This is a genomic window from Rhizobium gallicum bv. gallicum R602sp, assembly GCF_000816845.1.
GTDB lineage: Bacteria > Pseudomonadota > Alphaproteobacteria > Rhizobiales > Rhizobiaceae > Rhizobium > Rhizobium gallicum.
In genome coordinates, this window is sequence record NZ_CP006877.1 from 1,196,248 (window position 1) to 1,253,323 (window position 57,076).

A 57,076-nucleotide genomic window follows, 5' to 3' on the forward strand; every position below is an offset into this window, starting at 1 on the left:
CGTGGAAGAGCCGCACCCAGGCGACGTCACGACCTTCAAGATCGAACGTCCGGGCGAGGAGGGCGCTGCCTCGACCACCAATGCGACGCCGCCGGCTGCAGCACCCGGCCAAGAGCCCAGTCAGCTGGTCATGGACATCCAGAAGGAGCTCATCCGCCGAGGCCTCTATAACGGCACGGCCGACGGTATCATCGGCCCGCGCACCAGCGCCGCGATCCTCTTCTTCGAGGAAACCGTCGACATGCCGCCGAGCGGCGATGCGACGCCGGATGTGCTTGCCGCCCTCAAGACCGATTCCATCGGCCCCTCGGCCGTTCCCGCCGAGAAGCCGCGCGAGGATGTGACCTCGAAAGCCTCGGCCGAGGATCCGGTCGCTGCCGCCATCCGCAGCGCCGAACGGCAGATCAAGACCGCGCCCGCCGGCCCGAAGCAGGTCCCATCATCCGAGCTCACCAATGTCGATCTGGTGCTGAAAATCCAGAAGGGCCTTTCCAACATGGCCTACGCCAATGTCGGCGTCGACGGTGTCGCCGGCGAACAAACCCGCACCGCCATCCGCCGCTTCCAAAAGCACTACAACCTGCCCGAAACCGGCGAGCCCAACGAGGCGGTACTGAAGAAGTTGAAGGAAATCGGTGCGATTTAAGGCTGGGTGAGCGCTGGCAAAAAAGCTCGTCCAATGTGCATCTTCACTGCGACGGCTCTGGTTCCTGGCGTCGTTTGAGGCGCTGTCAGCACGGCCACGACGTCGTTCTGCGTCCTGGCTCGACGAGCGATCCGGCGTTGTCACGCGCATGGCGCAAGACACTGACCGATCCCGGGCAATCGCGGCGCTCTGCCAGCAGCTCCCTTCGCTGGGAGAGCTTGAACGGCAAGGCTGAGCCGGGAGGAAAACTTGCGGCAAGTGATCGGCGCGGTGGGAGGCCACCTTGCTTCGTGCCAACTGCGAACATTTGCGCTATGCTCAGTCGATGGAACGCCGGCACGCCAAATGGATTGCAACGCTATCGTTGGCCGTGGCCGCAGCGAGCGTCGCTGCGGCCCACCCGGATTCGCGCTGTACATGCCGCAATCGGGATGGCACGAAGTACGAGCTTGGCCAGACTGCCTGCATCACGGTGGGCGGGGCGTCGTATCTCGCACGCTGCGAGATGGAGTTGAACGTCACGACATGGCGCAAATTGCGGGACGGTTGCCCGGAGGTCTGAACCGCAACTGCGGGCCGCTCTGCCAAGAAAACACCCAATCACCGAAGCCGGCCCAGCCGGGCCGGCCTCGTAAATCCGGGGACGGCTATCTGATCACCGGCTCGCCGTGATACCGGCGCTTTGACGGCTTCGATACGCCAAATCCGACTTCCATCATCAGGCGCGGCGTATGCTTGGCGAGCGTTCCCATATGGAAGCCGAAGGGATCTTCGACAAAGCCGGTGCCCGCCTTTCCTGTCAGCGTGACTGCGCTCTCCTTGCCGTAGAAGCCCAGCACATCCTCGGCCGAATGTCCGACAAGCAGCGTCAACTGGTGCTTCATCCGGCGGCGGTTGTGGCTGCCTTGAACATAGACATGCGGACCGGCATCCGCATCGACGTCGGACAGATAGAAGAAGAATTTCAGCATCCGCCAGTCGTCGAGATCGAAGTGGAACTTGAACGAGGCGCGACTCAGATCGGCTTCCGAGGCAGACTTCGTCGGGAAACTCCACCATGTCCGCGTGGTGATCAATTTCGCCTCGCCGCCGAGATAATGCCGCGCGATATTGAGGAGCAGCGGGTCTTGCTGCACCGCGACCGCTGCCTTGCATTGCAGAACCCGCTCGAAATGATGGCCGCTCAATATCGTGCGTTCGAAGCGGCGTTCGGCTTCGGCGTGCTCTCCGGCGAGAAACTCGACCTTGCGCTCGAAATTGCCGAAACACGGCGTCTCGCGTGCAAAACGGGCGATTTCCTCATGGATGGCTGGCGGCAAAGTGAGGCCGGTGAAGATGCCATTTCTTCGCAGTTCCGCAGCGGCTTTCTCCGCCTTGATCCCGCCAAACATTGACGGTGCTGTTGCCGAAGACGGAATAGGTCTGGCGGTGAGCCAATGGGCGCGACGGAAAGGCATCGTGCGCGCCAGCAGGAACATCGGCAGCCAAGCGGGATTTTCCTTGAGGTCGGTTAAATAGGTCGGTACGCGCGCTGCCATGCGGCGAAGGGGCCCGCCTGTGCGGGCAATGGCTTCGAGGTCTTTCGGCTTAGACTTTGGCGCATCAAGCATCTGATATCCTTATTCGAACATGGTTTCCCATGGCGTTTTCCCCTGGCGCCGGGCCTACGGTATGTGGTTTTGGATCATGATGCAATGCAACATGAGAATTGCAGCCTGCTATATGGTTAATAAGTCGTTGAATAAGTTAAAGATTTTGGAGACTAAGTCCCCGCGGGCAACGAAGCTACGCCCGTATATATGTGGCAACAAACGGGCGCACCGGTTCTAAAGCCGGAGGGTGGACCCCCTAGAAGAAATGGAAGTCGTCGGCGGCAAGCGATGTGCCGCGGCTCACGGCCGCAAACGCCACCGCGGCCGCATCGCCGCTCCCGTCGGAATCGAAGAGCAGGCGGCCGGAGCATGTGTCGTAGATGATGTGGTCGTCCTCATCCAGCGCGGCTGTGCCCTTCGCGAAGGCACCAGGGTCGAGCGCGCCCGCCACAACGCCGGCGAACACGGAGCTGTCCAGCCGGAAGACGTCGTCAGCGGAGCTGAAGTCGAGGATTTTGTCGCAATTGGCCCGGCCGGGCTCGGTGTCGAAGACGAAGATGTCGCCGCCCACTCCGCCGGAGAGTGTGTCGCGGCCGGTTCCGCCGTTGAGAGTGTCGTCGCCGCCGCCGCCGCGCAGGCGGTCCTTGCCAGCGCCGCCATCGACGGTATCGTCGAACCGGCTGCCGGTGATCCGGTCATTGCCGCCCATCGCGGCGACGAGAAGGGGGTGATCGTACGCCTCATAGCTGGCGACATCTTTCGCATCGGTGAGCGTGATCTCTTCGGCCGGCGGCACGATCATGATGGTGATCGTCGCAAGATTGCTGTTGCCCTGGCCGTCGGTGGCATAAACCGTGAAACTGTTGGTGCCGGTGAAGCCGGCCGCCGGAGAATAGTCGAAGAGGTTACCGTTCAGGTAGTCTTGGTGATAGTGCAGGCTTCCCGCATATTGGCCCTGATGAAACGGATAGTAGCCTGCGTCATATCGCGTCTCCTGCTGCAGCGTGCCGTGGTCCGGCCCGTCCACGATGACGAAGCTCAACAGGTCGAAATCGGCATCCGACGCGCTGAACTTGATGTCGTCGAGCGATTGACCCGGAGAAAGGGTGAAGCTCATGTCGGCGGCGGTTGGCGCATGGTTGACGAAGGTGTCGGGCTGCAGCGCGCCGCCTTCCAGGATGATCTGATGCGGGCCGTACTGGGTGTTTTCGCCACCGAAATATTCGTTGGCGCCCTGCCATGTCACCACCAGGTCGTCGGGGCTTTCGGCAGTGATGGAGATAATCTCAGTCGAAAGGTAGGCAGCCTGGTCGGTGAGCGTGCGGATATAGCGGCCTTCGTTGTCGAAGACGAAAGTTTCCACCGTCGTGAAGATCTCGGTCCTTCCGTCATTGGTGAAGGTGGTGACGGTAAAGAAGCCGTCGAACACGTCGACCGAGGCAAGATCGACCCAGCCGAACGGATAATCTGTATGCGCGGCCCCCGGTCCGAGGACGTCGCCGTCCGTTTCCGTTATGCTGAAAAGGATTGCATCAGGGCTCTCGTTGTTGATGTCTTCCCATACGCTAAGCTCACTGCCATTGCTCAAAGTGGGCATCGTATTTTCCTCCGTTGCAGAAAAACGGCACTGCAGACATCTTCACGGAGAGGCAAGATAGGCTGAGATGCGGGCCGATCAAGCTTGGCGATGGGATTGACGGTTCCTTCGGCATGCTCGCTCGAAATCTGGTAAACTTTCTTCCTCAAAAAGGAGTGGGCATGTCCACAAGTGACCGGCAAGCGCATTGGCAGACTGTCTACAAGACCAAGGCGGAGAGCGAGGTCAGTTGGCACGAGGATGCGCCGGAACTCTCGATGGTTCTGCTGCGTCAAGCCGGGCTGACGCCGGACATGTCGGTGATCGACATCGGCGGCGGGACATCGCGGCTGGTCGATGCTCTTGTGGCGTCCGGCCAGGCCCATATCAGCGTCCTCGATGTGTCTGCCGCAGCCATCGAGACGGCAAAGTCGCGGCTGACAGATGCGACGCGTGTGGAGTGGATCGTATCGGACATGACCGTCTGGTCGCCTGCTCGCCAGTATGATTTCTGGCACGATCGCGCCGCCTTTCACTTCCTGACGGAGGCGGCCGACCAAGAGGCCTATGTTCGGGTGCTGGGGCAGGCTCTCAAGAGCGGCGGCAAAGCCGTGATCGGTACCTTTGCGCCCGACGGACCGGAAAAATGCAGCGGCTTGCCGGTCGCCCGCTACGATGCGCAAAGCCTGCAGGATGTTCTCGGCAGCGGGTTCAAGCTTGCCGCAACGCGTCGACATGAGCACACAACGCCATCGGGATCGGTGCAGCAATTCCAGTTCAGCACGTTAGAGAAGGTCGCTGGCACGGAGTCGTTTGCTTGAAGATCCGAAACGCCCGGCACGCCAGCTCTCCATCGCCGCCCCATCGATCAGATTATTGATGCGCGCAAATTGCGGCGAGTTGTCGCGTCCCGTTCTCTCGTGCGTGTGAAGCCAACGTGACGGAGCCTCGAAACCTGAAGGAATCTGGGGCGATTTGCCGTGGCGGAGCGGCTTTTCGCACCGCAGAAAATTGCAAAGGCAATGTACCTGCTGGGCCTTGAAATTCGTTAGGGCAATATCGAAATGTAATTTTGTTTGTCCTCGGCCGCTGGTTGGCGAAGAGGTACGTTTTGAGACCGTGGTCAACTTCGCTTGAAAGATACCAGCCGTATGGTATCTTTTTCCTGTCTGATACTGTTGGCCGACGGCCCATGGCCGGCCAGCTCAAAGATTTTTGCCTGCCGGGATAGCCCGAATGTTGTTCGAAGATTCCGGCAGCGCTCTATCCGAAACACATATTTCTGATCGCGCCATGTATAAATCAATCGCCTCCCTGAGCAGCGTGGACAACCCGCGGCTTTACAAGGTTCTTTTCGACCATTTCTCGTCGCTCTATCCGGCAATAGCCAAATCGAGCGTGGCTGAATTTCACTTAGGGGGCGATCAGACTTTTCGGCTCCTTCGAGGGTCGAAGGACCTCACTTTCGAGATTGTCTACTCCGACATTTCCCGGTTCGCCTCTATCACCCGATCATTGAATTCACGAGCACGAAAATACATCACGGGCTTTGCTCTTCAGTGGAGCACTTCGCGCGTGGCACCTCCGCGCGGACTCCTGCAGCTTCCTCGTCCGCTGGATGAAACGCGGGTTCCTGAAGATGTGCTGATGGTGATCTTCCATCTTGATCAAGCCGATCCGGTCGAAGCCGAGCGTAAGATCATGGCATGCATCAGCGCGCTCTATCCCTCCGGTCCGACATTGCAGCGAGAGGCGCAGGACTATAACGGCCAAAGAGCAATAGCGCAGCTCGCTGACTGGCTGTCGTTCCAGGATGCAAAGCGCGTGCTTGACATCGAAGACCCGGACCACGCGGCGATGATGCTCATCTCGATGATGTTTGGAGGAATGGCATCCTGCATGACCGCAGGTGGCGGCTTGCCGGACAGATCGCGCCTTATTGGCTATCTCAAAGGGTGCATCCACCTCTTCGTGAGAGGTTGCCGCTGCAAAGAGGCCGCCTGACACGAAGAGCCGGATACGGCACTGCCGGCTGCCGTTCACCACCCCATTTTTGCGTGGCGGTGGAGCTTGGCCTTCTTTGTTGGAATCTCTCGCTGCAGCCTCTTTAGCTTGCCCGGGCAGCACAATCTTGGCCGCGGAACGGTCGCTCTGGCAGCTCTCCTTGTGGCAAAAATACAACGTTCGCTGGTTCTAGAATATTTTTGGTACGATGGCGTTTATTAAATAATTGACGGGCTGGCGCATCGCCTGTTCTAAAGGTTGCGTTGCCGGAGCAAATCGCCTCGGCAACTCCTGGCGGACTGAAATTTCAGGGGACCGCATCCATCGCGCTAGCAAGAGCCAACCTTGGGGTTGGCCTCTGGAACGGAGACAAAAATGAACATTAAGAGCCTTCTTCTCGGCTCCGCTGCTGCCCTCGCAGTAGTTTCCGGTGCTCAGGCCGCCGACGCCATCGTCGCTGCCGAACCGGAACCGGTTGAGTACGTCCGCGTCTGCGACGCTTACGGCACCGGCTACTTCTACATCCCGGGCACCGAAACCTGCCTCCAGATCGGCGGCTACGTCCGCTTCGACGTTGGCTTCGGTGCTGGCGACGCATTCAAAAACAACGGCTCTGAGGACTGGGATGCCCGCACGCGTGCGCACATCAACGTCATCGCTAAGAGCGATACGGAATACGGCGTTCTGACGAGTGCGATCATTCTTGAATCCAATTTCCGTCCGAACGAAGTTGACAGCGACGCTCGTTCGGCTGGAGCATCTTCTACGTTCGGCAGTTCTCAGGACAGCACTGGCATCGACGAGGCTTACATCGATCTCGCCGGCTTCCGTGTCGGTAAGTTCGCCAACTGGTGGGATGATGACTTCTCGGGCGAAACCGACGTCATGACGACCCTCGATGGTTCGACGAAGCAGAACTCCATCCGCTATCAGTACGACGCTGGCGACTTCTATGCCGGTATCGCTCTCGAAGAACTGGTTCAGACAGAGGGCGGAAATGCCAACAACCTCGGTATCGACGGTTCCATCGGCGGTAAGGTCGGCGGCTTCACCTATGCGATTATCGGCGCTTACGACACCGACGCCCAGGAAGGCGCCGTACTCGCAAAGGTCGGCGTTGACGTTGGCCCGGGCACGCTCTCGGTTGCCGGCATCTATTCCACCGGTCTGGGCGATCAGGGCTTCAACGGCTACTACGACGCCGGCGAATGGTCCGTGGCCGCTCAGTACGCGCTCAAGGCAACCGACAAGTTCACGGTCACCCCTGCTGTTCAGTACATCGACAACATCGATGCCGACGCGAGTGGCAGCTGGGACAGCGGTAGCGAGCTGCGTGCTGGCGTTACGCTCGATTACAAGGTCGTAGAGAACCTTTCCACAAAGCTCACTGCAACCTATGTTTCGGACGATCACGACAACGCGGCGGATCAGGACTGGGTCGAAGGCTTCTTCCGCCTGCAGCGCGACTTCTAATCAAACGCGATAAAACTGATCTGAATTGACCTCTGATCAGTTTCGAGGGAAGAGCCCGGTATCCCAGCCGGGCTCTTCTTCAATTCAGGCGGTCAACCCCTTGGCGAAAATTCTAAGGCTCGAACGAAGGTAGGCTCGGGTCCGTTTCGCGCGTTCTTCCAAATCCATTTCTGCGCGGCCGATGCTCAAGCTTCCGAAGACGATGCCGATCAGCATGGTGGCTGCAGCGTCTGCGTCAGCAACCGTTATCCGGCCCTTCTGCTTCATCTGCCTGAGCCACTCGGAGAGCCTTGCACGCGCGAGCCTGAAATCGTCCCGCAATTCCGCGACGTGTTCCGCCGCTTCCCAGCCGACCTCTATCATGAAGTAGTCATTCATGCCGGCCGCGTCCGCCGCACCGTCTTCATCGATGAAAAAGGTTCTGGCGAGCTGTTCCTCCAACGGAAGCTGGTCATCAATTTCCGGTACGAAGAAAATGGAATCGCTTCGCGATTTCAGTATATCCCGCAGAAGGTCAGCTTTTCCGTTGAAGAACTCGTAGAAGGTTCTTTTGGAAATGCCGCATCTGGCCGCTATCACATCAACCGTCGTATTGACGTATCCGTATTCGATGAAGACATCGCATCCCACGCCGATTATCTCATCCCGTCGCTGATCGGTGTCCACGCTCTTAGGACGCCCGCGCGGCCTCTTTACATTTTCCCCAGTTTTTGAACTCACGATCCCTCATCGCTTAAAATTTTTTTCCACCCAGGCTTCGACTGATACATGAACCGGCCTGGCGGGTACAGGCCGTCTGGACCCGCTCATCCGGCGCGCGGCCCTCACCCCCAGCTCACCCCCAGCTCACCCCCAGCTCACCCCCAGCTCACGCCCAGCTCACGCCCAGCTCACGCCCAGCTCACGCCCAGCTCACGCATTGTCACCGTTGCGTTACGATCTCAAGCTTCTCAAAAGAATTTGCCCGAGGCAATACAGATGTTATTTTGTCCGACACACATTGCCATCGCGCGGCACGCTCTGATTGCGTGCCTGATTGCGTGCCTGGGGGGCAAGAGACAGACGATGGAAAGTTCGTACAGGCGCAGGAAACAGCCGGAGCTGGTCAAGCGGACCCTGATAGATGAAGCGGCAAAACTTGCCGTGCGGGAAGGGCTTGCCTCCGTGACCGTTCAGGCCGTATCCGACGCAGCGGGGGTGACCAAGGGCGGCTTCATCCATCATTTTCCGAGCAAGAAGGACCTGATCGACGCCGTCTTCGGGGAACTCCTTGAAGCAATCGATGACGATATCGATGCCCGTATGTCCAAGGACCCCGAGCCCTATGGCGCGTTTACGCGCGCCTATATCAACTCAGTCTTCCAAAACAATCTCTGCGCCAAGGGCGGCCAGTGGGCGCCGCTGACGATTTCGGCGCTGACCGATCCGTATCTGCGCGATCTCATGGCAAGCTGGGTCGAGGAACGGGCGCAGCGCCACAATGAGACGGATGGCGATACGCACTTGAAGATCGCGCGCCTGGCTGCCGACGGCATCTGGCTCGCCCATCTTTATAAGATCAAGATCACCGATCCAGAGACGCTGAGGTCTGAGCTTTTGGCAACCACCAGAAAGTCGGATGCGCAGCGCAAGAACTAGATAATTGCCCCGATTCGGGTATGCGCCCTACAACCTAAGTCTAAGCCCTCGCCTTCGTTTGCAACTTATTAACCATATTACCTGAAGCTTTCCTCGTTTGCTTGGGGGAGCCGAGGTCATGTATGCGCTGAAGACGGTGGAGGAGGTTGCCGACGAGCCGGATGGGCACAGCGCGGAGGCGTTGCGCCATGTCCTTTCCAGGCTCGCAGAAGAGGCGTCCACGCTCGGCATCGATCTCGTCGATATCGCCGGCGCCATCCAGGACATGGCGGCGATGTCGGCGCGCCATGCGACGGCATTCGACGATGTGACGCGGACAGCACTTTCGATCGCCGAGACGAACCGGGCAGTTGCCATGTCGCTCAACGAGACGGACCGGACGGCAGCGGAGGCCCGGCACATGTTGAAGGAATCGGCCGGCCGCCTGTCGGGCTCGGTCGAAGAGATCGGCCATATGGTGGAGTCCTCCGAGGAGATCAGCGCCGAGATCAATACCTTCTCCAAATCGCTTGCCGATGTCGACAAGGTTGCCGCAGAGATCAGCACCATCGCGCGGCAGACGAACCTTTTGGCGCTCAACGCCGCAATCGAAGCGGCACGCGCCGGCGAAGCGGGCAAGGGCTTTGCCGTCGTCGCCTCGGAAATCCGCGCGCTGTCGCTGCAGACCTCCAAGGCGACTGGCTCCATCCAGGAAACGCTGGACGAGCTGCGCATCAGGATCGACCGTCTCTCGGCGGCAGGCAGCGGTGCGCGCGAAAGTGCTGCCGGCGTCAAGGATAAGTCCGAGGCGATGCGCGGCGCATTCACCAAGATGGAGCATGTGATCACTCAGATCCTCGACAGCTCCACGGTCATGGCAAGGACCACCGAGGCTGTCGACCAGCAATGCGCCGGTTTCGTCGCCAAGCTCGGCGAGATGTCGGCCGAAGTGCTGAATTCCAACGTGAAGCTCCAGCAGGCCGCAAAGCGCGTCGACAGCGTCGTCGGCCTTTCCGAGAAACTGGTGCAGTTGACAGCGAGCGCCGGTGTGCAAACGACAGACAGCCTCTGGATCGCCAAGGCGCAAGGTGTGGCCTCCGCGATTTCCGACGTCTTCGAACATGCCGTCGCCGAGGGCCGCATCGGCTTCGAGGCGTTGTTCAACCGGCAATACCGCCCGATCCCGGGGACCGATCCGGTGCAGCTCATGGCGGCTTTCACGGAACTCACCGACCGCCTGCTGCCGCCGATCCAGGAGCCCGTGGCCGCCTGCGACGAGCGCATCGCCTTTTGCGCGGCGGTCGATGAGAACGGCTATCTGCCGACGCACAACCGGAAATTCTCCGAACCCCAGCGGCCGGGCGATACGGTGTGGAACACCGCCAACTGCCGCAACCGGCGCATCTTCAACGACCGCGTCGGCCTTGCCGCGGGAAAAAGCACAGCACCTTTCCTCGTGCAGACCTATCGCCGCGACATGGGCGGCGGCAGTTTCGTGATGATGAAGGACATCTCCGCCCCGATCACCGTCCGCGGGCGGCATTGGGGCGGGCTGAGGCTGGCGGTAAAGGTCTAGCGTTGCCGCCCGCACTCCGCCGGTCTATACCGCGCAGATGAGATTGCGTACCGACATCTTCGTTTCCGCCCTCCTGCGCCGCGTTTTTGCCAGGGGCGATTTCGCCGCTGTGGAGAAGAAGGGGGCGGAGGAGGCGGGTGCCATCTTCATCCGCCAGCATTTCCGCGACGGGTTCGAAACGCTCTACGCGCCTGCCCCGCAAAGCGTCTTCGATGTGGAGGAGAGCGGCATGCGTCTTTTTGAAATCAGGCTTGAGAAAGCGGAGGCCGAGAAGGTGCGCGAACTGCTCGACCGCGAGCGGAAGTTCGATCCGGATCTCTGGATCGTCGAGCTCGAAGCCGACGACGTCGCGGAGATCGTGCCGCTGGCCGACGAGCGGCAGAACCCCCTTTGAAGTTCTTACCGGCGGCCGACGATGCGGATATCGCGTGCCGGCGGCTCCTGGCGCACGGCGCGCGGGGCGGAAGCGGCGGATTGCTCCCCCCGCACCTGGTCTTCCGGTTTATAGGTATAGCTGTCGGCGCGACGCCAGGCTTCGACCCGCTGATGGCATTCGTCCGGATCGAGCGCATCCAGCACCATCCAGGCGCGAGTCACGTTGTGCTGCGGCTCGGAAAGATGCGGATACAGCCTCTCCAGCACGAAAACGGCGTCGAGAAAGCCCATGCCGAGGCTGGTCAGGGTCGTTGCGAGCTGCTGGCCGGAGAGATCGAGCATGATGCGCTCGGCAAGCCAGCGGCTGGCCGAAAGCGCGTCGGCAAGCGCCGTTGCGAAGGACCCGGCCTCCCGTGCGCGGGCAAAGCGGACGAGCAGCGCCTCCTGGATGTCGGACAGCGTGCGCAGGCCGAGGCGGTTGCTGTCATTACGTCCGAGATGTCGTGCTAGCCCCTTGATCCGTTCGCGCATCGCCTCTTCGCGGGCAAGGCGCTCGACGAAATCGGCCGCCTCCATCGAGGCAGCGGTCGGCGGGAGCGCATGCTCTTCGGCAACGGCGGCTGGCGCAGTCTGGCGCGGCTCGGCGTGACGCAGCGCCACAAGCGCATCGATGACCTTGGGCGAAAGGCTGTCGCGGCTGACGATCGCCCGGGCGTGGGCAGCTCCCTGCGACCGTGCGATGACGATCAACGTATCGTCGTCGACCGCCTGCGAAGCCGTCAGGAATGGCGCAGCGATTGCGATCGGCTGGCTGCCGATGAAGAGGGCAACGGCCGATGGTATGGTCTTGCACTGTGAAAGAGCGGCAACCGCCTGGCGGCGAGCTTCGTCGGAGGAGGCCTGAAAAAGCGGCATGAACAGTTCGGCGAACTGGCGCAGCTCGGATCGGGTGGGATGCGCCAATCCTTCAAAGCTGCTGACTGTCGCCATCAATACCACATCCTTTTTCCGGATGGCCAGGGGCCCCTCTAGGTCTCGAAACCGGTCACGCACACGAACACCCTGGGAAACGCGGAACTCGGGCCCTCATGCGCTGGCGGAACGCACATCAACCCATGCGAAGATGAACAAATCCTACACCGGCACGGTTAACGGTTGCTGAAGATTTTAATCAAATGCGAGATGATGATGCACGCATAACGTGCATCTCAGGATCGCCAGCGCAATGAAAAAGCGCCTTGCAGCGGGCAAGGCGCTCCCGGACGCATCTGCGGGATGCAGTTCAAAGACCTTTGTGCGAACGCGTGGCCGTCAGCAGCTTCTCGCTATCGGTATGGCCTGCCTGGGAAAGATCGAGCGCGGCAGAGGCGGCAAATCGCGCGTCGGCGCTTTTGATATCGATCGCCTTTCCGCGCACCATGCGTCCAATAACGCATCTCAGCACATCGAGGTCTTCCGGAGAATATGACGAGTTCAACATCAATGACATCATCTGCCCTCCGTTCTTGCGGCAAGAGCATACATGGGTCTCCCAACCGGCCATTGCCCTGAAACTCGACTGGCAAAAACACGATATGCGCAAATGAGGCGGCCGCAATTAAATATCTTTTGTGACGTAAATATGCAACAGTCGCCCTTTCTCGGGACGTCGCCACGTGGTGATTTTAAGTGGTTGAAATAATTGTCGAATTATATTCGTATTTTTGCTCCCGTCGGATTGAAACCAAACGGCTGGTAACCGCGTTTAGTAACCGGTGTCGTGCAGACGCCGCGAGCCTGCAATATTAGTAGACTGTTAACTATCATGTGTCTCAATTCGGATAGGAACGGCGCGATTGAGTGCTTCGGTCGTCAAGATTCCGCTTCACGGTATTTCGAATAGGTGCCGTGAGAAAGGCGCGAATGCCCTCGGTCCGGAATATCCGGCGCCGCAGGACGCGCTGGCCCGTGCAGGCGGGCAGGGTGAAATCCGCTCACGTTCATCCGTCTCGGGCAGTGCATGGAGACGAGAATGGCCATAGTAGTCGCATTGGCGGACCGGCGGCAACAGATGCCACGCCGCAAGGAAAGGGAGCCGGTCACGGCTCAGATTCTGCTGTTCACGGGCGTACGCTACGAGCGCCTCCCGGAGATGCCGAAGCGCCCGGCGCATCGCGCATCGCGTGTGGAGAACCGCGCGGAGAACGAGTGAGGCCAAGCCTCAGTCGGCGGGTGCATAGGCCTCACAGCCGGCGCCCGCGAGGAAGCTTCTGGCTGCCTCATCGAAGCTTGCCTGCGGGGCAAGCGTTCTGAGCACCGCATAGCCTTGCGGGTGGTTCATCTCGACAAGAATAGTCGGCTGCAGCTCCGCAGGCAGCGATTTGCGCAAACCGGTAAGCTGGATCGGCGTTGCGACGAGAACATCCAGCGCTCCCCCCACAGACGTTCTGTCATTCATGCTGAAGACTTCGTTCGAGGCGCCGTCATAGACGGCGATCGACCAGAACGGCACGTTGCCTTTTGCCGTGAAGCGGACTGGGTTGTTTTCCAGATCGAAGGCGCAGACGGCGGTGCGCAAGAAAGGATCGCTGTTTGCTAGCCCCGCGTCGTCGGTTTGTGCTGAGAGCAGATAGAAATGGTTCTGATCGCCCTCAGCAAGAACCCGCGTCTGGGCGTCCCTGCCGGTGTAGTGCGGCAGCGCGAGAATGATGACGAGATGCAGCAGCGCGGCGCCGAAGAGGCCGGTCAGGATTGAGAATATCAGCCTAAGCATTGCCGCATCCGGTCTTCGTAAGCCTCGGCATAGCGAGATCGATGACGCCCGAACTTCCGGCAGTCGGCGTGTCGAACAGCGTCAGGACCAGCCGGAACGTGCCGGCGGCGGGAAGCGCCAGCCAGTTGCCCGGCCTTGCATTGGCGGAAATGTCGATAGTGAAGCTGCTGTCGGCCTGGCGCAGGATCGTCCAGGAATTCAGCGCCGCCGGCAGCCCGGGACGGATGGAGGCGGGATTGCCGCTGTTGTCCGAAGTAAACAGCGTCCACAGCCGGGCAGGCGGCGTCTGGCCGCTGATGCGGTAGCTGCAGGCCGCGTTCAACCGCTCCCCGCTGTCGTCGACGCTCGCCGTGAAAGTCAGCCCCTCGGCGCTGCCATAAAGCAGCTTGCCGGCCCGGGCGCGGTGGGACTTCGCATAAGGATCGGCATCGGCCGTCTGCAATTCGGGAAAGGCTTCCCAGGCGCCGAGCTTGATCGCGCCAAACCCCTGCGTCGCGTCCAGCGCATAGAGCGAAACCACGATTCCGCCGCCGAAAGCGACAATCAGCGTGATCGCGATAAAAAGCGGGAATCGAAACACTGCATGCCCTTGGAAACAAATCAGGTGAAAGGGTTAGCATTGATTCCGGCGGGGTGGAATGGCGCGGGCGCGGGCGCGGGCGAATACGCGGTGGAGGATTGGGGTGATGTGTGGAGGAAGGAGAAGTTGCCATGCCACAGACGAGCGACGATTTGCTGCCCAATCCGCATCCGGGCGAAAGACTTCGAGAGGAGTTCTTCAAGCCGGTGCAGCTCGACGGAGATGCATCGGCAGACGCTGTCGCAGTGTCACCGGAGCGGATCGCTGACATTGTGGACGGCAAGTGCGACATCCGAATTGGGCGACATCTCGCGTTGCCTGCATGGTCTATGAGGCTCTTCGCCGCGCGGACGCACCGTGGCTGGGCTCCTGCGACGAGCGCGGGAATGAGGATCGTGGGGGTGAACACGCAGCCGCCCATCGGTCTTGCCGTGAAACCTACCCCGCGCTCGCCACCTTCTGCGCTTCGAGTGGCGGGGCGGATTTCAGCTTTTCCCCGAGGTCTTTGAGGATCCTTGTCGATCCCACCGAGAGCATGCGGGGACGGATGAGCTGTGGAATGCTGTCTTCGGGTTTGGCAGCGGCGGTCTTGGCGGTTTCTTTGGCCGGCGGCGCCGGGTTTTCGACGCCGGGAATGGGACGCAGGACGATGCCCTGGTGGGCGTAATCCATGGCGCGCTTGAAGGTCATGGCGGGAAGCGAGCCGCCGGTCATGTTGTTCGTCGAGGTATAGTCGTCGTTGCCGAACCAGACGGCGCAGGTGTAGTTGCCGGTGAAGCCGACGAACCAGGCGTCGCGATAGGCCTGCGTCGTGCCGGTCTTGCCGCCGGTGAGGATGCCGTTGTCGAGCGCTGCCTTGCGGGCGGTGCCGAAATAGGGGATGCGGGTCAGCATCTGGTTCATGTAGGCATCGGCTTTTTCCGACAGTACGCGCTTGGCCGGCGGCTCGTCGCGGTCGAAATCGTAGAGCACGTCGCCGCCGTAATCCAGGATCTGGGCGATGCCGTGGCGACGTGATTGATAGCCGCCCGCCGGAAACACCGCATAAGCCGTCGCCTGGTCGAGAACGGTGACTTCCGACGTTCCGATCGGGATTGTCACGTCGTCGCGCACCGGCGATTCGATGCCCATCGCCTTGGCCATGGCGCGGATCGGCTGGATGCCAAGCTTGTCCTTGGCAAGCCGCACCGGGATCGTGTTGATCGATTGCGCGATCGCCGTTTCGAGCGTGACGCGCCCGGCATAGCGGTTCGCGTAGTTGTGCGGGCTCCAGTTGCCCCAATAGATCGGCGCATCGACGATGGTAGTCTGCGGGGTCATGCCGCTCTCCATCGCCACTGCATAGGTATAGACCTTGAAGGAGGAGCCCGGCTGGCGCAGCGCCCGCGTCGCGCGGTTGAACTGGCTCTCGCCGTAGTCCCGCCCTCCGACCATGGCGCGCACCGCGCCGCCGTTTTCAAGCATCACCATCGCGCCCTGCTTGGCATGAAAGGACTCGCCATATTCGCGCAGCGACGTCTCGACTGCATCTTCTGCCGCCTTCTGGATACCCATGTCGATCGTGGTGCGCACGATCAGTGAATGCTGGTGGAAGCGCGCGGCAAGACGCTGGACCTCCTCGAAGGCCCAGTCGAGGAAGAAATCGGGCGATTCCTGCTCGTTGCGGTCGACGATCGTCGCCGGACTGCGGCGGGCGGCAATCACCTGGCCCTCGGTCATCAATCCGCTCTGGACGATATTGGTAAGCACTTCGTTGGCACGGGCGCGCGCTGCCGGCAAATTGACGTGGGGCGCATATTTCGCCGGTGCCTTGAAGAGGCCGGCAAGCATGGCCGATTCTGCGAGGTTCACATCGGTGATGTTCTTGCCGAAATAGAACTGCGAGGCCGCCGCCGCACCGAAGGTGCCGCCGCCCATATAGGCGCGGTCGAGATAGGTGGAGAGGATCTCCTTTTTCGACAGGTTGGCTTCGAGCCAGAGCGCCAGAAAGGCTTCGGTGATCTTGCGGTCGATCGAGCGCTCGTTGGACAGGAAAAGATTCTTGGCAAGCTGCTGCGTCAGCGTCGAGCCGCCCTGGACGACTTCGCCGGCGCGGGCATTCTCGCTCATGGCGCGGAACAGGCCGATGAAATCGATGCCGAAATGGTCGAAGAAGCGGCGGTCCTCGGTGGCGAGCACCGCCTTGATCAGCGAATCGGGCAATTCGTCGATGGGCACCGAATTCTGATGGATGACGCCGCGGTGGCCGATGACATTGCCGTAGCGGTCGGTGAAGGTGACGGCGAAATCGCCGCGATTGCGCCAATCTTCCTTGGTAGCCTCGAAGGCAGGCTGGGCGAGGAGGAGCATCAGAACCGACCCGGCAGCGCCGAGCGTCAACGCTTCGCCGCTAAGTTCGAAGACTAAGCGCTTCCAGCCGCGCACGCGGAAGCGGCGAAAAAAGATGGTGACGTCTTCCCAGATCTCGGCGGAGCGGAAACCGGCGTTCCAGAGGGTGGAATCGATCCATGAATCGATCTTCAGCAGGATGTGCCGGCTCCTGCGCGGGGGTTCTTCTGGATTGTCCGGATCCTGCACGTTTTAGATTCCCGCCCGATCGCGCTTGACGGCTGGCGAGCCAGGCGTCAGAGCACAGCCATCCTTCGGCATTGCCGCTCTTCGATAAACGAAGCATGCTGAATAATTGATTGATTTGGCGGCCGATAACAAGAGAATTGAAGGCGTCTCACGCGGATTTGCGGACGCTGTTGCAAGAAAACGAATGATGAACGAACTACCCTTCTGGAAGCGGAAAACGCTGAACGAAATGAACAGCGAGGAATGGGAAAGCCTCTGCGACGGCTGCGGGCTCTGTTGCCTTAACAAGCTGGAGGAGTGGGATACGGGCGACGTCTATTTCACCTCCGTTGCCTGCAAGCTCCTTGACGGCCAAAGCTGCCGCTGTTCGAACTACGAGAAGCGGCGGGATTTCGTGCCGGACTGCGTGCAGCTGACGAAGGCGAACGTGCAGGAAATCGCCTGGCTGCCGCCGACCTGTGGCTACCGGCTGGTGAACGAGGGGCGCGATCTTTACTGGTGGCATCGGCTGGTTTCCGGCGACCCGGAAACCGTGCACCAGGCCGGCATTTCCGCCCGCGGGCGGACGATCAGTGAGACGGAGATCGATCCCGACAACCTGGAAGATTATATCGTCGATTGGCCGCTGAGGGTGGGCGACGGCGAGCGGGCGAAGAGGTAGATCCTAAGCGGCGGCGAATGTTTCGAACGTGAAGGACGGGAATACCTCAAGGGGAAGGCGGCACTCGTTGCCGGACCACGCGCGGCTGCGGAGGCGGGATCGCCGTGGAACTCGGCGCGGCGAATACGGAGGGCCGGAGGCGATCGAGGAGACGACGGAATTGGTGACGGCTGCCGGCGGCAAGGGCATTGCCCTGCGCGTCGACGGGGTTTCGGACGGCTGCTCGCCCGACCGGCTGGGTGGGCTCGTCTTGGCGCTGACGACGCTGATCCTGGACGGCGGCGGCGAGCCGAAGGTACGGGGATTTGAAGGATCCGCCGTCTCGCCTTTTGAGTTTTCTGGGTTTATCGCTGCTTGGGCGGCTGTGGCGCCGGGCGCTGCGTTTCGCGCGCCGGGCGGATCTGGCGCCACTCGTTTTCCATCTGGTCGACGAGGTGCTGTGGAATGGTGGGCTGGCTGTTGGCGGGCGTTTGCATTCGGTCTCCTGTCCTTCGGCGAGCTTCGACAGGAAACGCATGACATAGGCCAAATGCGGTGTAAATCAGGGGCTTAAACGCTTTAAACGATTGAAATTATTTTAATCGATTAGGACCAGGTCAGATTTCATGGTTATCCACATCGACCGGACATTCTTCTTCGACGCCGTGCGGCAAAGCCTGTTCAAAGGGGCCCTTTCCGAGGGGCAGGTCGAGGGCATGACGGCGATTCTCGACTTCTTCGAGCAACGCATGCCGCAGGCGGACTGGCGGTGGCTGGCCTACATCCTGGCGACGGCTTTCCACGAGACGGCCTTCACGATGCAGCCAGTGCGTGAGACCCTGGCCGGCAGCGACGCAAGGGCGATCGAAATTCTCGACGGCGCCTATGCGGCAGGCAAGCTTTCCTGGGTGAAGACCGTATACTGGAAGCCGGACGAGGACGGAAAGTGCTGGCTGGGCCGCGGGCTGGTTCAGCTCACCCACAAGCGCAACTACGAGGCGATGAGTGCGATCATCGGCATCGACCTCGTCGCCGAGCCGGACCGTGCGATGGAGATGGCGGCCGCCGTGACGATCCTGATCGAAGGCATGCTGGTTGGCAGTTTCACCGGGCACAGGCTTGCCGACCACCTGAACGCCGAAAAGGAAGACTGGGTGAACGCACGCCGCATCGTCAACGGCACGGACCGGGCGGAGAAGCTCGCCGAATACGGCCGGACCTTCCATGCCGCCCTGCGCCGCGAAGAGGCGCCGGGCATCCTGCAGCGGTTGAAGGGGTGGCTTGCGCGTGCTATCGCGCGGCTTTGTTGAAGATGAGGAGTGTCCCGGTGATCCGCCATATCGTTTTCTTCACCGCAAGCGCGGAAAACCTGGAGACGGTGCGCGTCGGGCTTTCGGTGCTGACGGCGATTCCGCATGCGCGGCTTTTGGAGATCGGCACCAATGTGAAGACCGACCAGCTCGGCACCGATGTCGACCTGGTGGTCTACGGCGAATTCGACGACGAGGCGGCACTTGCCGCTTATAAGGCGCATCCTGATTACCAGCGTTCGATCGAACTCGTGCGGCCGGTCCGGGAAATGCGGATTGCGGCGGATTACGATGTTGAGACAGCGGTAAGGCAGCCGCTCGGCTGATTGCGATTGACGGTTTGCGACGGCCCTGCCTCCTCACCATGAAAGCCTTTGATTGCGGATCGTCAGAAGTTTCGCGCTTCAACTGAATTTTTCGCTCACCCTCAACCTCACCCTCACCCTCACCCGGGGCGACTGGGGCGAGGGGACGTGGCCCACGCCGGCTGCCGGCCGTGTAAGAGGGCGGGGCATATCCCTTCTCCCCGTGATCACGGGCAGAAGGTGGTGGCAGATGGATGAGGGACAGCGGCAGACCCTTAGAGAAAACACCATCACCATCCGATCTTTCCTGCCGTGGGCTTTGTGGCGGACGAAAGACTTGGCCGAGAAGAAGGCGGCGTCTGGTTTCCTGAGCTGGCAGCGCGAGGCAGGCGAGCTGGACGGGGTGCTTCTTATGCGACGCTGTCGCGCGAGGCTTCATGTGAACCCGGTGGGGGCGATCGGCCAAGGCCAAGCTGCACGTAGCGCAGACGCGGTTCAGCGCTGTGACGGAACCATCTGCTTTGCAGATCTGACCATTCCCGCCAGCATGAAAACGAAGACCAGGGCAAGGGCGGCGAGCGCTGCGCAGATGGTGAGGGTCAGTCCGGTGCCGACGCGGTCGAGGGTGGCGGTGAATATGACGGGGGCGATGGCGTTGGCAAGGTTTTGCGGCAGCGAGAGGCGGGCGGCTTGCAGGCCGTATTCGCGGGGCGAGAAGAAGGCGAGCGGCAGCAGCGCCCGGGCAACGGCAAGCACGCCGGAGCCGAAGCCGTACATAACGATGAAGGCGACAAGCAGCGGCGTCGAGGTGCCGCATAGCAAAAGCATGAGGAAACTTACCAGCATGAGGCTGATGCCCATGACCGAGGTGAGGATCGGGTTGCCGCGTTTGCCGAGCAGCATGTCGAGCCCGCGGGCGGAAATGCCGATGACGCCGCGGGCGGAACCGAGCTGCAGGGCAAGCGCCGGCGAGGCGCCGGACTGGCGGAAGATTTCGATCAGCGAGGGCGCAATGCCGAAGCTGATGAAGGTGCCGAGCGTCGTCGAGGTGGCAAGCAGCAGGAAGGCCTTGCGGCCCTCACGCGGCGATAGCGCGATCGATGGGGTATCCGCGGCAGTGCCTTGCGTGTGCGTTGCAGCGGGCTTCGGCAGGGCGAAAAGATGGAGTGGCAGGCAGACGAATATGTGAAGCGCCGCCGAAAAGATGAAGGCGATGCGCCATCCATAGGCGTCCGTCACCAGCGTCAGGACCGGCCAGAAGAGCGTTGCCGACAGGCCGGTGAAAAGCATGAGGATGGCGATAATCCGGCTGCCGTTCAGGCCCTCTCGCTCGACGACGGCGGTATAGGCGGGCGCTGAAAGGCCAAGCGCGCCGCCAAGGCCGACGACGATCCAGGCAGCCGCATAGAGGACGACCCCATGCGTGGCGGCAAGCATCAGCAGGCCCGTCGCGAAGGTGACCGACGATGCGGCAAGCACGCGGGCTGCACCAAAGCGCGCGAGCCAGCGGCCGGTCGCGGGGCCCGCAATGGCGCTGACGACCATCATGACGGTGAGGCCGGCAAAGACCACTTCGTTCGGCAGGCCGAGATCGGGCCCGACGACACGGCCCATGACGCCGAGCATATCGAAGGTAGTGCCCCAGCCGATGATCTGGCTGACGGCAAGCACGGCGATCGTCTTCGCCGAGCGCAAGGGGAATTTGAACATTCGTGCTGAAACGGATTTGAGAGCTGAGGACATGTGGCATAGCAGTTTCGCGTGTGCGGCGAAAGCCGCGGCAACCAATTGCGGAACGGGCGCCTCGCCTGACTGGCAAAGGTGTGGCTTTGTATCTTCGGCCTTCATCAAGTCGTGCGGGCCAAGCCAATCTTATAAGCCGATTGGACTGTGGGCCGGCCTATACGGGACCCGGACGATGCGTGTGCGGTCTTGGCGCTGTCCGATCTGAAGGCGCAGGGATTGAGGTCTTCCTTTATTCCTTCGTGACGATGGACATGACCGAGGAAAATGCGCTGTCGATCCTTGACGGCGCCGCAGACCAGGCAGCCTATCCCTCCGGGACCTGACATCCGGGGCCCGGCTGGTCGTTCGCGCAGGGAATCTCAGGGCGGGACATCTGTGTTTTCAGCGCATCCCGCCCTCGCGTCTTTCGGCTGTGGAAGTTCTGGAAAAATACAGTCCAGAATTGTTCTAAACGTCCGTCGTTACAGGGCATTCATTTGCCATTCAGGTCACGTGAGTACATAGTCGGACCAAGTTGGAATTACGTTGGAAGCATGCACATGGCCTCTCCCTTGAGCGTCGTAGTTTTGGCCGCCGGGCTGGCGGTATCGGCGCCCTCACCGGACGAACCGCGCGATCTGATCGTGCGCGTCGCAGGCGATTGCAGCGCGGCGGCTGAGCAGGTCGTCGAGCAGACGGGCGGGCAGCTTCTTTCCGTGCAGCCATCGGGCAACACCTGCATCATCACCGTTCTCGTCCAGGGCAACGGCCAGCGTCCACGCAAGGTGACCGTCAGGGTTCCGATGTAGGCGGAATCGGCCTATGAAACACCAGTGATACACTTGAGGTGAAAGCGGACCGATGCGCATTCTGGTAGTCGAAGACGATGTCAATCTGAACCGGCAGCTCGCCGATACGCTGAAGGAGGCGGGCTATGTCGTCGATCAGGCCTTCGACGGCGAGGAAGGACATTTCCTCGGTGAAACCGAGCCGTATGACGCGATCATCCTCGACATCGGCCTGCCGGAGATGGACGGTGTCACCGTCCTTGAAAAGTGGCGCGGTGCGGGCCGCGGCGTGCCGGTTCTGATTCTGACGGCCCGCGACCGCTGGAGCGACAAGGTCGCAGGCATCGATGCCGGGGCCGATGACTACGTTACCAAGCCCTTCCATGTCGAAGAAGTGCTGGCGCGCATTCGCGCCCTGATCCGCCGTGCGGCCGGGCATTCCTCCTCCGAGATCACCTGCGGCCCGGTGCGGCTCGACACGAAGACCTCCAAGGCGATGGTCAACGGCGTGACGCTGAAGCTCACCTCGCACGAATACCGGCTGCTTGCATATCTGATGCACCATATGGGCGAGGTGGTTTCGCGCTCGGAGCTCGTCGAACACATGTACGACCAGGATTTCGATCGCGATTCCAATACGATCGAAGTTTTCGTCGGCCGTCTGCGCAAAAAGATGGGCGTGGACCTGATCGAAACGGTGCGCGGTCTCGGCTACCGCATCCAAGCGCCGAACAATGCGCATTAAGTCGCTCACCGCACGCGTTCTGCTTCTGACGACCGTCTGGTCGACCGTGGCGCTTGTGGTGATCGGCCTGCTGATTTCCACGCTTTACCGCCGCAGCGCCGAGCGCGGTTTCCAGGATCTGCTGCGCGCCCAGCTCTACAACGTCATCAATTCCGTGACGATCGGCGATCAGGGCGCGCTGAGCGGCAGCCCCCAACTCGGCGACCTGCGCTTCGCCCAGCCGAGGACCGGCTGGTACTGGGTGGTGGAGCCGCTTGGAACCTACACGACGGCGCCGTTGGTTTCGCCTTCGCTGGGATCGGCGACGATCCCTGTTCCCTCGGTGCTGGAAGCACCCTTCGACAAGAATTACGAGCGCTATTACCAGGTGACGGATGCGACGGGAAACCGCGTGCAGGTTGCGGAAACCGAAGTGGTGCTCGACACGGACGGGCGCGCTGCGCGCTTCAGGGTGTCGGGCAATGTCGAGGTCGTCGAGAGCGACGTCAGCAACTTCTCCCACAGTCTCTATCTGGCGCTGGCCGGCTTCGGTGTCGGAAGCCTGATCGTCAATGCGCTTGCCATTCTCTACGGCCTGAAGCCGCTCGACAAGGCGCGCGCGGCGCTGGAGCGCATCCGGGCGGGAGAGAGCGAACTGCTGAAGGGCGATTTCCCGCGGGAAATCCTACCGCTTGCCAACGAGGTGAATGCGCTGATCGACAGCAACCGGCGCATCGTCGAGCGCGCCCGGATGCAGGTCGGCAACCTGGCGCATTCGCTGAAGACGCCGATTGCAGTTCTGCTTAACGAGGCGAGGGTTCTGGAGCGCTCGCACGGTGAGCTGGTGCGCAGCCAGGCCGAAGCGATGCAGGGCCAGGTGCAATCCTACCTCAACCGGGCACGCATCGCCGCACAGCGCGAATCGGTGCTGGCGCGAACCGATGCGGAACCTGCGCTGGAGCGGCTGGTGCGCGTGATGCGGCGGCTCAATGGCGACAAGGAATTCGAGCTCAACGTGACGCCTCAAAACCTCGCGGTTGCCATGGAGCAGCAGGATCTGGAAGAGACCGTCGGCAACCTTTTGGAGAATGCGTCGCGTTTTGCTACGACGAAGGTTCGGCTCAGCGCAGCCGAAGCGGCCGAGGATGTGAAGGGCGCCGAAGCAAGCGCGCGGCGGCACTGGGTGGAGCTTGTCATCGAGGACGACGGACCGGGACTGGAGCCCGACCAAATCCGCGAGGCGCTGAAGCGCGGGCGGCGATTGGACGAGAGCAAGCCGGGAACGGGCCTCGGGCTTTCGATCGTCACGGAGATTTCAAATGAGTATCAGGGCCGGCTCGAGCTCTCCCGCGGGGAGTGGGGCGGCCTGAAGGCGCGGCTAATCCTGCCCGGCGTCACAAAGGATGTTGCATGAGCAATTGCTTGATGCCACAAAGACATAGGCAATTGCATAGCATGCTTTGCCTTAATGCCGACATGGGGCGATGCGCATCTGGCGGCCCTGATTCACACCCCGATGCTGGTTTGACCGAATGATGTTACGACCGAATGTTTTGATCGTTTCTTCGCTTCTTGTTGCCGTTGCGCTGTCGTCGTGCACGACGTCCAGGCCTTCGGCATCGGCGGCGTTCATTACGGCGCTGCAGGGCGGAATTGCTGGCCGCAGCGGCGTGCAGCTGAGCGACAGCGACAAGCAGCGGGCTCTCGAAGCCGAATATCGGGCGCTCGAGGGCGCTGGTGTCGGCCAGCCGGTCGTCTGGAGCGGGCGCAATGTAAGCGGTAAGGTTGTGGCGGCCGCACCCTATCAGGTGGGTTCGCAGAACTGCCGTCAATACACGCATACGCTGACGGCGGACAGCAAGGACACCGTCACGCGTGGCGCGGCCTGCCGCAACAGTGACGGAAGCTGGTCGCCGCTCGGCTGACTTCGGCCGGTGCTGCGGATAACATCCTCCTGATATTGCGGCCAAACGCCTCAAATCTTCGTCATTCCGACTTTGCCAGTTGGAATGGCCCCGCGCTTCAAGTATTTGGGCCGGTATGATGTTCTGGATTCTGGTGGCCACGATGACCGCGGCTGTTGCCGCCTTCCTGCTTTATCCGCTTTTGCGCGGCGCGAAGGCGGCTGACGACGACCGTGCCGGCGAAGCGGCGGTCTATCGCGATCAGCTGCGCGAACTCGATCGCGATTTGGTCGGCGGATTGATTTCGGCCGACGAGGCGGATTATGCGCGGGCCGAAATCGGCCGCAGGCTGATTGCCGTCTCGGCTGCCGAGCCGAAGACGGAACGCAAGCCCGTTCGCCCGCACCGTTTCAGCGAGGCTTTCGTTCTCCTGCTGCTGCCAGTTCTCGGGCTCTGTCTTTACATCACGCTCGGCCGTCCTGATGTGCCGTCGCGGCCGTTGGCGGGTCGGCTGGCGGATCCTGGCAACGACATGGCGGTGCTGATTGTGAAGGCGGAGCGGCATCTTTCGGAGAATCCGGATGACGGCAGGGGCTGGGACGTGCTGGCGCCGATCTATTACAATGCGATGCGCATCGCCGATGCGGAGAAGGCCTACCGCAATGCCATCCGGCTGCTCGGGCCGAGCCCGATCCGTCTTGACGGGCTGGCCGAAACGCTGATGGCGGGCGCCAACGGTGTCGTGACCGAGGAGACGCGCAAGGTGCTGGAGCAGTCGCTTTCACTCGAGCCTGACAATGCGCGTGCGAAGTTCTACGTGGCGCTGAGCCTGGAGCAGGCGGGGCAACCGGGGCAGGCGAAGGTGGCTTTCGAGGCGCTGGCGCAAGAATCGCCCGCCGATGCGCCATGGCTGCCGCTGGTCAACGAGCATATCGCCAAAAACGGCGGCGCTCCGGTGGTGGCGGACGGCAAGGCGCCGGGCAATCCAACAGAGGAAGATGTCGCAGCGGCGCAGGATATGAGCAGCAGTGAGCAGCAGCAGATGATCCGCGGCATGGTGGAAAGCCTCGATGCAAAGCTTGTTGCAGAGCCGAACAATTTCGAGGGCTGGATGCGGCTTGTCCGTTCCTATGCGGTCTTGAACGACAAGGATCGTGCCGCAAGCGCGCTGAAGCGCGCCCTTTCGGCCTTTCCTGCCGAAGGCGAAGAGGGCAGGCAGCTGATGGCGCTGGCGCGCGAACTCGGCATTGCGGCGGAAGGAGGAACGGAATGACGCGCAAGCAGAAGCGCCTTGCGGTGATTGGCGGCGGCATGGGCTTCATCCTCGCCGCGGTGCTGCTCGTCATGTTCGCCTTCAGCCAGTCGGTCGCCTATTTCTACATGCCGGCCGACCTTGCCAAAACACCGGTAGCGCCGGAGACGCGCATCCGCCTCGGCGGGCTGGTCGGCGAGGGCAGCGTCGTGCGCGGCGCAGGCTCGACGGTGGAATTCGCCGTCACCGACGGCAGCGGCGATCAGGTAAAGGTCAAATATACCGGCATCCTGCCCGACCTGTTCCGCGAAGGGCAGGGGGTCGTGACGGAAGGCAAGTTTGCGGCCGGCAGCCGGGAGTTCATGGCCGATACGGTGCTTGCCAAGCACGACGAGAAATACATGCCGAAGGACGTTGCCGACCGGCTGAAGGCGCAGGGTCTGTGGCAGGAAGGCGAGGGTACGCAATGATCATCGAGATCGGTCACTACGCACTTGTCCTGGCGCTGGCGGCAGCGATCGTTGTTTCGCTGGTGCCGGCAATCGGCGCGCGCAGACTTGACCAGGCGATGATGGATGTCGCGCCGCTCGGCTCCCTCGTGCTCTTTGCGCTGGTGACCTTCTCCTTTTGCGTTTTGACCTATGCCCATGTGGTCTCCGACTTTACCGTCCGGAACGTCTGGGAGAACTCGCATTCGCTGGTGCCGCTGATCTACAAATATTCCGGCGTCTGGGGCAATCACGAAGGCTCGATGATGCTGTGGCTGCTGATCCTTGCGCTGTTCAGCGCCCTGGTGGCGCTCTTCGGCCGCAATCTGCCGGACAGGCTGAAGGCCAATGTGCTTTCGGTTCAGGCGTGGATCTCCGCCGCCTTCATCCTCTTCATCCTGTTGACCTCCAACCCGTTCGTCCGTCTCGATCCGGCACCGGCCGAGGGCCGCGACCTCAATCCGGTGCTGCAGGATATCGGGCTCGCCATCCATCCGCCGCTGCTTTATCTCGGTTATGTCGGCTTTTCGGTGTGCTTCTCCTTTGCCGTCGCCGCCTTGATCGAAGGCCGGATCGATGCCGCCTGGGCGCGCTGGGTCAGGCCCTGGACACTGGCGGCCTGGACCTTCCTGACGCTCGGCATCGCCATGGGCTCCTACTGGGCCTATTACGAACTCGGCTGGGGCGGCTGGTGGTTCTGGGATCCGGTCGAAAACGCCTCCTTCATGCCATGGCTTGCCGGAACCGCACTCTTGCATTCGGCGCTGGTGATGGAAAAGCGCGAGGCGCTGAAGATCTGGACCGTGCTGCTTGCAATCCTTACCTTCTCGCTGTCGCTGCTCGGCACCTTCCTGGTGCGCTCCGGCGTCTTGACCTCGGTGCATGCCTTTGCCAGCGACCCGAGCCGCGGCGTCTTCATTCTTTGCATTCTCATGCTCTTCATCGGCGGAGCGCTGTCGCTGTTTGCGTTTCGCGCACCGCGTTTGAGTGCGGGCGGCCTGTTTGCGCCGGTCTCGCGCGAAGGCGCCTTGGTGCTGAACAACCTGATCCTCACGGTTGCCTGCGGCACCGTCTTGACCGGGACACTCTATCCGCTGCTTCTGGAGACGCTCACCGGCGACAAGATCTCCGTTGGCGCGCCGTTCTTCAACATGACCTTCGGGCTCTTGATGGCACCGTTGCTCGTCGCCGTGCCGTTCGGTCCGCTGCTTGCCTGGAAGCGCGGCGACCTTCTGGGCGTGCTGCAGCGGCTCTATGTCGTGGCAGGGGTTGCCTTCGCCGCGGCGATCGCCGTCTTCTACATCGAGCACGGCGGGCCGGTGCTGTCGGTGCTCGGGCTGGCGGCCGGGCTGTTCCTGGTCGCAGGTGCGGCTGCCGATCTGTGGTATCGCGCCGGCATCGGCAAGGTGAAGGCGCATGTCGCCTGGAAGCGGCTGACAGGCCTGCCGCGCTCGGCCTTCGGCACCGCACTTGCGCATGCCGGACTTGGCGTTAGCGTCATCGGCATCGTTGCGGTGTCGGCCTTTTCGACCGAGCATGTGCTCGAGATGAAGCCGGGCGAGACCACCGAGGCTGGAGGCTACACGCTTTCCTTCGACGGTCTCAAGCCGGCGAAAGGGCCGAACTATAGCGAGGAGCGCGGACACTTCACGGTGCGGCGCGGCGGCGCCGTGGTCGCCGATACCTGGTCGGCGAAGCGCCTTTATGCCGCCCGCCAGATGCCGACGACGGAAGCCGGCATCCTCACCTTCGGGGCAAGCCAGCTCTACGTGTCGCTCGGCGATCCGACCAAGGACGGCGGCATCGTCGTGCGCATCTGGTGGAAACCGTTCATCCTGTTGATCTGGGGCGGGACGCTGCTGATGGCGGTGGGTGGCTTCGTGTCGCTCTCCGACCGGCGGCTGCGCGTCGGCGCCCCGCGCCGCAAGGCAAGACCGCTAAAACCGGTCATGGAGGCGACGGAATGATCCGGCCGATCCTCTTCGCCATCGCGTTGTTTCTTTCCGCAGCACCGGCCTTTGCCGTCAATCCCGACGAGGTGCTGGCCGACCCGGCGCTCGAGGCGCGTGCCCGCTCGCTGTCGGCCGAACTGCGCTGCATGGTCTGCCAGAACCAGTCGATCGACGATTCCAATGCCGACCTCGCCAAGGACCTCAGGCTGCTGGTGCGCGAGCGTATCACCGATGGCGACACCGACGAGGAGGTACTGAACTACATCGTTTCGCGCTACGGCGAATTCGTGCTGCTGAAGCCTCGGCTCAGTACCCGCACCATGCTGCTTTGGGGCGCGCCAGTGCTCCTTGTCATCGTAGGTGGCATCTCGCTGCTGGTGTTCGCGCGGCGGCGTGCGGGAAAGCCGACCGGTAGCCCGCTGACGGCGGAGGAGCAGGCAAAGCTCGACGAACTGCTTGGCAGGTGATCACGCCCGCATCTTGCTGACAGCATAATGGCTTCGCAAATCAACCTGCGGTAAGATGCGCGCCCGGGAGCCATCGCAGCATGCGGGGAAGACATGAAGCGCCGTCTTGCAGCAATTCTGATCGCTGACGTCGCCGGTTACAGCCGTTTGAGCCAGATCGACGAAGAGGGCACGCGCCGCTGCTTCCAGGCGGATATGGACGACATCATCCTGCCCAAGATCACCGAACATCACGGCCGGCTGGTGAAGACCATGGGAGACGGCCTACTTGTTGAATTTCACAGCGTTGTCGATGCCTTGCATTGCGCAATAGACGTACAGCGCGAGAAGGCATTGCTAAAAGCATCCGACGATGGAGCGATGCGGCTCGATTTCCGCATCGGCGTCAACCTTGGAGACATCATTGTCGAGGGCGACGACATTCAGGGTGATGGCGTCAATATCGCGGACCGCATACAGGCGCTTGCCGAGCCGGGCGGGATTGCGATCTCCGGCACGACTTACGATCAGGTAAAAACCAAGCTTGATGTCGGCTACACCTCGCTTGGCAGGCAAAAAGCGAAGAGCATCGTCGAGCCGATCCGCGTCTACCGGGTCGTGCTGGATCCGAATAAAGCCCAGACATCGCCGAGAAGCTTCAAGCGTCTGTTGAGGATGCCTGCCGGGCTGGCGGCTGCCATTGCCGTCCTGCTTTTGGCCGCTGCCACAGCTTACTGGTGGCAGCCGTGGGAGCTTGGCCTGACGCCAACGCTGGTCGAGCGCTTCGCCTATCCCTTGCCGGACAAACCTTCGGTGGCGGTGTTGCCGTTCATCAATGTCAGCGGCAATACGGAGCAGGATCATCTGGCGCAGGGGCTGACCGACGACCTGATCACGGAACTGTCCAAGGTTTCGGGGCTCTTCGTCATCGCCAGACATTCAGTATTTGCCATTCGCAACGGTGAAGGAAAGATTCAGGATGTCGCGGCGGAGCTCGGCGTCCACTACGTGCTCGAGGGCACGTTGCAGCGCGCGGGGCCGCGGCTGCGGATCAACGTCAAGCTGATCGACGCGCTGAGCGGACTTTCGGTTTGGGCCGAGCGCTACGACCGCCAATATGCCGACCTTTTCGCAATCCAGGACGACGTCACCGGCAAGATCATCTCCGCGCTCGCGGTGGAACTCAGCGAGGGCGAGCGCACCCAGCTGGAGCGGATACCGAGCGACAATCTGGAAGCCTACGATTACTACATGCGGGCGGAGCAGGAGGGCCTCGCCTACAGCGACGTGGAAACCTATCGGCGCACGCTGTCCTATTATCAGAAGGCGATCGATCTCGATCCGAACTTTGCTGATGCGCATGCCGGCATTGCGCGCGTTGCCGTCGACGTCTGGCGCAACGACTACAACTTCCTCTGGTCGGCGGCTGTGGCGCGCAAGATCGCCTATGATGCGGCCGGACAAGCGCTCAAGCTCGACCCCGACAATGCACGCGCCCACACCGTTCTCGCCCTGCTGCAGCTGGTTGACGGTCGGGCCGCGGAGGCGCGGGACTCGGCAAACCGGGCGGTACAGGCGCAGCCCAACAGTGCGGAGGCCTTCGGCAACCTGGCTTTGATCCTCGCCCATACGGGAAGTCACGAAGAAGCCGTAGCTGAGATGGAAAAGGCTTTGCGGCTCGATCCCGCTCCACCGTCGAGCTTCCGGCTGCTGGCCGGAATCGTCTTTTACACTGCGCGGGACAACAGGCGCGCAATTCCGCTCATCGAGGCGGCGCGGGATGCGCTGCCCAACGCAGAGCCTGCGCGCGAGTACCTGACGGCAGCTTATGCGTATGAAGGGGACCGGGTTCGCGGCGCGAAGGAAAAGGCCAAGCTTCTGGAACTGTTTCCGGACGCCAACCTTACCTACTACCACTATCTCTACGACTACTGGCGCGAAGACGACCTGGAGCACCATCTAGCGGGATTGCGCGCGGCCGGGATTCCGGAATGGCCGTTTGGGTTCGTCGGTTCGGAAGCTGATCAGCTTGATGCAGACGCCTTGCGCAACCTGATCAGCGACAAGACGTGGAGCGGAAAACACAAAAACGGAACGGTGTTCGTCCAGTATTTCGACAAGGCCGGCAATACCGCCTACCGCAGCGCCAATACCAACATCACCGGCACGGTGGAGGTGCAGGGCAACAGGCTCTGCGAGCGGTTCGGCGGCTATTTTCTCGATCGCATGGTGTGCGGGCAAGTTTACAGAAACAAGGACGCCGGACAAGCCGGCGCACAGTATGTTCACGTAACCCCGCAGGCGCTGAAGTTCTTCTCGCTGACCCCGTGAACTCACTTGGCCGACATATCCTGCCAGTCCTTGCGCACCTTGTCGGAAATCAGGGTGCTCTGCACCTCCGACCAGTGCTTTTGGGAGTCGACGACCTTGGTCGGCTTCTTTTCGAAGCCTTCCGCGGCACCGGGATCGTAACTCAGATAGAGCTTGCCATCGATGATCCGCCATGCCTTGGGGTCGATATTGGTCGTGACGGTTCCGAAGGAAACGCCGTCAGCGCAATAGCCGCCGTATTGAGGCGCATATTTGCCTGGTTCGGCGATGAAGCGGTCGCGGTTTTCGGAACTGGTGAAATGCCATTCGGCACCCAGCCAACGATACGAATAGACCGGAGATCCTTCCACGGCCCTGTTCTCGGTGAAATAGGCAACCGGATCGTAGCCCTTGATCGCCACGTCCCCGAAATAGCCGGTATTCACCGGCTCTTGCGCCGAGGCCGGCTGCACAAACGCCAAGAGGATCGCCGCGCCAGCGATAATGTAGGCGGGAGTCCCGCCCGTCTGCTTGCGATATGACATGTGTCCATTCTCCCAGTTCGGGCGATGAGATGCAGCAAGCGCTATTTCCGCTTCGTGCACTCGCCATACAGCCACTCGCCGACCAGGTCGGCCTGCTGGCAAACAGCGCCCGCTTTCAACAGCAGGTCTGCGGCATCCCAGTGGGATCGCCATCCGGCCTGCGTCAACGGCGTGTAGCCGTTGCGTTCCTTCGCCTCTATGTTTGCCTTGTGCGCGACGAGGAAGGCGACGATATCGGCATGACCTTCTTCGGCCGCAGCATGAAGCGGCGACATTTGGTAGAAGTTCTTTTCATCATTGATCAGCGCACCCTTCGATACGAGCAGCTCAACGACATCGAGGTGCCCGCCATAGGCTGCCGCGTGCAACGCCGTCAGGCCGCCCTTGTTTCTGATCTCGATATCGGCGCCTTTTTCGAGAAGGAGTGCGACGACATCCTTGTTTCCGGCAAGCGCCGCGATCAGTAAAGGCGGCTCTCCTGCGGCGTCCGGCTCGGCGATATTCGCGCCCTGATCGATAAGCTGGCCGGCATGTTCGCGATTGCCGCCCCTTGCCGCATCGTGCAGAGCACCACCCCAGGCGAGCGAGATCCCAAGCAAGACACCCAACGCAGATGTTCCGACAACCCTCATCGCATGACCCTTGCCCCAAGGCATCCTCGCCGGATCGAAAGAATATTTAAGGTATCATGAATATATCTGGGGGAGCAAGAAGTACAGCGCTCAACCCGTCGAGGCTGCCTTGGACATTGAAATTTATAGAGCGCTAATTCCTACATTACGAATTTTTCATTATGCGGACAGTTCGCAGTAAGGTTCGGCATCCTATATCTTCGTGCATCGACCGATCCGGCATTGGCCGGGACGAAGACAAGAAGAAGAGAAGGTGCCTAAAATGTTTACGACTCCCTCCCTCAAAACGATGCTGAAGGCGTCCACTGTCGCAGGTCTCGCTGCCGCCGTGTTTGCAACCGGTGTGCCGCTTGAGATCACGCGCTCGTACGCCGAAGCTGTCAATGTTCAAGCTCCGTCGGTCCCGAGCTTTGCGAATGTCGTCGACGCCGTTTCCCCGGCCGTCGTTTCCGTTCGCGTCGAATCCCGCATCAATCCGGCCTCCGACAGCACCGACGGCTTCGCGTTCGATTTCAACGGCCGCGGTTTCGACGATCTTCCCGACGACCACCCGCTGAAGCGCTTCTTCAGGCAGTTCGGCGAACAAGGCCCGAACGGTCCTCAGGGCGGTCCGAACAGAAGGTTTGGCCCGCCGGATGGCAAGGGCCGCCTGCGCCCAGTCGCGCAGGGCTCCGGCTTCTTCATTTCCGAAGACGGCTATGTCGTCACCAACAATCACGTCGTTTCCGACGGCTCGGCCTTTGTTGCCGTCATGACCGACGGGACCGAGTTAGACGCCAAGCTGATCGGGAGGGATCCGCGCACGGACCTCGCGGTGCTCAAGGTTGACGGAAAAGGCCGCAAGTTCACCTATGTAAACTGGGCTGACGACAACAATGTCCGCGTCGGTGACTGGGTCGTGGCGGTCGGCAATCCGTTCGGTCTCGGCGGCACGGTAACGGCAGGCATCATTTCGGCCCGTGGCCGCGATATCGGCTCCGGTCCTTATGACGACTACCTGCAGGTGGACGCAGCCGTGAACCGCGGTAACTCCGGTGGTCCGACCTTCAACCTCAGCGGCCAGGTGGTCGGCATCAACACCGCGATCTTCTCGCCGTCGGGCGGCAGCGTCGGCATCGCCTTCGCGATCCCGGCTTCGACCGCCAAGGACGTCGTTGCCGACCTGATGAAGGACGGTACGGTTTCGCGCGGCTATCTCGGCGTACAGATCCAGCCGGTTACCAAGGACATCGCCGATTCGCTCGGCCTATCGGAAGCAAACGGCGCGCTGGTCGTCTCGGCTCAGGATGGAACGCCGGGCCAGAAGGCCGGCATGAAGGCAGGCGACGTCGTCACTGCCGTCAACGGCGAAACGGTCAAGGATGCCCGCGATCTCAGCCGCCGCATCGGCGCCATGCAGCCTGGCAGCAAGGTCGAAGTGTCGGTCTGGCGCGACAGCAAGGCTCAATCCCTCACTGTTGAACTCGGCACCTTGCCGATCGACCAGAAGGACGCCTCCAACGACGACAATGGTGGTCCGGCACCGCAGCCTGAGGCACCGGCATCCGAAAAGGCGCTTGCCGATCTCGGCTTGACGGTCGGCCCCTCCGATGACGGCAAGGGCTTGACGATCACCGGCATCGACGCGGATTCGGATGCTGCCGACAAGGGCATCAAGCAAGGCGAAAAGATCACCTCGGTGAACAACCAGCAGGTCTCCAACGCCGATGATGTCGTCAAGGTTTTGAACCAGGCGAAGAAGGACGGCCGCACCCGGGCCCTCTTCCAGATCCAGTCCCAGGAAGGTAGCCGCTTCGTTGCGCTGCCGATCAACGGCCAAGGCTGATCCTCCCACCTTGGCCCAAAAAGGGGAGCCGCGATCCGACCTCCGCGCGGCTCCCTTTCTCCATCCTTTTCAAGGACGACGGCGATGACCCCACTGCAACAGGATGACGCTTTGAGCCTTGCCCAAACGCAACCGGCAGGTAATGTCGGCCGGATGAAGATTCTCATCATCGAAGACGATCTCGAAACCGCGGCCTACCTCACAAAGGCCTTTCGCGAGGCAGGCATCATCGCCGATCATGCAAGCGACGGCGAAAGCGGGCTCTTCATGGGGTCCGAAAACAGCTACGACGTGATCGTCATTGACCGCATGCTGCCGCGCCGCGACGGGCTCTCCGTCATCAGCGAGCTGCGGCGCAAGGGCGTCCATACGCCGCTTCTCATTCTTTCCGCCCTGGGGCAGGTCGATGACCGCGTGACCGGCCTTCGCGCCGGCGGCGACGACTACCTGCCGAAGCCCTACGCGTTCAGCGAGCTTCTCGCCCGTGTCGAAGTGCTCGGCCGTCGCAAAGGCACGCCGGAGCAGGACGTGGTCTACCGCGTCGGCGACCTCGAACTCGATCGGCTTTCCCATGAAGTCCGGCGCGGCGGCAAGGAAATTCCGCTCCAGCCGCGCGAATTCCGCCTTCTCGAATACCTGATGAAGAATGCCGGGCAGGTCGTCACGCGCACCATGCTGCTCGAGCATGTCTGGGATTACCATTTCGATCCGCAGACGAACGTCATCGACGTGCATGTCTCGCGCCTGCGCTCGAAGATCGAGAAGGACTTCAGCCGGCCGCTGCTGAAGACGATCCGCGGTGCGGGATACATGATCAAGGACGAGGGATGAGCCGTTTTTGGTTTCTCTTCAAGTCCACCGCAGTCCGTCTTTCGGCCCTTTATATCCTGCTTTTTTCAATCTGCGCCGCAACGCTCGTCTTCTACGTGACGGCGATGTCGCAGCGGCTGCTCAGCGGGCAGATCCGCGAGGCCGTCCAGCAAGAAGTCGATGTGGTCAGGCGTGCGTATGATCTGGGGGGCATGAACGCGCTGCTGCGCGCGATGGAGCGCCGCACGCGTCAGCCGGGCGCAAATCTCTATGTCATCGCCGGCCCGTCGGGCGATATCCTTGCGGGCAACGTCGCCTCGGTGCAGCCGGGCGTCTTTGAGGAAACCGGTTGGACCTCCGTTCCCTTCTTCTATCAACGCTACGCCGATAGCGGGGTCGACCGCCGCCACATGGCGATCGCCAATATCTTCGTGCTCGACAACGGCCTGCGCATTCTCGTCGGCCGCGATCTCGGCGAGCCCGAGCGCTTCCGCGTGCTGGTGCGCCAGGCGCTGATGATCGCGCTTGCGATCATGGGCCTCGGCGCCATCATCATCTGGTTCGGTATCGGCCGCAACGCGCTGAAGCGGATCGATCGCATGTCCGCCGCAAGCAAGAAGATCATGGCGGGCGACCTCTCGCAGCGCCTGCCGGTCGGCGGCTCGGGCGACGAATTCGACCGCCTGTCGGTTTCGCTGAACACGATGCTGGAGCGCATCGAAAAGCTGAACGAGGGCCTGCGGCAAGTTTCCGACAACATTGCCCACGACCTCAAGACGCCGCTGACGCGACTGCGCAACAAGGCCGCTGATGCGATTGACACGGCCAATGAGGATCAGCGCCGCCTGGCTCTGGACGGGATCATCTCGGAATCCGATCAACTGATCCGAACCTTCGATGCGCTTTTGATGATCTCGCGGGTGGAAGCGGGTTCTGTCGCCGCGGAGATGTCGCCAATCGAGCTTTCGACGATTGTTGCCGACAGCGCCGAACTTTACGAGCCCGTTGCGGATGAGGCCGGACTTTTGCTGACATCCAGCATCGAACCCGGCATATCCATCCAAGGCAACCGCGAACTGATCGGCCAGGCGATCTTCAATCTGATCGACAACGCGATCAAATATTCCGGGGATGGCACGGGCGGTGAAATCAGCCTGAAGCTGTTGCGCCGGCCTGACGGCATTTGCCTTTCGGTCGCCGACCACGGGCCGGGCATCCCCGCCGACAAGCGCGAGGATGTCGTCAAGCGCTTCGTGCGGCTTGACGAGAGCCGGTCGAAGCCCGGCACGGGGCTTGGCCTTTCGCTCGTCGAGGCAGTGATGGAACTGCATGGCGGCACGCTGGAGCTTTCCGATACAGATCCGGAAAAAGAAGACAGTCGTGGCCTTACCGTCAGCGTGATTTTCCCCGTCAAGCCGGCTTAGGGTTGGCCGCCCCGGATTGTGACCCTAGGTTAGGGGCTCGTATGGCAGCGCTGATTCCGGGCGCGGCGGCACCGGGAGGTGAAATGCTGACGAATTCGACACACAGCCTGAAGAACGTGGGTGGCGGTTTATTGCGACCGCTGAACCAATCCGAGCTCAAGCTGGCGCTCGCCGACCTGCAGGATATCGGCAGGCACGAACCGGCCGTCGCGGCACTGCTGAAGGCAGGTGGTCCGCTATCCGACTTCATCGCTGCGGTACTGACGCTTTCGCCCTATCTTCGCGAGATTGCCAATATAGACAATGCGGTTCTCGCTGCTGCGATTTCATCGCCTGTCGAGCCGCAGATCGAAGTGCTGATTGCTGAGGCGCGCGACTGCTGGAAGCCCGAAGACGGGATTTCGCCTGCCGAATCTGCCGTCATGAGCCGGTTGCGGACCATCAAGCGGAAAGTGGCATTTCTTGTCGCTCTCGCCGATCTCGCCGGGCTCTTCGACGGGCGGCAGACGACGGCCTGGCTGAGTGCCCTGGCCGAAGCCTCGGTCAAAGCCGCGATCGATCATCTTTTGCTGTCTGCCCATGAGGCCGGCAAACTGCAATTGAGGGACGCCGAAAATCCGAGCGAAGGTTCCGGTCTGGTCGTGCTCGGTATGGGAAAGCTCGGCGCATCGGAACTGAACTATTCGTCCGATATCGATCTTGTGGTTTTCTTCGACGAGCATGCCGGCATCGTGCCTGATCCGGATGATGCGATCGACATCTTTCCGCGGATGATGCGGCGGCTGGTGCGAATCCTTCAGGAGCGCACGGCCGACGGATATGTCTTCCGTACCGATCTGCGCCTGCGTCCCGATCCCGGTTCGACACCGCTTGCGATCCCGGTCGATGCCGCGATGATCTACTATGAAGGGCGCGGCCAGAATTGGGAGAGGGCAGCCTTCATCAAGGCGCGGCCCGTTGCCGGGGATATGAAGGCGGGAGAGGGGTTCGTGCGCGGGCTTGCGCCCTTCGTCTTCCGCAAGTATCTGGACTATGCGGCGATCGCAGACATTCATTCGATCAAGCGGCAGATCCACGCGCACAAGGGCCACGGCGCAATTGCGGTCAAGGGGCACAATGTCAAGCTCGGCCGCGGCGGCATCCGCGAGATCGAATTTTTCGTGCAGACGCAACAGCTGATTGCCGGCGGGCGCATGCCGGCGCTGCGCAGCCGCGGCACGGAGCAGACGCTTGCCGAACTGACCAAGGCGAAATGGATCGATGCGGAAACCCGCGACGAACTGACGGAGGCCTACTGGTTTCTCCGTGATGTGGAACACCGCATCCAGATGGTGCGCGACGAGCAGACGCATTTGCTGCCGGAAACAGAGGCCGATCTGAAGCGCATCGCCTTCATGATGGGCTTTACGGATACGCCGAGTTTTGCTGAGCGGTTGGTGGAGGTGCTGCGCACCGTGGAGCGGCGCTATGCGCGGCTCTTCGAGCAGGAGACCAGGCTGTCGACCGATACCGGAAATCTGGTGTTCACAGGCCAGGCCGACGATCCGGATACGCTGGAGACGCTGAAGAAGCTCGGCTTCAAGCGCACGTCCGATATTTCCCGCATTATCCGCACTTGGCATTACGGCCGCTATCGCGCGACACAATCCGTCGAAGCGCGGGAGCGGCTGACGGAGCTCGCGCCGGAGCTGCTTCGCGTCTTCGGCGAAAGCAAGCGGGCTGACGAGGCGCTGCTGCGCTTCGACAGCTTCATTTCCGGCCTGCCGGCCGGTATTCAGCTTTTCTCCTTGCTCGGCAGCAATCCGGCGCTGCTTTCGCTGATCGTCAACATCATGTCCTCGGCGCCAAAGCTTGCCGAGGTGATCGCCGCCAAGCCGCACGTCTTCGACGGCATGCTCGATCCGGGACTGATGGCGGAGCTGCCGACGCGTGACTATCTCGGCGAACGTTTGAAGGCATCGCTGGCGCAGGCGGGCCACTACGAGGAGGTGCTGGACCGGCTGCGCATCTTTGCCGCCGAGCAGCGCTTCCTGATCGGCATCCGGCTCTTGACCGGCGCGATCAACGGGCTGATGGCAGCTCGCGCCTTCACCCATCTGGCCGACCTTGCGATTGAAGCCGCGCTCGATGCGGTCAGGCAGGAAATGCGGGCGGCACACGGCGATTTTCCCGGCGGCAAGGTCGCCATTGCCGGCATGGGCAAGCTTGGCAGCTTCGAGCTGACGGCGGGCTCCGACATCGATCTCATCCTGCTCTACGACTATGACGATGCCGCTTGCGAATCCGACGGCGGGAAGCCATTGGATGCCGTGCGTTACTTTACACGCATGACGCAGCGGCTGATCGCGGCGTTCTCGGCGCCGACCGCCGAAGGCGTCCTCTACGAAGTTGACATGCGGCTTCGCCCCTCGGGAAACAAGGGCCCGGTCGCCACGCGCATCAGGTCTTTCGAGAAATACCAGCGCGACGAGGCTTGGACATGGGAGCATATGGCGCTTAGCCGCGCCCGTTTGATCTGTGGTGATCAGAGCCTGATGAGCGAGGCGGAACGGATCATCCGCGAGGTTCTCTCAAAGAGACGCGATGCCGCAAAGGTGAGCCGCGACGTCGCTGAGATGCGCGAACTGATCGACAAGGAGAAAGCGCCGGACGGCATCTGGGATCTGAAACTTATTCCGGGCGGCGTCATCGATATCGAATTCATTGCGCAATATCTGGCGCTGATTTCGCCGGTGAGGAGCGTAACGGCGAAGATCGGCGGGATGAATACCGGTGAGGCGCTGAAGACGCTCGGGGCGAAGCTTCTGCCGGCGGCCGACCTCGACCTCTGCCTGGAGGCGTTCACCCTCTATACGGAGCTGTCGCAGCTGATCCGGCTTTGCATCGACGGGCCTTTCGATCCCGCCGAGGCGCCGTCCGGGCTGACGGAGCTGGTGTGCAGGGCAGGGGACTGCCCGGACGTCAAGACGCTTGAAGGCGAGATCAAACGGCTTTCGAAGGCTGTTCGGAAGATATTCCAGGCGACGGTGAATTCCTAACGCGCTCCGTCCGGAATGCGGAACGAGACGACGGTGCCGATCGCCTCACGCGAACGGATGCGCATCTTGCCGTCGTGAAGTGCCGTCAGCGAGCGGGAGATGGCGAGGCCGAGACCGGAACCGCCCTTGCTCTTGGCATATTGACTCTGAACCTGCTCGAAAGGTTGGCCAATCTTCGTGAGCGCTTCGTGCGGGATGCCAATCCCGGTATCGGCGATCGTGACGATGACGCCCGCCGCATCGCGGCGGGTGCGGAGCGCGATACGGCCGCCGTCGTTGGTGAACTTCACCGCATTGGAGAGAAGGTTGAGGAGGATCTGCTTCATGGCGCGGCGGTCTGCCGTCAGCGTCATGCCATCACAAACGCGCTGCTCGATGACGATGTTCTTCTGGGCGGCCGGAATGGCGGTGAAGCGCAGGCTTTCCTCGATCAGCGGCGCAAGATCGATCTTCTCGCGGTGCAGTTTCATGTGCCCTGCCTCGATCTTCGACATATCCAGGATATCGTTGATGACGTTGAGCAGGTGCTTGCCGCTGTCATGGATGTCGCGGGCATATTCGTCGTATTTCAGCGAACCGAGCGGGCCGAACATCTGGTTCTGCAGAATTTCGGAGAAGCCGAGGATGGCGTTGAGCGGCGTGCGCAGCTCATGCGACATGTTGGCAAGGAATTCCGACTTCGCCTTGTTCGCCGCTTCCGCGCGTTCCTTCTCGGCCTGGTAGTTGGCGTTTGCGACCGAAAGAGCAGCTTTCTGACTTTCGAGCGTCTGACGCGATGCCTTGAGGTCGCCGATGGTCGCGATGAGACGCCGCTCGGATTCGCGCAGGCGCTCCTGGTTGCGCTTCAAAAGCGTAATGTCGGTGCCGACCGAAACCATGCCGCCGTCGCGGGTGCGGCGTTCGTTGATCTGCAGCCAGCGCTCATCGGCAAGCTGGACCTCGGTCGTGCGCGAATGGCCGGCGCCATCGGCGTTGGCCATGCGGCGCTCGATGACCGGCCGGGCGGCTGCAGCGTTGACCACGCTGCGCTCGGTGCCTGGAACGAGGACGCTGTCCGGGAGCCCGTAGGCCTGCTGGAAGTGGACGTTGCACATCACCAGGCGGTCATTCTTGTCCCAGAGAACGAAGGCTTCCGACGTGCATTCGATCGCGTCCGCAAGGCGCTGGTCGGCCTCGGCGTAGCGCTGCGCGAGGCGATGCTGCTCGGTCACGTCCATCGCGATGCCGATCATGTGGACGCGGCCGGAATTGCTGCGGATCATCTGGGCGCGGGCGCGCATCCACACATAGTGGCCGCCGGCATGGCGCATGCGGAAGATCTGGTCGACCTGGCCGGAACTGCCCTTGGCGACAGAGCGTGCGATTTCGTGCAGCCCGCCGTCTTCCGGATGCATCAGCCGCGCCGCGTCGCCGAAGGAAAGCGATTTGTCGGAAGCCGGCAGGCCGAGCATGCCGTACATCGAACGCGACCAGAAGAATTCGCGGCTGTCGAAATCGAAATCCCAAAGCCCGCAGCGGCCGCGCGAAAGTGCTGTCTCGACGCGCTGGTTCGATTCGACGAAGATCTCGTCGGCGTCCCGGGCGCGCTTGACCTGCATGTAGTAGGCGTAAAGGATCACCAGCAAGATCGACGAAATGCCGGCAAACAGCGTCACGTTGAGTGTCAGCTCTTCGCGCCAGAGCCTGCCGATCTCGTCCAGCGAGGTTGCTGCGATGATATAGCCGCCGGTGCTGCCGACGAGGGTGATTTCGGCGTAGTGCGGATTGCCGCTGATCGTCGTTTCAATGACGCCGGCCCGATCCCCGAAGCGGCGGATGGCGGAAACCTCGGGAAAGAAATCGCCGGCATTCGATCCGACATAGGCAAGGCCCGCGGTGGATGCGGCGAAGACTTTGCCGCTCGTCTGCACGAGCAGGATGAAGGAGCCGCTGCCGAGACGGTCCTGTGGCAGGAATTTCGCAAGTTTCGCTTGGGCTTCGGCGGCTCTGCCGTTGTCGAAGAGATCGCTGGAACCGGCAAATACGGCCGCGGCGGTCGCGGCCGAAAGTGCGGTCGCATGCCGGGCGGCTGCGCCCATGCGAGTATATTCCGACATCATCCCGAAAAGATGCGAGCATGCGACGACGGCAAGGAATGCCACGATCAGTGCCGGGATGGCGCGCTTTAGGATGATTTCGGTGTGCGGAAGGCGGCTTGCTATCGGCTTGGAGATCGCCGCGGTGCGGTTGGAGGCATTGCCGTGCCAGGCACGAAGCCCTTCAAAATCAACACGCAGCCGCCCTCCGGCCGCAGTTGCCCGCCGCACGTTCATCATCACTAGCCTTGATCCCTCGTGTGATTCGCAGCGCCGCTCGCTCGAACCTCACTCAATGAATCATTACTGATTCGCCGTGTCCAGAGGGAAAGGTAAAAATCTGTTAACTATCTATAAGTGCTGGTTTTTTGCCGAGACGTTTCAAAGCGCCGCAGGGTCGCGCGGCGCCTCTGGCGAGCAAATCACCCCTTCAGCGTGCGCTCGACGATGTCGCGAACGTCCGTCGAAAGGGCGGGTGCTTGTTCGATCTCCGTCAGGGCAGCGCGGGCCAAACCGGCGCGCACCGGCTCCAGCGACCGCCATGAACGCATGGAGGTCAGGATGCGGGCAGCAAGCTGCGGATTACGCTGGTCGATATCGAGGATCTCGCGCGCCAGGAAACGATAGCCTTCGCCATCGGCCCGGCCGAAGCCGGTGGGATTGGTGAAGGCAAACGTGCCGACAAGCGCGCGAACGCGGTTCGGATTGGTGCGCTTGAAGAGCGGACTTTCCATCAGCCTGCGGACCCGGTCGAGCGCGCTGGGTCCAGGGATGGTTGCCTGCACGGAAAACCACTTGTCGATGACGAGGGCGTTTTCCACGAAGTCGTCCCGGAATGTTGAAAGCGCGGCGATCGCTTCACCGCTTTCGGGAAAGCGGTGTGCCAGGACTGTCAGCGCGTGCAGCCTCTCGGTCATGTTGTTTGCGGCGTCGAACGCAGCCTTGGCGCGTGCTGGGCCATTCTCCACATAGGAAAGGTAGGTCAGCGCGGCATTGCGTAGCGCCCGGCGGCCGGCGCTTTTTGCGTCAGGGCTGAAGTCGCCCGGCGTTGTCATTTTCTCGAAGAGACCGGTAAAGATTGCGATTCCACGATCTGCAATCTGCTTCATGACGGCCTGGCGCCCGGCGTGTATCGCGTCCGGATCATTATTGCTGCCGAGTTCGCGCGAGATGTCGGATTCGCTCGGCAGGGCGAGCGCCTGGGCGCGGAAGGCGGGCTCAAGGCTCTCGTCGGCGGCGGCATGAAGCAGTGCATCGATGGAGGTCTGTTCGCAGGCAATCGCTTTGCCTTCACGCGCATCGCGCGCTGCCTTCAGCAGGTTCGGCAATGCCAGATCGGTCAGCGCCTGCCAGCGAGCGAAATGGTCCGTCTCGTGACGGGCGAGCAGCGCGAGGTCGGCGGGGCTTTGGTCGAGATGCAGGTTGATCGGTGCCGAAAAGCTGCGGTTGATCGAAACGACCGGCCGCGATCCGATGCCGTGGAGAACAGCAGTCTGCGTTCTGCCGATGAGATGCAGCACCTCTCCGGTATACTCGGCTCCTTCGACGGAGGCCGGCTCGATCTTGCCGCCGTTTTCGCCGAAAAGGGCGAGGCTGAGCGGGATATGCATCGGCTTCTTGTCGGTTTGGCCCGGCGTCGCCGGAACCATCTGCTCCAGAGACAGGCTGAAGGTCTTGGCGGTCGCATCGTAGCTTCCGGAGGCGGTGACGAGCGGCGTGCCGGCCTGGTGGTACCAAAGCGAGAACTGCGCAAGGTCGCGGCCGCTCGCATCCTCGAAGCACTTGACGAAATCCTCGATCGTGACCGCCTGGCCGTCATGGCGATCGAAATAGACGTCCATGCCCTTTTTGAAGGTCTCCTTGCCGAGCAGGGTGGCGATCATGCGGGTGACTTCGCTGCCCTTCTCGTAGACCGTTGTTGTATAGAAGTTATTGATTTCCCGATATTTCGTCGGGCGAACCGGGTGGGCGAGAGGGCCGGCGTCCTCCGGAAACTGCTCCGACTTCAGATGCCGGACCTCGGCAATGCGCTTGACCGGACGCGAGCGCTGATCGGACGAGAATTCATGGTCGCGATAGACGGTCAGGCCTTCCTTGAGGCAGAGCTGGAACCAGTCGCGGCAGGTAATGCGGTTTCCGGTCCAGTTGTGGAAGTATTCGTGCGCGATGATCGCTTCGATATTGGCGTAGTCGGCATCGGTTGCGGTTTCCGGATCGGCGAGAACATATTTGTCGTTGAAGATGTTGAGGCCCTTGTTCTCCATCGCCCCCATGTTGAAGTCGGAAACGGCGACGATCATGAAGATGTCGAGATCGTATTCGCGTCCGAAGGCCTCCTCGTCCCACTTCATGGATCGCTTCAGGGCGTCCATGGCATAGGCTGCACGCGGCTCCTTTCCATGCTCGACGTAGATCTTCAGGGCAACCTCCCGGCCGGACATCGTCGTGAACGTGTCCTCGATGACGCCGAGATCGCCGGCGACGAGCGCGAAGAGATAGCTCGGTTTCGGATGCGGATCGAACCAGGCCGCGAAATGCTTGCCTTCGCCATAGCCGGCGCCGCCGAGGAAGTTGCCGTTGGAAAGCAGAAGCGGATTGGCGGCCTTGTCGGCGATGATGTTGACAGTATAGGGCGCCAGGACATCCGGACGGTCTGGGAAATAGGTGATGCGGCGGAAGCCCTCGGCCTCGCATTGGGTGCAGTAGATACCGCCGGTGCGGTAGAGGCCCATCAGCTGGGTATTGGCTTGCGGATTGATGATCGTCGAGATCGTCAGTTCGAAGGGGTCGGCTGCGGGAAGGTTGTAGACGGCCAGGCTATCGGCTGTCGCCGTATATTGCTCGGCCGGCATTTCCATCTGGTCGAAGAGCAGGCCGGAAAGTGAAAGCTCGTCGCCGTCGAGAACGAGCGGCGCCTTCGGGTCGGCACCTTCGCGGCGATGGAAGATCAATCGCGCTTCGACTTTTGTTTCTGTGGGATCAAGGTCGAAGGTCAGGTCCACGCGTTCCAGAACGAAATCGGTGGGGCGGTAATCTGCCAGATTGATGACCTGGCCCGTGTCTGTACGCATAGTGTTCCCTGAAGACCTTTATCGATATGGGCTGGGACAGACGCGAATGCTCTGCCATAGGTTTTGCAGCATCATCACATTAAAGTCTGAACTAAACTTAAAGCGAAATGGAGGGAGTGCAAGTTTTGATGGCCGCAATTGGCGGAGATGCTTAGATGACGAGCGGATGGGCGTGCACTATCTAAGATTGAGCGCGGCCTTTATGACAGCATCGTCTTCGGTCCGCTGGACGACGACGCCGTGCCACCCGAGACCGTCATAGTCTTCGTATCCCAAGGTCTTCGCAAATGCGACGATCGACCCGTTGTTGTCGTAATAGCTGCCGCGGGATTTGCCTGTCTGATTTTGCAGCGCGAAATGGGTGAAGAGAAGCGCCGGATTACTTGCGGCGATGATCCTGCTTGCACCATCGAGCAGCATGACGGTCGTCTTTTGCGCGACCTGCGGCGGCAAGTTGGCCTCTTTGTCGACGATCGCCTGTCCCTGGTTTTGCCAGTCGAAATAGACGCCGAGCGTCCCGACGATCGCCCCGTCGACTTTGCCGCCTTCGCGGACGCCGGTGGCATAGACAAGCGCGGTCCGGCCGTCGTGCAGCGGGCTGGGGCGGACCTCGTCTACGATGTAGTCGTCGCCGCACTTGCAATGCGCCGCCGCCTGGAACCAGGCGTCGCCGGCAAGCGAACGGTTGGTGACTTTGCGCTGGAACTGGGGATTTGCCGAGGCGACGATACGTCCGGAAAGATCGGTCAGCACGAGGTCCAGATAGACCGTGTAGAACCGGTTTATCACGCCGAGCCGCTCGGACGCAAAGCGTGTCTTGTCGCTGCCCGGCTCCTGCAGGGCCTGCCACAATGCGGTATCGGTTGCCCACCATCGCACGTCGGCCGTCCGTTCGAAGAGGTTGCGCACGATAAGCTGGACGAGGGTTTGCGCAAGGTCCGTCAACCTCACGCCTTCCATCTCGTTCACCAGCGATTCCGCCATCGTCCGCGACAGCCCGATGCGGCCAAGGACGTTGCTCTCGAATTTTCCCGCGATATCGCTTGCAACCTGCGCCAGACGCTGCACCTCGTTGGCAACGACGGCAAAGCCCTTGCCGGTCTCGCCCGCGCGAGCGGCCTCGATCAGTGCGTTGATCGCCAGCAGCTTGATCTGCTTTACCACATGGGTGTTGGCTAAACTGAAATGCTCAAGATCAGTACCGATCCCTTCCGTCACAATGCGCATGGAACGCGGCGTTGCGGTCTGCTGTGTCTGATCGCTTGTCTTAAGCGGCATCATGGAGGTGATCCTGGCAACAATTGAGGTGGCGGTTATGAAAGCGATTGGTGCGATACTGCTGAAATCAATGCGAGTTTATGGTTTTCAAAAGATTAAGAGTTGAAATGTTCAAGCAAACATTTTTGGGCACATCTGTTTTATGCTAATTTTTTGTGCAACTGTGCGCCGTAATGCGGGAGAACTGGATGCGCCGGCGCCTTTTTTCGCTTTTGGACTGTTCTTCGAGCGCAGCCCCTGCCACAGTCAGGTTGCGTCGAGTCTGACGTATCTCCCCGCTTCAAATAACTGGCGCACGAGTTTCTGACATGCAGTCGGCTTTCGAAAACCCGATGAGAGGAATCCTGATGAAGGTCTCATCGGTGGTGGTCTTTCTCGGCATGCAGACCTTCATCAAGCTCGCCGGTTCCGATGTCGCGCCGGGGCAGGTGACCTTCTATCGCTCCTTCTTCGCGCTCTTCCCGATCATGGGTTATCTTGCTTATCGCCGACAGTTGCGGGCGGCCTTCCATACGGCAAATCCGATTGGCCATCTAAAGCGGGGCACGATCGGCATCCTTTCCATGGGCTTCGGGTTTTACGGCCTCCTGCATCTGCCGCTGCCGGAGGCGATTGCGCTCGGCTATGCGACACCCTTGGTCGCGGTCATTTTCGCGGCAGTCTTCCTCGGGGAGACAGTTAGAATATACCGTTGGAGTGCGGTTTTCTTCGGTATCATTGGCGTTGCCATCGTCTCATGGCCCAAGCTTACGCTGTTCAGGCAGGGCGGCATGGAGGCAGAGCAGGGGGTCGGGGCGTTGTGCGTCCTGATGTCCGCCGTGCTTGCCGGCATGGCGATGATCCAGGTCCGCAAGCTCGTCGAAGAGGAAAGGACGGCGACGATCGTTCTCTATTTTTCGATGATCGCCTCGATCTTCTCGCTCGCGACGCTGCCGTTCGGCTGGGCCTTGCTCGATCTCAACACGAAGTCTCTGCTGGTCTGCGCAGGCTTTTGCGGTGGCATCGGACAAATCCTTTTGACGGAGAGCTACCGTCACGCTGATGTGTCGACAGTGGCGCCGTTCGAATACACGTCGATCCTGCTTGGCGGCATTGTCGCCTATTTCGTGTTTGGCGATGTCCCGGGGGTCCATATGATGATCGGAACGGCGATTGTGATCGCAGCCGGCATATTCATCATCTACCGCGAGCATCAACTCGGGTTGGAACGCCGCAAAGCCCGCAAAGCCGGTACGCCGCAGCCCTGATCGGATCAAGGCAGAAAAGCCGCCTGCCGATTGTCCAACCCGGCCGGGTTGCACTGGCGAAATTTAAGGATACCAATCGGCCCCCAAATATGGTTTCTAAATATGACGAAACTTCATTTATTCAAAGCCTTGCATGTCTGATTGGCCGCTGATGCCGGATCCTGGTCCAAGTGCTTAGCTGCTGCGAACGCTGGCTTGCGAGCGGGACGCCCATGAAATTTACGGCAGAAGAACTGGCGCGGCACCCTGATTTTCTGCTCAGCATCCGTCATCTGGCCGGGGCTCTGCGCGGCATGTTCCAAGCCGGTCCGCGCCTTGCCCGTCTGCTCACCTCCCACCAGCGCTGGCTCCTCACGCAGACCGCCTATGCGCTCGCCATGCAGTACGATCCTGGCGATCCCTCTTCGGGGCTTTCCGCAGTTTCGCTGACGACGCTGATAACACGACACAAGGTCGCGAGCCGCAACACGGTTTTGAACTTCATCGAAGAGCTCTTCACCTATCGCTTCATCACCCATGCACCGGGTGAAGAGCGCCGCCGCCCGCGTCATTTCGAACCGGCCGAAGTCAGCAATCAGGCAATGTACGGCTGGCTTCTCGCCAATCTCGCCGCCCTCGACATGTTGGACCACGGCGATCGCGCCGGCTGCCTGCAGGCCCATCCAGAGCTCCTTCGGATTGCCCAGCCGCTCGTTGCCCGCGGCTGCCTCGAAGATGCGGCCTGGCGGGAGCCGCCGGAGCCAATTGCGCTCTTTCTTTGGACGGAAGCGGGCGGTCTGGTCGTGGACCATCTCATGGCTCGAATTGACCTTAATGGTGGCGACACGGAAAGGTTCGATGTCGGCCGCGTCGAAACGCGCAATCTGGCCGGCGATTTCATGATGTCGCGAACGCACCTCCAGCGCCTCTTTGCAAAGGCGGTGCAACAAGGCTGCCTTGGCTGGTACGACGAGCCCAGGAAGACGCAGTTATGGGTGTCGCGCGATTTCGTCAGGGAATATTGCAGCTGGCAAGCTGTCAAGTTTGCCTATGTCGAGGACGCCTTTGACGTTGCCCGGGCAAGGCTGGAATGCGTGCCGGCCAAAATGCTGGCGCAAGCTTAAAGCGCGATCGCCGCGATTTCTTTGACCAGCGGGCCTGGCTCTGCGGTGGAAAGCTCGCGCTGATACTCCCTCGCGGCGCAGACGGCAGCGCGGATATGCTCGATCGTGTCGATATTGCGCAGAAGCGAAACGAGTACTGCAGACATCAAAAAACTCCGATCGCGCGCCCGGGCCGGGCCGCGCTCATCTCAGTATTCCTGGAAATCCACGAAGATTGCGGAGGGCCGCGTCGTGCGGCCGCCGATGCCGGTCCCGCGGGCGATCATCTGCTCGTTGGTCGCAAAGCCCAAGCGGCTGTAGCCTTGCGTGGTGCGAGCCGGATCACTCGCCAGGCGGAGGGTTTCAAACCCGCAGTGTATAGGACGAAAACTTGCGTTCATTGCCTTGGTTCCTGTCAGATTCCTCCCAAGACAGGGTATATATTGCAGTGCAGCATCGATTCTGCAATGCGCCAAAATAGGATACAGCCATGCGACAAATGCATGGGTGGTTTCATGAAAACTTAATATTTGTCTATTTTCTAATCAGTTCGAGCGACTTAAGCCGTGCCTGAAACGCCAGGAGATCACTCCAAGCCAGCCGCTTGTTGATCGGCGCGGTCAGGAGATCCTGCGGGTGTAGCGTTGCGATTGCCGGTATCGTCAGCGGCCCGGCACCGATCTCTTTCCACTGCCCGCGCAGGCCGTGGATGGTGTCGCTCTCGCCGAAGAAGAAGCGGGCGGCGAAATTGCCGAACAGCAGGATTACCTTCGGTTCGGCAAGCGCGATCTGGCGTTCGATGAAGGGACGGCAGATTTCCATCTCGGCGACAGAGGCGACACGGTTGCCTGGCGGACGCCAAGGAATGACCTGCGTCAGAAGAATGCCGTCCCGATCAAGCCCAATGGCCGCCAGCATCCTGTTGAGAAGTTCTCCCCCGCGCCCGGCAAAAGGCGTGCCCTCGCGGTCGTCGTCGGCGCCAGGTGCCGACCCGATCACCATAATGCCGCTTGCAGCGTTGCCCGTCGCAAAGATCGTCGAACGCGCACTGTGCTTGAGATTGCAGCCGTTGAAGGCCTCGATCGCGGTCTTGAGCTCTCCGAGCGAACGCGCACTCTCGGCCGCAAAGCGCGCGTGCTGCACGGCTTCGCCATCAGGAATGGCAGGCTGAGGTCGAGGGGCTGCGCGCTCAGCCGGCGCTGCGGCTTGACGTTGCGCCACCGCTGGCCGCTCGGGCTGGGTCGGGCTTTGCGGAGGAGCAGCGGCGTTGGCCCGCGCCGCCTTCATCGCCTCGAACTCGGCGAAGCGGTCGACTGCCTCCTCCTCCAGCAGCCATTCGACGCCGGCTTGTGCATGGAAATGCAGAAGCGCGGCAAGCTCGGCCGGGGAAAGTTCGTTGACGGAAACCATACGGCGACCTTAGCGAAGTGGCAGCAGCAATGAAAGGGCGGGTACCGTGCTCTGCGGCTATTGCACAGTCCATTGCGCGATGTCGTCGCGTTCGCCGATCAGGGCAAGCCCGTGGGCAATGGAGAGAAGCTCGCCGCCGGTCTCGATCTTGCCGGCGTCGAAGCGTTCGGTGAAGATGCGACGGACGGCAGGCACGAAGGATGTGCCGCCGGTCAGAAAGACCTTGTCGATGTCGCCGGGCTTGGTCTCTGTCTTCTCCAGAACGTCGTCCAGCGCGCCTTCGATACGAGCCAGATCCTCCGCGATCCAGCTTTCGAAGTCCTTCCGTCGAATGATGCGATGGCCGCCGCGGCCGAGCGGGCCGAAATCGAATGGTGCTTCGTCTGCCGAAGACAGTGCCATCTTGGTGGCCGAGATCGCCTGATAGAGCGGATAGCCCTCGTCGTGATCGACGAGATCGATGAAGGTTTCGAGCTTCTCCGGCTCGAGCGCCGTGCGGACCAGTTTCCTCAGGTCCTCGAATTCGCGCGAGGTCTTGAAGATCGAAAGCTGGTTCCAGCGGCCGAAGCTCGAATAATAGTTCGACGGCACCTCAAGGATCTTGTCGAAGCTCTTGAAATGACTCCCCTTGCCGATCTGCGGCGCGACGATGTTGTCGATCATCCGGTAGTCGAAATGATCGCCCGCGACGCCGACGCCCGAATGGCCGACCGGCGTTGCCGTCAGCTTGCCGGCAACGGTTTCGAAGCGGATCAGCGAATAGTCCGTCGTGCCCCCACCGAAATCGGCAACGAGCACCGTCGCGTCCGACTTCAGGTTCTGCGCGAAGTAGAAGGCGGCGGCAACCGGTTCGTAGACGTAATGGATTTCCGGAAAGCCGAAGCGCAAGAGCGCTTTGTTGTAGCGTTCGGTTGCAAGCGCCGGATCGGGATTGGCGCCGGCGAAGTGCACCGGCCGCCCTGTCACGATGCGCGTCACATCCCTCGACCAGTTTTCGCCCGCATAGGCGCGCAGCCGCCGGATGAAGACGTCCATCAGGTCTTCGAAGCTGTGGCGCTTGGCAAAGATCAGCGTGCCCTGGAAGAGGGGGCTTGCCGCGAAGGTCTTGATCGACTGGAGGAAGCGGCAGTCGCCGGGATTGTCGATGAACTGGCGGATTGCCGCATGCCCGGCCTCGACCTTCAGGGCCGATGTGCCGAGCTGCGGATCCTTCATGAAGGAAAGCGCCGTGCGCATGCTGTCGGCCGTGCCTTCAGCGCTGGTGAACGCCATGGAATGCGTCGTCCCGCCATTGGCCGTTGCGAGAACCGTATTCGTCGTGCCGAAGTCGAAACCCAGCGCCTGAGCCATGCCCGCACCTCTTCATGCCGATTGTGATTGAGACCGGAGCCTTGCTCCGCATGAAGGACGCACGCGCGCCCAAAATTTAGGAGGGCGCGTGATGCCATAGAGGGGCGACACATTCAAGAGGGAAGGCGTCGGGCGTTGTGCCAATCTGGTGGTGGCCCCCCATCCGCCTTGCCGGCGCCTTCTTCCCGTAGTCGCGGCGAAGGCGATATGCCCCGCTCGCTTGCCCACTTCTCCAACGTCGAGCGAGGCGCGTCCGCATCTCCCCGCAGGCGGGAGAGGGTTGGGGTGAGAAGCAATGCGCGAAAGCCCGACCGAAAGATCACTCCGCCGCGATCGCCGTCGGCTCCTCTTCGTCCGGCACCGCTTCCTTTCGCTGCCAAAGCCTCTGAAGCCAGCTGTTCAGCCGGCCCATCTCGATGAAGATAACCGGCGTGATGAAGAGCGTCAGAGCCTGGGAAACGACGAGGCCGCCGACGACGGCGACACCCAAGGGCTGGCGCAGCTCGGAGCTGGCACCGGTGCCGAGCGCGATCGGAAGGGCGCCGAGAAGCGCACAGAAGGTCGTCATCATGATCGGCCGGAAGCGCCGCACGCAGGCCTCGTGAATGGCCTCCACCGGCGACATCGATGTGGAGCGCAGGTTCTCCAGCGCCACGTCGATCATCATGATCGCGTTCTTCTTCACGATGCCGATCAGCATCAGGAGGCCGATGAGCGCGATGATCGAGAGGTCGAAACCCATCACCTTCAGAGCCAAGAGCGCGCCCAGGGCGGCGGCCGGAAGGCCGGACAGAATGGTGAGCGGGTGGATGAAGCTCTCGTAGAGAACCCCGAGGACCACATAGATCGTCAGCACTGCGGCGAGGATCAGAAGCGGCGTGTTTCCTTGCGACTGCTCGAAGATCTCCGCCGTACCGCCATAGGACGTGAAGACGTCCGCCGGCATGTTGATGTCCTTCTTGATCTGGTCGATCGCGGCTGTTGCGTCACCCAGCGCCGCATCGGCAGGCAGGTTGAACGAAACCGTCGTCGAGACGAGTTGACCTGTCTGGTTGATCGTCACCGGCCCGGTGTTTCGCTCGACCCTCGCGAAATTCGACAACGGGACCAGCGTGCCGTTGGTTGAGGCGACCCGGATGTCCTGAAGCTTCTGATCGTCCCAGGGCTTGTTGGTATCGTATTCGACGATGACGTCGTAGCTGTCACCGGTGGATTGGATTTGCGCTGCCGTATAACCACTGAACGATTCCTGCAGGGTCGTGCGCAGCTGGCTGTTGTCGATGCCGAAGGCGGCTGCCTTTTCGGAATCGACGAGGATATTGGCCTGCAGCGCGTTGTTCTGCGCATCGGTTGTCACGTCGGTGAAGCGCGGATCGCCGCGCATTGCCTGCTGGATATTATTGGCCCAGAGATTGGTCTGCTCGGCGCTGAGTGCCTGAACGACCAGCTGATACTGGCTTGCGGTCTGACGGCCGCCGAAGCGTAGGCTCTGCTGCGGGGTGATGAAGGCTTGCAGGCCGGGCACCTTGGCGATGTCGGCCCGCAATTCGCGCAAGGTCTGGTCAAGCGGCGGACGCTGCTCCTTGTCCTTCAGCTCGACATACATCGTGCCATTGTTGAGCGGGCTGCGCGCGTTGCCGCCGACGATCGACATGACGTGATTGACCGCCGGATTCTGTTTCACGATCGCTGCGGCCTGGTTCTGCAAGGCTACCATCGCCGGATAGGAGATGTCCTGGCGTGCCCTTGTGGAGATGTTCAGCCGGCCGATGTCCTCGGTCGGGAAGAAGCTGGAGGGCAGCGTCATGAACAGATAGGCGTTCAAGCCGACCGAAACGAGGAACAGGCAAAGGATCGCAGGCCGGTGGACGAGGCACCAGCCGACCGCCCGATCGTAACCTCTGAGCGTGCGTTCAAAGCCCGCATTGAACCAGCGGACGAAGAGGGGCGGGTTGGACTTGCGGCTTGAAAGCCGCGAGCCGAGCATCGGCGTTACCGTCAGCGAGACGATGGCGGATGCGACGATCGCCATTGCGACGACCATGCCGAATTCGTTGAAGATGCGGCCGACGACCCCGCCCATCAACAGGATCGGGATGAAGACCGCAATCAGCGACACCGACATCGAAATGATCGTGTAGCTGACCTCGCCGGCGCCCTTGATTGCCGCATCGAGGACCGGCATTCCCTCTTCGACATGCCTAAGAATGTTTTCCAGCATCACGATCGCATCATCCACCACGAGGCCGACGGCGAGCGTCAAGCCGAGCAGCGAGATGTTATCGACGCTGTAGCCGAGTACGTACATCATGCCGAAGGTCGAGATCAGCGAGAGCGGAACGGCAAGGCCCGGAATGACCGTTGCGGTCAGATGGCCTGTGAAGAGGTAGATAACGAGCACTACGAGGCCGATCGTCAGCAGGAGCGTGAACTTTACATCGGAAATCGCGTCGCGGATCGGCTTGGCGGAATCGTTCATGACCTTGGTGGTGACTGACGACGGGATCTCGGCATGCAGCGTCGGCAGCTTGGCGTTGATCGCATCGACGACCTCGACCGTGTTCGCATCCGGCTGGCGCTGGATGGCGAGGATGATGCTGCGGTTACCGTCGTACCAGCTGCCGGTATTCTGGTTCTCGACGCTGTCTTCCACCTTGGCGATGTCGCCGAGATGAATCGGCGCCCCGTTCGGGTTTGCGATCACCAGCGAGCGGAATTCCGCTGCGTTGGTGCGCTGCGTGTCGGCGTTGATCGTCATGCTCTGCGCGTCGTTCTGCAGCGTGCCGACCGGCACCTGGCTATTGGCGGCGCTGATTGCCTGGTTGACGGTATCGATGCCGATGTTGCGGGCAAGCAGCTTGTTGGGATCGACCTCGACGCGGACGGCATAGGTCTGTGCGCCGAACACGGTCACTTCGGCGACGCCGGGCAGGGTGGAGAGCGACGGTGAGATGATGTCTTCGGCGATGGCGTCGAGCTTGCTGCGCGGCATCGTATCGCTCTGCACCGCAAGCAGCATCACCGGCGCGTCGGCCGGGTTCGTCTTGCGGTAACTCGGCGGCGTGGTCATGTTGTCCGGCAACTGCCGGGTCGCGTGCGAGATTGCGGCCTGCACGTCGGCCGCGGCCGCATCGATGTTGCGGTTGAGGTCAAACTGCAGAATGATGCTGGTATTGCCGAGCGAATTCGTCGCGCTGATTTCGCTGATGCCGGGGATGGTCTGGAACTGCTTGATCAGCGGCGTTGCGACCGAAGTCGCCATGGTCTGCGGCGAGGCGCCGGTGAGCGCGGCCGAGACGTTGATCGTCGGGAAGTCGACCTGCGGCAAGGCCGCGACTGGCACGAGCCGGTAACCTGCAAGGCCTGCAAGGATCACGCCGATGGCGAGAAGGGTCGTCGCAACCGGCCGCCGGATGCAGAAATTCGGGATCATTGTTCTGCCTCCGCCGCCAGGGTTTCGGTCTGGTGAGCCGGCTGCTCGGCGGAGGCGACGTTTAGTGCCTTGTCATCGAATTGCTCGTCGACATGCTGCTGGTCGGCAAGCTGCGCCTGTCCCTCGATGACGACGTGATCGCCTTCGGAGAGCCCTGCGGAAACGGCGGTGAAACCACCGTTCTCGCGGGCGACGGTGACGGGCGCCATCTGCACCTTTTCATCCTTCACGACATAAGAAAAGAACCCATTTGCACCGGGGCTGACTGCGACGGTCGGTACGACGACCTGCGGTTCTTTATTGTTGAAGTGAACGACGAGATTGACGGATTGCCCGGGCCAGAGCGTGCCGGTCGTATTTTTAAAGCGCGCCTTCGCGAGGATCGTGCCGGAAGCAGTGTCGACCGTATTGTCATAGAAGCTGATCGCGCCGCGGCGCACGCTGCCCTTCGTCGAATCCGGTGTGGTCGTGACCTCGACGGGTCCGCTGGCGAGCGATTGCTTCAACTGGCGCAGATCGCGCTCCTGCAGATGGAATTTCACATAAATCGGATCATATTGGGCAATCGTCACGATCGCCGTTCCGGCACCGACGAAAGCTCCAGGGCTGACCGCGATGTCGCCAAGGCGGCCGTCGAAAGGCGCGCGGATTTGCGTGTGCTCGAGCAGAACCTGATCGGAGGCGAGTGAGGCCCTGTCGGCTTCGACGGTGGCGGCAGCCGTGTCGCGAGCGGCCTTGGCCTGGTCGTAGCTCTGCCGTGTGCCGGCCTTTTGCGCCAGGAGATCGGCTGCGCGTGTGAGAGCGGTTTCGGCTTCCGAGAGCGTCGCTGTGTCTCGGATGATCGTCGCGTTGTCCTTGTCGACGGCTGCTTGCGCCGGCCGGTCGTCGAGCTTGGCGATCAGGTCGCCTTGCTTGACCGTGGCGCCGTCGGTCGCGACGATCGACGTGACAAGGCCCTGTTCCTGCGCGGCGATCGTGGTGGTGTTTTCGGCTTCCGCCCACCCCGAGGCCGTGACGTCTCGCGGCAGCACTGTCTTTACGGCGGCGACTGTTTTCACGAGCGTCGGGCCGCTGCCCCCCCGCCGGTTATGCTGCCCGCCGCCTTGCTGGCCCACTTGCGCCTTGCCGCCTTGTTGCGCAGGCGCACTGACCAACTGCGAGACGTAGGGAAACTGGTCGACGATTCTGTTTCCGAATTGCCAAACGCTGACGGCAGTAACCGCAATAATGCTGAAGGTAATCCAAAATATCTTCATGTGTGAGACCGGTCTTGACGGGTTGCACGACGTTTCCGGTCCCGATTGAGCCGCCCATATTGCGGCGCAAAAAAGACATAATCCGCCGGACGCACTCACTAAGTGGTTATAATAGCTTAAATTTTTGTAATGATCGGCGTGGCGTCCACCTCGCGCTTGCGGTCAAACCGAACGCGCCGCACCGCCGTCGCAACGGATCAGTGAGCCGGTGATGTAGCTCGCCGGCTGGCTGCAGAGGAAAGCGGCGGTTGCTGCGAATTCTTCGACCTTGCCATAGCGGCCAACCGGAATGCGCGCTTCCTTGTCGCTGCGGATGTCTTCCATGCTTTTGCCGGTGCGCTTGGCGGCCGCGCCGTCAAGCTCGTCGAGGCGTCCGGTGAGGATGCTGCCCGGCAAGAGCAAATTGGCCGTCACGCCGTGGCTTGCAACTTCCGAGGCGAGCGTCTTCGACCAGCCGGCAAGAGCAGGGCGCAGCGTATTGGAAAGCGCCAAATTGGCGATGGGCTCTATGACGCCGGACGAGGCGACGGTGAGAATGCGGCCCCACCCTTGCGCCTTCATGCCCGGAAGCAAGGCGTTGGTCAGGGAAATGACGCGCAGCACCATCGAGAAGAAATAAGTCTCGAGCTTCTCGGGCGTCATGTCCTCGGTCGTCCCAGGCGTCGGGCCGCCGGTATTGTTCACGAGAATATCCAGGCCGGCGAACTTTTCCTTGACGGCGGCAGTCACCGTCTCGACGAATTTCTCGTCAGCCAGATCAGCCCAGATCCAGTCGGCCTTGCCGTTGCCCTCGGCGTTGATCGCCTTGCAGTTGGCCTCCAACTGCTCACCGCTGCGGCCGCACAGAAGTACGTTTGCGCCTTCACGTGCGAGTGCGATCGCAATGCCATGGCCAAGCCCGCGCGACGAAGCCAGAACGAGTGCGCGTTTGCCGTCGATTCCGAGATCCATGATGTCCTCCAGATGCATCGGCTTCTGTATAAGGCGCAGCCGACGGAAAAGGGAAGAGTCCTTCTACCGAAGAACAATTGACGTTAACGTAAGCGTTATATAATCTTGCGGTGGAGGAGATATTGATTGTGCGAATTGGAGGATCGGCTGTCGCTTCCCGGCTCGACAATGCTTTCCGGTTTTGACAAGACAATGACCCGACAAGGGGATTATGGCCGCGTGGGCGGTCGAGCGGAGACGGATGAATGACCGAGACGACTGAGCTGCCGGAACGTGAGTCGATGGAATTCGACGTTGTGATCGTCGGTGCCGGGCCTGCCGGCCTGTCTGCCGCGATCCGACTGAAGCAGGTCAATCCGGAGCTTTCCGTCGTCGTGCTCGAAAAGGGGGCGGAAGTCGGCGCCCATATCCTGTCGGGCGCCGTCATCGATCCGATCGGCATCGACCGGCTGCTGCCGGATTGGCGCAGCCAAGGCGATCATCCCTTCAAGACCGAGGTGACCGCCGATCATTTCCTGGTGCTCGGTCCGGCTGGTTCCGTCCGCCTGCCGAATGTGCTGATGCCGCCCTTGATGAACAACCACGGCAACTACATCGTATCGCTCGGGCTTGTCTGTCGCTGGCTCGCCACGAAGGCCGAAGAACTCGGCGTCGAGATCTATCCGGGGTTTGCCGCAACCGAGGTGCTCTACAACGACGAAGGTGCGGTGATCGGGGTGGCCACCGGCGATATGGGCATCGAGAAGAACGGCGAGCCCGGCCCAAGTTTTGCCCGCGGCATGGAACTGCTCGGCAAATACACGCTGATCGGCGAAGGCGTGCGCGGCTCGCTCGCCAAGCAGCTGATCGCCAAGTTCGACCTTTCGAAGGGCCGCGAGCCGCAGAAGTTCGGCATCGGCCTCAAGGAGCTCTGGCAGGTCAAGCCCGAGCACCACAAGCCTGGCCTGGTGCAGCATTCCTTCGGCTGGCCGCTCGGCTTGAAGACCGGCGGCGGCTCGTTCCTCTATCATCTGGAAGACAACCTCGTCGCCGTCGGC

Annotated in this window: 50 protein-coding genes and 2 pseudogenes (2 of these 52 running past the window's edge); 30 read left to right on the plus strand and 22 right to left on the minus strand. The window is 61.4% G+C overall.

Annotated features, from left to right (window positions below):
- Positions 1–646, plus strand: partial view of a peptidoglycan-binding protein gene (locus RGR602_RS05860; protein WP_039844338.1) — the 3' portion only. Its footprint begins 284 nt before the window's first position; 646 of the gene's 930 nt are visible here — the last part of the coding sequence; the start codon falls outside the window, past its left edge; it ends in the stop codon at positions 644–646.
- A 325-nt stretch (positions 647–971) separates the two neighbouring features.
- Entirely contained in the window at positions 972–1,208 is a 237-nt protein-coding gene (locus RGR602_RS38095) for a hypothetical protein (RefSeq protein ID WP_039846677.1), read from the plus strand.
- Positions 1,209–1,293: 85 nt separating this feature from the next.
- Here the strand turns inward: RGR602_RS38095 and RGR602_RS05870 are convergent, their stop codons facing one another.
- Both RGR602_RS05870 and RGR602_RS39170 read right to left on the minus strand, forming a co-directional pair.
- The gene (locus RGR602_RS05870) at positions 1,294–2,256 is read right to left on the minus strand and encodes a phytanoyl-CoA dioxygenase family protein (protein WP_039844339.1); all 963 of its coding nucleotides are present in this window, start codon (positions 2,254–2,256) and stop codon (positions 1,294–1,296) included.
- Positions 2,257–2,494: 238 nt separating this feature from the next.
- Positions 2,495–3,835, minus strand: a complete 1,341-nt coding sequence (locus RGR602_RS39170; protein WP_039844340.1) for an Ig-like domain-containing protein — start codon at positions 3,833–3,835, stop codon at positions 2,495–2,497.
- Positions 3,836–3,996: 161 nt separating this feature from the next.
- Here RGR602_RS39170 and RGR602_RS05880 point away from each other — a divergent pair, with 161 nt between their 5' ends.
- The 3 genes from RGR602_RS05880 to RGR602_RS05890 all read left to right on the plus strand — a co-directional run bounded on the left by RGR602_RS05880 (position 3,997) and on the right by RGR602_RS05890 (position 7,291).
- A complete protein-coding gene (locus RGR602_RS05880; RefSeq protein ID WP_039846678.1) occupies positions 3,997–4,635 on the plus strand; it encodes a class I SAM-dependent methyltransferase in 639 nt (212 codons plus the stop codon).
- Positions 4,636–5,050: 415 nt separating this feature from the next.
- Entirely contained in the window at positions 5,051–5,818 is a 768-nt protein-coding gene (locus tag RGR602_RS05885) for a TetR/AcrR family transcriptional regulator C-terminal domain-containing protein (RefSeq protein WP_039844341.1), read from the plus strand.
- 375 nt (positions 5,819–6,193) lie between these two features.
- Positions 6,194–7,291, plus strand: coding sequence for a porin (locus RGR602_RS05890; RefSeq protein ID WP_039844342.1), 1,098 nt, complete (start codon positions 6,194–6,196; stop codon positions 7,289–7,291).
- Positions 7,292–7,375: 84 nt separating this feature from the next.
- On the opposite strand, the gene RGR602_RS34815 is transcribed toward RGR602_RS05890, so the two are convergent.
- Positions 7,376–7,957: a TetR/AcrR family transcriptional regulator gene (locus RGR602_RS34815; protein ID WP_052451493.1), complete on the minus strand. Its 582-nt coding sequence runs from the start codon at positions 7,955–7,957 to the stop codon at positions 7,376–7,378.
- 399 nt (positions 7,958–8,356) lie between these two features.
- On the opposite strand from RGR602_RS34815, the gene RGR602_RS05900 reads away from it, so the two are divergent.
- The 3 genes from RGR602_RS05900 (at position 8,357) to RGR602_RS05910 (ending at position 10,878) form a co-directional block, all read left to right on the plus strand.
- The gene (locus RGR602_RS05900; protein ID WP_039844343.1) at positions 8,357–8,929 is read left to right on the plus strand and encodes a TetR/AcrR family transcriptional regulator; all 573 of its coding nucleotides are present in this window, start codon (positions 8,357–8,359) and stop codon (positions 8,927–8,929) included.
- Positions 8,930–9,047: 118 nt separating this feature from the next.
- The gene (locus RGR602_RS05905; RefSeq protein ID WP_039844344.1) at positions 9,048–10,484 is read left to right on the plus strand and encodes a methyl-accepting chemotaxis protein; all 1,437 of its coding nucleotides are present in this window, start codon (positions 9,048–9,050) and stop codon (positions 10,482–10,484) included.
- Between the two features lie 37 nt (positions 10,485–10,521).
- Complete coding sequence (locus RGR602_RS05910; RefSeq protein ID WP_039844345.1) at positions 10,522–10,878, plus strand: DUF1491 family protein; 357 nt, start codon at positions 10,522–10,524, stop codon at positions 10,876–10,878.
- A gap of 5 nt (positions 10,879–10,883) precedes the next feature.
- Here the strand turns inward: RGR602_RS05910 and RGR602_RS05915 are convergent, their stop codons facing one another.
- Both RGR602_RS05915 and RGR602_RS05920 read right to left on the minus strand, forming a co-directional pair.
- Positions 10,884–11,912, minus strand: a complete 1,029-nt coding sequence (locus tag RGR602_RS05915) for a DUF2336 domain-containing protein (protein WP_039844346.1) — start codon at positions 11,910–11,912, stop codon at positions 10,884–10,886.
- A gap of 229 nt (positions 11,913–12,141) precedes the next feature.
- Positions 12,142–12,348 (minus strand): annotated as a pseudogene (locus RGR602_RS05920) (hypothetical protein).
- Between the two features lie 522 nt (positions 12,349–12,870).
- Here RGR602_RS05920 and RGR602_RS05925 point away from each other — a divergent pair.
- Positions 12,871–13,050, plus strand: a complete 180-nt coding sequence (locus RGR602_RS05925; RefSeq protein ID WP_039844347.1) for a hypothetical protein — start codon at positions 12,871–12,873, stop codon at positions 13,048–13,050.
- 9 nt (positions 13,051–13,059) lie between these two features.
- Here the strand turns inward: RGR602_RS05925 and RGR602_RS05930 are convergent, their stop codons facing one another.
- The 3 genes from RGR602_RS05930 to RGR602_RS05940 all read right to left on the minus strand — a co-directional run bounded on the left by RGR602_RS05930 (position 13,060) and on the right by RGR602_RS05940 (position 16,768).
- A complete protein-coding gene (locus tag RGR602_RS05930; protein ID WP_039844348.1) occupies positions 13,060–13,611 on the minus strand; it encodes a DUF1254 domain-containing protein in 552 nt (183 codons plus the stop codon).
- Complete coding sequence (locus RGR602_RS05935; protein ID WP_039844349.1) at positions 13,604–14,191, minus strand: DUF1214 domain-containing protein; 588 nt, start codon at positions 14,189–14,191, stop codon at positions 13,604–13,606. Before RGR602_RS05935 ends, RGR602_RS05930 begins: the two co-directional genes overlap by 8 nt.
- Positions 14,192–14,629: 438 nt before the next feature.
- Positions 14,630–16,768, minus strand: coding sequence for a transglycosylase domain-containing protein (locus tag RGR602_RS05940; RefSeq protein ID WP_039844350.1), 2,139 nt, complete (start codon positions 16,766–16,768; stop codon positions 14,630–14,632).
- Between the two features lie 187 nt (positions 16,769–16,955).
- On the opposite strand from RGR602_RS05940, the gene RGR602_RS05945 reads away from it, so the two are divergent.
- Together RGR602_RS05945 and RGR602_RS38110 are read left to right on the plus strand one after the other, a co-directional pair.
- Positions 16,956–17,429, plus strand: coding sequence for a YcgN family cysteine cluster protein (locus tag RGR602_RS05945; RefSeq protein ID WP_039846681.1), 474 nt, complete (start codon positions 16,956–16,958; stop codon positions 17,427–17,429).
- Positions 17,430–17,634 (plus strand): annotated as a pseudogene (locus RGR602_RS38110) (hypothetical protein); the annotation flags it as partial.
- Positions 17,635–17,773: 139 nt separating this feature from the next.
- On the opposite strand, the gene RGR602_RS39175 reads toward RGR602_RS38110, so the two are convergent.
- The gene (locus RGR602_RS39175; protein WP_257788097.1) at positions 17,774–17,905 is read right to left on the minus strand and encodes a hypothetical protein; all 132 of its coding nucleotides are present in this window, start codon (positions 17,903–17,905) and stop codon (positions 17,774–17,776) included.
- A 129-nt stretch (positions 17,906–18,034) separates the two neighbouring features.
- Between RGR602_RS39175 and RGR602_RS05955 the strand changes: the two genes are divergently transcribed.
- Together RGR602_RS05955 and RGR602_RS05960 are read left to right on the plus strand one after the other, a co-directional pair.
- Positions 18,035–18,718: a glycoside hydrolase family 19 protein gene (locus tag RGR602_RS05955; protein WP_039844352.1), complete on the plus strand. Its 684-nt coding sequence runs from the start codon at positions 18,035–18,037 to the stop codon at positions 18,716–18,718.
- Positions 18,719–18,735: 17 nt separating this feature from the next.
- On the plus strand, positions 18,736–19,044 hold the full coding sequence (locus RGR602_RS05960) for a Dabb family protein (RefSeq protein ID WP_039844353.1): 309 nt from the start codon (positions 18,736–18,738) through the stop codon (positions 19,042–19,044).
- Between the two features lie 474 nt (positions 19,045–19,518).
- Here the strand turns inward: RGR602_RS05960 and RGR602_RS05965 are convergent, their stop codons facing one another.
- Positions 19,519–20,733 carry an MFS transporter gene (locus RGR602_RS05965; RefSeq protein ID WP_223843977.1) on the minus strand — a complete coding sequence of 405 codons (1,215 nt, stop codon included), beginning with the start codon at positions 20,731–20,733 and terminating at the stop codon, positions 19,519–19,521.
- A 212-nt stretch (positions 20,734–20,945) separates the two neighbouring features.
- On the opposite strand from RGR602_RS05965, the gene RGR602_RS36895 reads away from it, so the two are divergent.
- From RGR602_RS36895 to RGR602_RS06010, 10 genes are all read left to right on the plus strand, one after another.
- Positions 20,946–21,092: a hypothetical protein gene (locus tag RGR602_RS36895; RefSeq protein ID WP_166677403.1), complete on the plus strand. Its 147-nt coding sequence runs from the start codon at positions 20,946–20,948 to the stop codon at positions 21,090–21,092.
- A 216-nt stretch (positions 21,093–21,308) separates the two neighbouring features.
- Entirely contained in the window at positions 21,309–21,557 is a 249-nt protein-coding gene (locus RGR602_RS05970; protein ID WP_039844354.1) for a hypothetical protein, read from the plus strand.
- A 52-nt stretch (positions 21,558–21,609) separates the two neighbouring features.
- Positions 21,610–22,281: a response regulator transcription factor gene (locus RGR602_RS05975; RefSeq protein WP_039844355.1), complete on the plus strand. Its 672-nt coding sequence runs from the start codon at positions 21,610–21,612 to the stop codon at positions 22,279–22,281.
- Entirely contained in the window at positions 22,271–23,674 is a 1,404-nt protein-coding gene (locus tag RGR602_RS05980) for a sensor histidine kinase (RefSeq protein WP_039844356.1), read from the plus strand. Before RGR602_RS05975 ends, RGR602_RS05980 begins: the two co-directional genes overlap by 11 nt.
- Before the next feature lie 118 nt (positions 23,675–23,792).
- Entirely contained in the window at positions 23,793–24,185 is a 393-nt protein-coding gene (locus tag RGR602_RS05985; RefSeq protein ID WP_039844357.1) for a membrane protein, read from the plus strand.
- A 115-nt stretch (positions 24,186–24,300) separates the two neighbouring features.
- Complete coding sequence (gene ccmI, locus RGR602_RS05990) at positions 24,301–25,437, plus strand: c-type cytochrome biogenesis protein CcmI (protein WP_039844358.1); 1,137 nt, start codon at positions 24,301–24,303, stop codon at positions 25,435–25,437.
- Positions 25,434–25,886: a cytochrome c maturation protein CcmE gene (gene ccmE / locus RGR602_RS05995; RefSeq protein WP_039844359.1), complete on the plus strand. Its 453-nt coding sequence runs from the start codon at positions 25,434–25,436 to the stop codon at positions 25,884–25,886. Before ccmI ends, ccmE begins: the two co-directional genes overlap by 4 nt.
- Positions 25,883–27,871 carry a heme lyase CcmF/NrfE family subunit gene (locus RGR602_RS06000; protein ID WP_039844360.1) on the plus strand — a complete coding sequence of 663 codons (1,989 nt, stop codon included), beginning with the start codon at positions 25,883–25,885 and terminating at the stop codon, positions 27,869–27,871. The genes ccmE and RGR602_RS06000 overlap by 4 nt, the downstream gene beginning before the upstream one ends.
- Complete coding sequence (locus RGR602_RS06005; RefSeq protein ID WP_039844361.1) at positions 27,868–28,323, plus strand: cytochrome c-type biogenesis protein; 456 nt, start codon at positions 27,868–27,870, stop codon at positions 28,321–28,323. The genes RGR602_RS06000 and RGR602_RS06005 overlap by 4 nt, the downstream gene beginning before the upstream one ends.
- Positions 28,324–28,416: 93 nt before the next feature.
- Positions 28,417–30,633, plus strand: coding sequence for an adenylate/guanylate cyclase domain-containing protein (locus RGR602_RS06010; RefSeq protein ID WP_039844362.1), 2,217 nt, complete (start codon positions 28,417–28,419; stop codon positions 30,631–30,633).
- A gap of 2 nt (positions 30,634–30,635) precedes the next feature.
- On the opposite strand, the gene RGR602_RS06015 is transcribed toward RGR602_RS06010, so the two are convergent.
- Positions 30,636–31,157, minus strand: coding sequence for a YHS domain-containing (seleno)protein (locus tag RGR602_RS06015; protein WP_039844363.1), 522 nt, complete (start codon positions 31,155–31,157; stop codon positions 30,636–30,638).
- Positions 31,158–31,198: 41 nt separating this feature from the next.
- Entirely contained in the window at positions 31,199–31,789 is a 591-nt protein-coding gene (locus tag RGR602_RS06020) for an ankyrin repeat domain-containing protein (RefSeq protein ID WP_039846683.1), read from the minus strand.
- Positions 31,790–32,051: 262 nt separating this feature from the next.
- On the opposite strand from RGR602_RS06020, the gene RGR602_RS06025 reads away from it, so the two are divergent.
- The 4 genes from RGR602_RS06025 (at position 32,052) to RGR602_RS06040 (ending at position 38,886) form a co-directional block, all read left to right on the plus strand.
- Positions 32,052–33,614 (plus strand): Do family serine endopeptidase, encoded by a 1,563-nt coding sequence (locus RGR602_RS06025; protein WP_039844364.1) that lies wholly within the window; start codon positions 32,052–32,054, stop codon positions 33,612–33,614.
- 153 nt (positions 33,615–33,767) lie between these two features.
- A complete protein-coding gene (locus tag RGR602_RS06030; RefSeq protein ID WP_203226198.1) occupies positions 33,768–34,445 on the plus strand; it encodes a response regulator transcription factor in 678 nt (225 codons plus the stop codon).
- Complete coding sequence (locus RGR602_RS06035; protein ID WP_039844366.1) at positions 34,442–35,848, plus strand: sensor histidine kinase; 1,407 nt, start codon at positions 34,442–34,444, stop codon at positions 35,846–35,848. The genes RGR602_RS06030 and RGR602_RS06035 overlap by 4 nt, the downstream gene beginning before the upstream one ends.
- An 83-nt stretch (positions 35,849–35,931) precedes the next feature.
- Positions 35,932–38,886, plus strand: coding sequence for a bifunctional [glutamine synthetase] adenylyltransferase/[glutamine synthetase]-adenylyl-L-tyrosine phosphorylase (locus tag RGR602_RS06040; protein WP_039844367.1), 2,955 nt, complete (start codon positions 35,932–35,934; stop codon positions 38,884–38,886).
- On the opposite strand, the gene RGR602_RS06045 is transcribed toward RGR602_RS06040, so the two are convergent.
- The 3 genes from RGR602_RS06045 to RGR602_RS06055 all read right to left on the minus strand — a co-directional run bounded on the left by RGR602_RS06045 (position 38,883) and on the right by RGR602_RS06055 (position 45,313).
- On the minus strand, positions 38,883–41,201 hold the full coding sequence (locus RGR602_RS06045; protein ID WP_039844368.1) for a PAS domain-containing sensor histidine kinase: 2,319 nt from the start codon (positions 41,199–41,201) through the stop codon (positions 38,883–38,885). The genes RGR602_RS06040 and RGR602_RS06045 overlap by 4 nt on opposite strands.
- Before the next feature lie 182 nt (positions 41,202–41,383).
- The gene (gene pepN, locus RGR602_RS06050) at positions 41,384–44,032 is read right to left on the minus strand and encodes an aminopeptidase N (RefSeq protein ID WP_039844369.1); all 2,649 of its coding nucleotides are present in this window, start codon (positions 44,030–44,032) and stop codon (positions 41,384–41,386) included.
- A 177-nt stretch (positions 44,033–44,209) separates the two neighbouring features.
- Complete coding sequence (locus RGR602_RS06055; protein ID WP_039844370.1) at positions 44,210–45,313, minus strand: methyl-accepting chemotaxis protein; 1,104 nt, start codon at positions 45,311–45,313, stop codon at positions 44,210–44,212.
- Between the two features lie 305 nt (positions 45,314–45,618).
- Here RGR602_RS06055 and RGR602_RS06060 point away from each other — a divergent pair, with 305 nt between their 5' ends.
- Both RGR602_RS06060 and RGR602_RS06065 read left to right on the plus strand, forming a co-directional pair.
- A complete protein-coding gene (locus tag RGR602_RS06060) occupies positions 45,619–46,557 on the plus strand; it encodes a DMT family transporter (RefSeq protein WP_039844371.1) in 939 nt (312 codons plus the stop codon).
- A gap of 212 nt (positions 46,558–46,769) precedes the next feature.
- On the plus strand, positions 46,770–47,660 hold the full coding sequence (locus tag RGR602_RS06065; RefSeq protein WP_039844372.1) for a hypothetical protein: 891 nt from the start codon (positions 46,770–46,772) through the stop codon (positions 47,658–47,660).
- Here the strand turns inward: RGR602_RS06065 and RGR602_RS36900 are convergent.
- From RGR602_RS36900 to RGR602_RS06095, 7 genes are all read right to left on the minus strand, one after another.
- Entirely contained in the window at positions 47,657–47,806 is a 150-nt protein-coding gene (locus RGR602_RS36900; RefSeq protein ID WP_166677404.1) for a hypothetical protein, read from the minus strand. The genes RGR602_RS06065 and RGR602_RS36900 overlap by 4 nt on opposite strands.
- A 42-nt stretch (positions 47,807–47,848) precedes the next feature.
- Positions 47,849–48,040 (minus strand): hypothetical protein, encoded by a 192-nt coding sequence (locus RGR602_RS06070; protein ID WP_022714581.1) that lies wholly within the window; start codon positions 48,038–48,040, stop codon positions 47,849–47,851.
- A 133-nt stretch (positions 48,041–48,173) separates the two neighbouring features.
- Positions 48,174–49,049, minus strand: a complete 876-nt coding sequence (locus tag RGR602_RS06075; RefSeq protein ID WP_039844373.1) for a uracil-DNA glycosylase — start codon at positions 49,047–49,049, stop codon at positions 48,174–48,176.
- A gap of 57 nt (positions 49,050–49,106) precedes the next feature.
- On the minus strand, positions 49,107–50,399 hold the full coding sequence (locus RGR602_RS06080; protein ID WP_039844374.1) for an Hsp70 family protein: 1,293 nt from the start codon (positions 50,397–50,399) through the stop codon (positions 49,107–49,109).
- A 319-nt stretch (positions 50,400–50,718) separates the two neighbouring features.
- Positions 50,719–53,832, minus strand: a complete 3,114-nt coding sequence (locus RGR602_RS06085) for an efflux RND transporter permease subunit (protein WP_039844375.1) — start codon at positions 53,830–53,832, stop codon at positions 50,719–50,721.
- Complete coding sequence (locus RGR602_RS06090; protein WP_039844376.1) at positions 53,829–55,088, minus strand: efflux RND transporter periplasmic adaptor subunit; 1,260 nt, start codon at positions 55,086–55,088, stop codon at positions 53,829–53,831. The genes RGR602_RS06085 and RGR602_RS06090 overlap by 4 nt, the downstream gene beginning before the upstream one ends.
- Before the next feature lie 162 nt (positions 55,089–55,250).
- Entirely contained in the window at positions 55,251–56,039 is a 789-nt protein-coding gene (locus tag RGR602_RS06095) for an SDR family oxidoreductase (RefSeq protein ID WP_039844377.1), read from the minus strand.
- 245 nt (positions 56,040–56,284) lie between these two features.
- Between RGR602_RS06095 and RGR602_RS06100 the strand changes: the two genes are divergently transcribed.
- Positions 56,285–57,076, plus strand: partial view of an electron transfer flavoprotein-ubiquinone oxidoreductase gene (locus RGR602_RS06100; RefSeq protein WP_039844378.1) — the start only. Its footprint extends 873 nt past the window's final position; 792 of the gene's 1,665 nt are visible here — the first part of the coding sequence; the start codon lies at positions 56,285–56,287; the stop codon falls past the right edge of the window.

What these genes read in the sequence shown, in the direction of transcription:
- RGR602_RS38095 (WP_039846677.1), top strand. Translation starts at nt 972, where the DNA reads ATGGAACGCCGGCACGCCAAATGGATTGCAACGCTATCGTTGGCCGTG.
- RGR602_RS06005 (WP_039844361.1), top strand. Translation starts at nt 27,868, where the DNA reads ATGATCCGGCCGATCCTCTTCGCCATCGCGTTGTTTCTTTCCGCAGCA.
- RGR602_RS05965 (WP_223843977.1), bottom strand. Translation starts at nt 20,733, where the DNA reads ATGTTCAAATTCCCCTTGCGCTCGGCGAAGACGATCGCCGTGCTTGCC.
- RGR602_RS05890 (WP_039844342.1), top strand. Translation starts at nt 6,194, where the DNA reads ATGAACATTAAGAGCCTTCTTCTCGGCTCCGCTGCTGCCCTCGCAGTA.
- RGR602_RS05985 (WP_039844357.1), top strand. Translation starts at nt 23,793, where the DNA reads ATGATGTTACGACCGAATGTTTTGATCGTTTCTTCGCTTCTTGTTGCC.
- RGR602_RS06080 (WP_039844374.1), bottom strand. Translation starts at nt 50,399, where the DNA reads ATGGCTCAGGCGCTGGGTTTCGACTTCGGCACGACGAATACGGTTCTC.
- RGR602_RS39175 (WP_257788097.1), bottom strand. Translation starts at nt 17,905, where the DNA reads ATGCAAACGCCCGCCAACAGCCAGCCCACCATTCCACAGCACCTCGTC.
- RGR602_RS05970 (WP_039844354.1), top strand. Translation starts at nt 21,309, where the DNA reads ATGGCCTCTCCCTTGAGCGTCGTAGTTTTGGCCGCCGGGCTGGCGGTA.
- RGR602_RS05975 (WP_039844355.1), top strand. Translation starts at nt 21,610, where the DNA reads ATGCGCATTCTGGTAGTCGAAGACGATGTCAATCTGAACCGGCAGCTC.
- RGR602_RS06075 (WP_039844373.1), bottom strand. Translation starts at nt 49,049, where the DNA reads ATGGTTTCCGTCAACGAACTTTCCCCGGCCGAGCTTGCCGCGCTTCTG.
- RGR602_RS05945 (WP_039846681.1), top strand. Translation starts at nt 16,956, where the DNA reads ATGAACGAACTACCCTTCTGGAAGCGGAAAACGCTGAACGAAATGAAC.
- RGR602_RS06015 (WP_039844363.1), bottom strand. Translation starts at nt 31,157, where the DNA reads ATGTCATATCGCAAGCAGACGGGCGGGACTCCCGCCTACATTATCGCT.
- pepN (WP_039844369.1), bottom strand. Translation starts at nt 44,032, where the DNA reads ATGCGTACAGACACGGGCCAGGTCATCAATCTGGCAGATTACCGCCCC.
- RGR602_RS05910 (WP_039844345.1), top strand. Translation starts at nt 10,522, where the DNA reads ATGAGATTGCGTACCGACATCTTCGTTTCCGCCCTCCTGCGCCGCGTT.
- RGR602_RS06095 (WP_039844377.1), bottom strand. Translation starts at nt 56,039, where the DNA reads ATGGATCTCGGAATCGACGGCAAACGCGCACTCGTTCTGGCTTCGTCG.
- RGR602_RS05870 (WP_039844339.1), bottom strand. Translation starts at nt 2,256, where the DNA reads ATGCTTGATGCGCCAAAGTCTAAGCCGAAAGACCTCGAAGCCATTGCC.
- RGR602_RS05880 (WP_039846678.1), top strand. Translation starts at nt 3,997, where the DNA reads ATGTCCACAAGTGACCGGCAAGCGCATTGGCAGACTGTCTACAAGACC.
- RGR602_RS05980 (WP_039844356.1), top strand. Translation starts at nt 22,271, where the DNA reads ATGCGCATTAAGTCGCTCACCGCACGCGTTCTGCTTCTGACGACCGTC.
- RGR602_RS06045 (WP_039844368.1), bottom strand. Translation starts at nt 41,201, where the DNA reads ATGATGAACGTGCGGCGGGCAACTGCGGCCGGAGGGCGGCTGCGTGTT.
- RGR602_RS06070 (WP_022714581.1), bottom strand. Translation starts at nt 48,040, where the DNA reads ATGAACGCAAGTTTTCGTCCTATACACTGCGGGTTTGAAACCCTCCGC.
- RGR602_RS06040 (WP_039844367.1), top strand. Translation starts at nt 35,932, where the DNA reads ATGCTGACGAATTCGACACACAGCCTGAAGAACGTGGGTGGCGGTTTA.
- RGR602_RS06055 (WP_039844370.1), bottom strand. Translation starts at nt 45,313, where the DNA reads ATGATGCCGCTTAAGACAAGCGATCAGACACAGCAGACCGCAACGCCG.
- RGR602_RS06065 (WP_039844372.1), top strand. Translation starts at nt 46,770, where the DNA reads ATGAAATTTACGGCAGAAGAACTGGCGCGGCACCCTGATTTTCTGCTC.
- RGR602_RS06020 (WP_039846683.1), bottom strand. Translation starts at nt 31,789, where the DNA reads ATGAGGGTTGTCGGAACATCTGCGTTGGGTGTCTTGCTTGGGATCTCG.
- RGR602_RS05905 (WP_039844344.1), top strand. Translation starts at nt 9,048, where the DNA reads ATGTATGCGCTGAAGACGGTGGAGGAGGTTGCCGACGAGCCGGATGGG.
- RGR602_RS06035 (WP_039844366.1), top strand. Translation starts at nt 34,442, where the DNA reads ATGAGCCGTTTTTGGTTTCTCTTCAAGTCCACCGCAGTCCGTCTTTCG.
- RGR602_RS36900 (WP_166677404.1), bottom strand. Translation starts at nt 47,806, where the DNA reads ATGTCTGCAGTACTCGTTTCGCTTCTGCGCAATATCGACACGATCGAG.
- ccmE (WP_039844359.1), top strand. Translation starts at nt 25,434, where the DNA reads ATGACGCGCAAGCAGAAGCGCCTTGCGGTGATTGGCGGCGGCATGGGC.
- RGR602_RS06000 (WP_039844360.1), top strand. Translation starts at nt 25,883, where the DNA reads ATGATCATCGAGATCGGTCACTACGCACTTGTCCTGGCGCTGGCGGCA.
- RGR602_RS05900 (WP_039844343.1), top strand. Translation starts at nt 8,357, where the DNA reads ATGGAAAGTTCGTACAGGCGCAGGAAACAGCCGGAGCTGGTCAAGCGG.
- RGR602_RS05925 (WP_039844347.1), top strand. Translation starts at nt 12,871, where the DNA reads ATGGCCATAGTAGTCGCATTGGCGGACCGGCGGCAACAGATGCCACGC.
- RGR602_RS06010 (WP_039844362.1), top strand. Translation starts at nt 28,417, where the DNA reads ATGAAGCGCCGTCTTGCAGCAATTCTGATCGCTGACGTCGCCGGTTAC.
- RGR602_RS05930 (WP_039844348.1), bottom strand. Translation starts at nt 13,611, where the DNA reads ATGCTTAGGCTGATATTCTCAATCCTGACCGGCCTCTTCGGCGCCGCG.
- RGR602_RS06090 (WP_039844376.1), bottom strand. Translation starts at nt 55,088, where the DNA reads ATGAAGATATTTTGGATTACCTTCAGCATTATTGCGGTTACTGCCGTC.
- RGR602_RS06085 (WP_039844375.1), bottom strand. Translation starts at nt 53,832, where the DNA reads ATGATCCCGAATTTCTGCATCCGGCGGCCGGTTGCGACGACCCTTCTC.
- RGR602_RS06025 (WP_039844364.1), top strand. Translation starts at nt 32,052, where the DNA reads ATGTTTACGACTCCCTCCCTCAAAACGATGCTGAAGGCGTCCACTGTC.
- RGR602_RS39170 (WP_039844340.1), bottom strand. Translation starts at nt 3,835, where the DNA reads ATGCCCACTTTGAGCAATGGCAGTGAGCTTAGCGTATGGGAAGACATC.
- RGR602_RS06060 (WP_039844371.1), top strand. Translation starts at nt 45,619, where the DNA reads ATGCAGTCGGCTTTCGAAAACCCGATGAGAGGAATCCTGATGAAGGTC.
- RGR602_RS05955 (WP_039844352.1), top strand. Translation starts at nt 18,035, where the DNA reads ATGGTTATCCACATCGACCGGACATTCTTCTTCGACGCCGTGCGGCAA.
- ccmI (WP_039844358.1), top strand. Translation starts at nt 24,301, where the DNA reads ATGATGTTCTGGATTCTGGTGGCCACGATGACCGCGGCTGTTGCCGCC.
- RGR602_RS06030 (WP_203226198.1), top strand. Translation starts at nt 33,768, where the DNA reads ATGAAGATTCTCATCATCGAAGACGATCTCGAAACCGCGGCCTACCTC.
- RGR602_RS05885 (WP_039844341.1), top strand. Translation starts at nt 5,051, where the DNA reads ATGTTGTTCGAAGATTCCGGCAGCGCTCTATCCGAAACACATATTTCT.